The 57671-nt window shown below is 33.3% G+C and carries 59 protein-coding genes and 1 other RNA gene (2 of these 60 only partly in view); 28 read left to right on the forward strand and 32 right to left on the reverse strand.

What is annotated here, in order from left to right; translation table 11 throughout:
- Positions 1 to 710, forward strand: the end of a protein-coding gene (locus tag C1S72_RS12525; protein WP_230401649.1) for a TlpA family protein disulfide reductase. The gene continues 748 nt to the left of window position 1, outside the view; only the last 710 of its 1458 coding nucleotides appear in the window; its start codon lies off the left edge, out of view; the stop codon is at positions 708 to 710.
- A 65-nt stretch (positions 711 to 775) separates the two neighbouring features.
- Here C1S72_RS12525 and fsa read toward each other — a convergent pair whose 3' ends face one another.
- The 3 genes from fsa to ffs all read right to left on the reverse strand — a co-directional run bounded on the left by fsa (position 776) and on the right by ffs (position 2490).
- Complete coding sequence (gene fsa, locus C1S72_RS12530) at positions 776 to 1429, reverse strand: fructose-6-phosphate aldolase (RefSeq protein ID WP_104736068.1); 654 nt, start codon at positions 1427 to 1429, stop codon at positions 776 to 778.
- A gap of 102 nt (positions 1430 to 1531) precedes the next feature.
- Complete coding sequence (locus tag C1S72_RS12535; RefSeq protein WP_104736069.1) at positions 1532 to 2335, reverse strand: SDR family oxidoreductase; 804 nt, start codon at positions 2333 to 2335, stop codon at positions 1532 to 1534.
- 56 nt (positions 2336 to 2391) lie between these two features.
- Positions 2392 to 2490, reverse strand: an RNA gene (ffs, locus tag C1S72_RS12540) — signal recognition particle sRNA small type.
- A gap of 91 nt (positions 2491 to 2581) precedes the next feature.
- Here ffs and C1S72_RS12545 point away from each other — a divergent pair.
- The 4 genes from C1S72_RS12545 to C1S72_RS12560 all read left to right on the forward strand — a co-directional run bounded on the left by C1S72_RS12545 (position 2582) and on the right by C1S72_RS12560 (position 6173).
- Positions 2582 to 3613, forward strand: coding sequence for a glutaminyl-peptide cyclotransferase (locus tag C1S72_RS12545; protein ID WP_104736070.1), 1032 nt, complete (start codon positions 2582 to 2584; stop codon positions 3611 to 3613).
- Between the two features lie 8 nt (positions 3614 to 3621).
- Positions 3622 to 4005 (forward strand): acyl-CoA thioesterase, encoded by a 384-nt coding sequence (locus tag C1S72_RS12550; protein WP_104736071.1) that lies wholly within the window; start codon positions 3622 to 3624, stop codon positions 4003 to 4005.
- Between the two features lie 66 nt (positions 4006 to 4071).
- A complete protein-coding gene (locus tag C1S72_RS12555) occupies positions 4072 to 5637 on the forward strand; it encodes a hypothetical protein (RefSeq protein ID WP_104736072.1) in 1566 nt (521 codons plus the stop codon).
- Between the two features lie 92 nt (positions 5638 to 5729).
- A complete protein-coding gene (locus tag C1S72_RS12560) occupies positions 5730 to 6173 on the forward strand; it encodes a nuclear transport factor 2 family protein (protein WP_104736073.1) in 444 nt (147 codons plus the stop codon).
- A gap of 52 nt (positions 6174 to 6225) precedes the next feature.
- Here C1S72_RS12560 and glyA read toward each other — a convergent pair whose 3' ends face one another.
- Complete coding sequence (gene glyA, locus C1S72_RS12565; protein ID WP_104736074.1) at positions 6226 to 7497, reverse strand: serine hydroxymethyltransferase; 1272 nt, start codon at positions 7495 to 7497, stop codon at positions 6226 to 6228.
- Between the two features lie 202 nt (positions 7498 to 7699).
- Between glyA and fahA the strand changes: the two genes are divergently transcribed.
- Positions 7700 to 8992 carry a fumarylacetoacetase gene (gene fahA / locus C1S72_RS12570; RefSeq protein WP_104736075.1) on the forward strand — a complete coding sequence of 431 codons (1293 nt, stop codon included), beginning with the start codon at positions 7700 to 7702 and terminating at the stop codon, positions 8990 to 8992.
- 74 nt (positions 8993 to 9066) lie between these two features.
- Here fahA and C1S72_RS12575 read toward each other — a convergent pair whose 3' ends face one another.
- The 7 genes from C1S72_RS12575 to ytxJ all read right to left on the reverse strand — a co-directional run bounded on the left by C1S72_RS12575 (position 9067) and on the right by ytxJ (position 16223).
- The gene (locus C1S72_RS12575; protein WP_104736076.1) at positions 9067 to 10584 is read right to left on the reverse strand and encodes a M61 family metallopeptidase; all 1518 of its coding nucleotides are present in this window, start codon (positions 10582 to 10584) and stop codon (positions 9067 to 9069) included.
- A gap of 59 nt (positions 10585 to 10643) precedes the next feature.
- Positions 10644 to 11075: a nuclear transport factor 2 family protein gene (locus C1S72_RS12580; protein ID WP_104736077.1), complete on the reverse strand. Its 432-nt coding sequence runs from the start codon at positions 11073 to 11075 to the stop codon at positions 10644 to 10646.
- Between the two features lie 15 nt (positions 11076 to 11090).
- Positions 11091 to 11840: a type 1 glutamine amidotransferase domain-containing protein gene (locus C1S72_RS12585; protein ID WP_104736078.1), complete on the reverse strand. Its 750-nt coding sequence runs from the start codon at positions 11838 to 11840 to the stop codon at positions 11091 to 11093.
- Between the two features lie 96 nt (positions 11841 to 11936).
- Complete coding sequence (locus tag C1S72_RS12590) at positions 11937 to 12971, reverse strand: helix-turn-helix domain-containing protein (protein WP_104736079.1); 1035 nt, start codon at positions 12969 to 12971, stop codon at positions 11937 to 11939.
- Between the two features lie 187 nt (positions 12972 to 13158).
- Positions 13159 to 13737: a porin family protein gene (locus tag C1S72_RS12595; RefSeq protein WP_162919984.1), complete on the reverse strand. Its 579-nt coding sequence runs from the start codon at positions 13735 to 13737 to the stop codon at positions 13159 to 13161.
- 61 nt (positions 13738 to 13798) lie between these two features.
- Positions 13799 to 15616, reverse strand: a complete 1818-nt coding sequence (locus C1S72_RS12600; RefSeq protein WP_104736081.1) for a M2 family metallopeptidase — start codon at positions 15614 to 15616, stop codon at positions 13799 to 13801.
- A gap of 217 nt (positions 15617 to 15833) precedes the next feature.
- Positions 15834 to 16223: a bacillithiol system redox-active protein YtxJ gene (gene ytxJ, locus C1S72_RS12605; RefSeq protein ID WP_104736082.1), complete on the reverse strand. Its 390-nt coding sequence runs from the start codon at positions 16221 to 16223 to the stop codon at positions 15834 to 15836.
- A gap of 203 nt (positions 16224 to 16426) precedes the next feature.
- Between ytxJ and clpB the strand changes: the two genes are divergently transcribed.
- From clpB to C1S72_RS12630, 5 genes are all read left to right on the forward strand, one after another.
- Positions 16427 to 19036, forward strand: a complete 2610-nt coding sequence (gene clpB, locus C1S72_RS12610; RefSeq protein ID WP_104736083.1) for an ATP-dependent chaperone ClpB — start codon at positions 16427 to 16429, stop codon at positions 19034 to 19036.
- A 298-nt stretch (positions 19037 to 19334) separates the two neighbouring features.
- Positions 19335 to 20006, forward strand: a complete 672-nt coding sequence (gene deoC, locus C1S72_RS12615; RefSeq protein ID WP_104736084.1) for a deoxyribose-phosphate aldolase — start codon at positions 19335 to 19337, stop codon at positions 20004 to 20006.
- Complete coding sequence (gene deoD, locus C1S72_RS12620; protein ID WP_104736085.1) at positions 20003 to 20701, forward strand: purine-nucleoside phosphorylase; 699 nt, start codon at positions 20003 to 20005, stop codon at positions 20699 to 20701. Before deoC ends, deoD begins: the two co-directional genes overlap by 4 nt.
- A gap of 73 nt (positions 20702 to 20774) precedes the next feature.
- Positions 20775 to 21560, forward strand: coding sequence for an alpha/beta hydrolase (locus tag C1S72_RS12625; RefSeq protein ID WP_104736086.1), 786 nt, complete (start codon positions 20775 to 20777; stop codon positions 21558 to 21560).
- 75 nt (positions 21561 to 21635) lie between these two features.
- Complete coding sequence (locus C1S72_RS12630; protein WP_230401650.1) at positions 21636 to 22100, forward strand: SixA phosphatase family protein; 465 nt, start codon at positions 21636 to 21638, stop codon at positions 22098 to 22100.
- Here C1S72_RS12630 and C1S72_RS12635 read toward each other — a convergent pair.
- Positions 22087 to 22827, reverse strand: a complete 741-nt coding sequence (locus tag C1S72_RS12635) for a DUF6503 family protein (protein WP_104736157.1) — start codon at positions 22825 to 22827, stop codon at positions 22087 to 22089. The genes C1S72_RS12630 and C1S72_RS12635 overlap by 14 nt on opposite strands.
- A 93-nt stretch (positions 22828 to 22920) precedes the next feature.
- On the opposite strand from C1S72_RS12635, the gene smpB reads away from it, so the two are divergent.
- Together smpB and C1S72_RS12645 are read left to right on the forward strand one after the other, a co-directional pair.
- A complete protein-coding gene (gene smpB / locus C1S72_RS12640) occupies positions 22921 to 23376 on the forward strand; it encodes an SsrA-binding protein SmpB (RefSeq protein ID WP_104736088.1) in 456 nt (151 codons plus the stop codon).
- 11 nt (positions 23377 to 23387) lie between these two features.
- Entirely contained in the window at positions 23388 to 23915 is a 528-nt protein-coding gene (locus C1S72_RS12645; protein ID WP_104736089.1) for a hypothetical protein, read from the forward strand.
- On the opposite strand, the gene C1S72_RS12650 is transcribed toward C1S72_RS12645, so the two are convergent.
- Positions 23912 to 24553 (reverse strand): protein-L-isoaspartate(D-aspartate) O-methyltransferase, encoded by a 642-nt coding sequence (locus C1S72_RS12650; RefSeq protein ID WP_104736090.1) that lies wholly within the window; start codon positions 24551 to 24553, stop codon positions 23912 to 23914. The genes C1S72_RS12645 and C1S72_RS12650 overlap by 4 nt on opposite strands.
- 156 nt (positions 24554 to 24709) lie before the next feature.
- On the opposite strand from C1S72_RS12650, the gene C1S72_RS12655 reads away from it, so the two are divergent.
- From C1S72_RS12655 to C1S72_RS12690, 8 genes are read left to right on the forward strand one after another with little or no spacing between them, the layout of a single operon-like run.
- A complete protein-coding gene (locus C1S72_RS12655; protein WP_104736091.1) occupies positions 24710 to 25669 on the forward strand; it encodes a Gfo/Idh/MocA family protein in 960 nt (319 codons plus the stop codon).
- A 57-nt stretch (positions 25670 to 25726) separates the two neighbouring features.
- Positions 25727 to 26614, forward strand: coding sequence for a 3-hydroxyacyl-CoA dehydrogenase family protein (locus tag C1S72_RS12660; protein ID WP_104736092.1), 888 nt, complete (start codon positions 25727 to 25729; stop codon positions 26612 to 26614).
- An 11-nt stretch (positions 26615 to 26625) separates the two neighbouring features.
- On the forward strand, positions 26626 to 27867 hold the full coding sequence (locus C1S72_RS12665; protein ID WP_104736093.1) for a DUF1015 domain-containing protein: 1242 nt from the start codon (positions 26626 to 26628) through the stop codon (positions 27865 to 27867).
- Complete coding sequence (locus C1S72_RS12670) at positions 27854 to 28531, forward strand: YggS family pyridoxal phosphate-dependent enzyme (RefSeq protein WP_230401651.1); 678 nt, start codon at positions 27854 to 27856, stop codon at positions 28529 to 28531. The genes C1S72_RS12665 and C1S72_RS12670 overlap by 14 nt, the downstream gene beginning before the upstream one ends.
- A gap of 23 nt (positions 28532 to 28554) precedes the next feature.
- Positions 28555 to 29919, forward strand: coding sequence for an exonuclease domain-containing protein (locus C1S72_RS12675; protein WP_104736094.1), 1365 nt, complete (start codon positions 28555 to 28557; stop codon positions 29917 to 29919).
- A gap of 33 nt (positions 29920 to 29952) precedes the next feature.
- A complete protein-coding gene (locus C1S72_RS12680; protein WP_104736095.1) occupies positions 29953 to 30825 on the forward strand; it encodes an ion transporter in 873 nt (290 codons plus the stop codon).
- The gene (gene miaA, locus C1S72_RS12685) at positions 30776 to 31738 is read left to right on the forward strand and encodes a tRNA (adenosine(37)-N6)-dimethylallyltransferase MiaA (protein WP_230401652.1); all 963 of its coding nucleotides are present in this window, start codon (positions 30776 to 30778) and stop codon (positions 31736 to 31738) included. The genes C1S72_RS12680 and miaA overlap by 50 nt, the downstream gene beginning before the upstream one ends.
- Positions 31725 to 32237: a YybH family protein gene (locus tag C1S72_RS12690; protein ID WP_104736097.1), complete on the forward strand. Its 513-nt coding sequence runs from the start codon at positions 31725 to 31727 to the stop codon at positions 32235 to 32237. The genes miaA and C1S72_RS12690 overlap by 14 nt, the downstream gene beginning before the upstream one ends.
- A 55-nt stretch (positions 32238 to 32292) precedes the next feature.
- Here the strand turns inward: C1S72_RS12690 and C1S72_RS12695 are convergent, their stop codons facing one another.
- From C1S72_RS12695 to C1S72_RS12765, 15 genes are all read right to left on the reverse strand, one after another.
- Positions 32293 to 33003 (reverse strand): response regulator transcription factor, encoded by a 711-nt coding sequence (locus C1S72_RS12695; protein ID WP_104736098.1) that lies wholly within the window; start codon positions 33001 to 33003, stop codon positions 32293 to 32295.
- A 4-nt stretch (positions 33004 to 33007) separates the two neighbouring features.
- Positions 33008 to 34582: a sensor histidine kinase gene (locus C1S72_RS12700; RefSeq protein WP_104736099.1), complete on the reverse strand. Its 1575-nt coding sequence runs from the start codon at positions 34580 to 34582 to the stop codon at positions 33008 to 33010.
- 70 nt (positions 34583 to 34652) lie between these two features.
- Positions 34653 to 35246 (reverse strand): dephospho-CoA kinase, encoded by a 594-nt coding sequence (gene coaE / locus C1S72_RS12705; protein WP_104736100.1) that lies wholly within the window; start codon positions 35244 to 35246, stop codon positions 34653 to 34655.
- Positions 35243 to 36115, reverse strand: a complete 873-nt coding sequence (locus C1S72_RS12710; protein ID WP_230401653.1) for a YbbR-like domain-containing protein — start codon at positions 36113 to 36115, stop codon at positions 35243 to 35245. Before C1S72_RS12710 ends, coaE begins: the two co-directional genes overlap by 4 nt.
- An 85-nt stretch (positions 36116 to 36200) precedes the next feature.
- On the reverse strand, positions 36201 to 37214 hold the full coding sequence (locus C1S72_RS12715; protein WP_104736101.1) for a glycosyltransferase: 1014 nt from the start codon (positions 37212 to 37214) through the stop codon (positions 36201 to 36203).
- Positions 37215 to 37287: 73 nt separating this feature from the next.
- Positions 37288 to 39054, reverse strand: coding sequence for a T9SS type A sorting domain-containing protein (locus C1S72_RS12720; protein WP_104736102.1), 1767 nt, complete (start codon positions 39052 to 39054; stop codon positions 37288 to 37290).
- Between the two features lie 133 nt (positions 39055 to 39187).
- On the reverse strand, positions 39188 to 40900 hold the full coding sequence (locus C1S72_RS12725; RefSeq protein WP_162919985.1) for an FG-GAP-like repeat-containing protein: 1713 nt from the start codon (positions 40898 to 40900) through the stop codon (positions 39188 to 39190).
- 113 nt (positions 40901 to 41013) lie between these two features.
- Complete coding sequence (locus C1S72_RS12730) at positions 41014 to 41826, reverse strand: enoyl-ACP reductase FabI (RefSeq protein WP_104736104.1); 813 nt, start codon at positions 41824 to 41826, stop codon at positions 41014 to 41016.
- A gap of 45 nt (positions 41827 to 41871) precedes the next feature.
- A complete protein-coding gene (recN, locus tag C1S72_RS12735; RefSeq protein WP_104736105.1) occupies positions 41872 to 43524 on the reverse strand; it encodes a DNA repair protein RecN in 1653 nt (550 codons plus the stop codon).
- A 60-nt stretch (positions 43525 to 43584) separates the two neighbouring features.
- A complete protein-coding gene (gene porD / locus C1S72_RS12740) occupies positions 43585 to 44472 on the reverse strand; it encodes a type IX secretion system protein PorD (protein WP_104736106.1) in 888 nt (295 codons plus the stop codon).
- Complete coding sequence (coaBC, locus tag C1S72_RS12745) at positions 44465 to 45676, reverse strand: bifunctional phosphopantothenoylcysteine decarboxylase/phosphopantothenate--cysteine ligase CoaBC (RefSeq protein WP_104736107.1); 1212 nt, start codon at positions 45674 to 45676, stop codon at positions 44465 to 44467. Before coaBC ends, porD begins: the two co-directional genes overlap by 8 nt.
- 6 nt (positions 45677 to 45682) lie before the next feature.
- Entirely contained in the window at positions 45683 to 46012 is a 330-nt protein-coding gene (locus C1S72_RS12750; protein ID WP_104736160.1) for a DNA-directed RNA polymerase subunit omega, read from the reverse strand.
- A 10-nt stretch (positions 46013 to 46022) separates the two neighbouring features.
- Entirely contained in the window at positions 46023 to 46835 is an 813-nt protein-coding gene (locus tag C1S72_RS12755; protein ID WP_104736108.1) for an outer membrane protein assembly factor BamD, read from the reverse strand.
- A 114-nt stretch (positions 46836 to 46949) separates the two neighbouring features.
- Positions 46950 to 47831: a 4-hydroxy-tetrahydrodipicolinate synthase gene (gene dapA / locus C1S72_RS12760; RefSeq protein WP_104736109.1), complete on the reverse strand. Its 882-nt coding sequence runs from the start codon at positions 47829 to 47831 to the stop codon at positions 46950 to 46952.
- Entirely contained in the window at positions 47824 to 48351 is a 528-nt protein-coding gene (locus C1S72_RS12765) for a DUF6913 domain-containing protein (protein WP_104736110.1), read from the reverse strand. Before C1S72_RS12765 ends, dapA begins: the two co-directional genes overlap by 8 nt.
- 69 nt (positions 48352 to 48420) lie before the next feature.
- Between C1S72_RS12765 and C1S72_RS12770 the strand changes: the two genes are divergently transcribed.
- From C1S72_RS12770 to C1S72_RS12780, 3 genes are all read left to right on the forward strand, one after another.
- The gene (locus C1S72_RS12770) at positions 48421 to 49182 is read left to right on the forward strand and encodes a 5'-nucleotidase C-terminal domain-containing protein (protein WP_104736111.1); all 762 of its coding nucleotides are present in this window, start codon (positions 48421 to 48423) and stop codon (positions 49180 to 49182) included.
- A gap of 2 nt (positions 49183 to 49184) precedes the next feature.
- Complete coding sequence (locus tag C1S72_RS12775; RefSeq protein WP_104736112.1) at positions 49185 to 50099, forward strand: bifunctional metallophosphatase/5'-nucleotidase; 915 nt, start codon at positions 49185 to 49187, stop codon at positions 50097 to 50099.
- An 89-nt stretch (positions 50100 to 50188) separates the two neighbouring features.
- Positions 50189 to 50572, forward strand: coding sequence for a DoxX family protein (locus C1S72_RS12780; protein ID WP_104736113.1), 384 nt, complete (start codon positions 50189 to 50191; stop codon positions 50570 to 50572).
- Here C1S72_RS12780 and C1S72_RS12785 read toward each other — a convergent pair whose 3' ends face one another.
- From C1S72_RS12785 to C1S72_RS12800, 4 genes are all read right to left on the reverse strand, one after another.
- On the reverse strand, positions 50573 to 51322 hold the full coding sequence (locus C1S72_RS12785) for a hypothetical protein (protein ID WP_104736114.1): 750 nt from the start codon (positions 51320 to 51322) through the stop codon (positions 50573 to 50575).
- 94 nt (positions 51323 to 51416) lie between these two features.
- Positions 51417 to 53411: an NAD-dependent DNA ligase LigA gene (gene ligA, locus C1S72_RS12790; protein WP_104736115.1), complete on the reverse strand. Its 1995-nt coding sequence runs from the start codon at positions 53409 to 53411 to the stop codon at positions 51417 to 51419.
- A 1-nt stretch (position 53412) separates the two neighbouring features.
- Positions 53413 to 54285, reverse strand: coding sequence for a peptide chain release factor N(5)-glutamine methyltransferase (gene prmC, locus C1S72_RS12795; protein WP_104736161.1), 873 nt, complete (start codon positions 54283 to 54285; stop codon positions 53413 to 53415).
- 8 nt (positions 54286 to 54293) lie between these two features.
- Positions 54294 to 54788, reverse strand: coding sequence for a GNAT family N-acetyltransferase (locus C1S72_RS12800; RefSeq protein WP_104736116.1), 495 nt, complete (start codon positions 54786 to 54788; stop codon positions 54294 to 54296).
- 35 nt (positions 54789 to 54823) lie between these two features.
- Between C1S72_RS12800 and ribD the strand changes: the two genes are divergently transcribed.
- From ribD to C1S72_RS12820, 4 genes are all read left to right on the forward strand, one after another.
- Positions 54824 to 55849, forward strand: coding sequence for a bifunctional diaminohydroxyphosphoribosylaminopyrimidine deaminase/5-amino-6-(5-phosphoribosylamino)uracil reductase RibD (gene ribD / locus C1S72_RS12805; protein ID WP_104736117.1), 1026 nt, complete (start codon positions 54824 to 54826; stop codon positions 55847 to 55849).
- The gene (locus tag C1S72_RS12810; RefSeq protein WP_104736118.1) at positions 55846 to 56463 is read left to right on the forward strand and encodes an HAD family hydrolase; all 618 of its coding nucleotides are present in this window, start codon (positions 55846 to 55848) and stop codon (positions 56461 to 56463) included. The genes ribD and C1S72_RS12810 overlap by 4 nt, the downstream gene beginning before the upstream one ends.
- A 95-nt stretch (positions 56464 to 56558) precedes the next feature.
- A complete protein-coding gene (locus tag C1S72_RS12815) occupies positions 56559 to 57323 on the forward strand; it encodes an EamA/RhaT family transporter (protein ID WP_317045764.1) in 765 nt (254 codons plus the stop codon).
- A gap of 1 nt (position 57324) precedes the next feature.
- Positions 57325 to 57671, forward strand: the 5' portion of a protein-coding gene (locus C1S72_RS12820; RefSeq protein ID WP_104736120.1) for an IMPACT family protein. Its footprint extends 274 nt past the window's final position; the window shows 347 of its 621 coding nt (coding positions 1-347); its start codon is at positions 57325 to 57327; the stop codon falls past the right edge of the window.

Consider the following 57671-nt stretch of genomic DNA (forward strand, 5'->3'; position numbering starts at 1 on the left):
AACATCATTTTGAAAATATCGCTTTAACTGAACACTTTAAAAATTCAAATGATAGCGTTTACAATGTCAAGTCTTTTGATTACAATATGATTCGATTAAGACTTATAGATAGTTTAGTGGTTAATGATTCTATCAGAAACTCGCTATTGGCCCAAACAGCTATTGAATATATCACGAACAGTAAGGATGTTGATAATTATGATGCTTTATTAGAGTCCTTTGTCAATAAAAATTCAAATAAAGAACATCAGCGCTACGTAACAAATATTGTAAAATCCTTAAAAGATTTAAAATCTGGTAATATGTTGCCAAAAGTTGGTGTAATTGATGCCAATGGAAATAAATTAAGTTTGAGTTCTTCAATAAAAAACCCCACTGTGGTTTATTTTTGGTCTTCAACTTATAGATCGCATATTGATAGTCATAAAAAAGCTGATGAGCTTAAACTCAAATACCCAGAAATAGACTTTATAGCCATAAATGTAAATAATGATGATATCAAATTGTGGCGCAATATTATTAAACAATATCGCTATAATACTGATAATGAGTATTTATTAGCAAACCCAAAAGAGGCTAAATATAAATTAGCGATATCTCCGATAAATAAGGTTATGATAATTGATGAGAAAGGTAAAATAGTAAATGCCCATACTAGTATGTTCAACATACGGTTTGAGGAAGAATTATTAGGATTACTCAATAAATAAATGCATTTATAAAAGCAAAAAGCCTCAATAAAGATTGAGGCTTTTTTTATGTTAATTTTTGGGTACTAATTCCCTTTTTTAAAGTCTTCCAAAAACTTCGCTAAACCAATATCAGTTAATGGATGCTTTAATAAGCCTTCAATAGCACTCAAAGGCCCAGTCATAACATCAGCACCTAATTTAGCACAATCTATAACATGCATGGTATGACGAACAGAAGCTGCTAATATTTCGGTGTCAAAAGCATAATTATCATAAATATGACGAATTTCAGCAATCAGGTTTAAACCGTCAGTTGATATATCGTCTAAACGACCTATAAATGGCGATACATAAGTAGCACCTGCTTTGGCAGCCAATAAGGCCTGACCAGCAGAAAATACTAACGTGACGTTTGTTTTAATACCTTTATCTGAAAAGTATTTACATGCTTTTACACCGTCCTTAATCATTGGTAGTTTAACTACTATTTGCTCATGCAATTCAGCCAATGCTTCCCCTTCGCGAATCATCCCATCAAAATCAGTCGCAATTACTTCGGCGCTTACATCACCATCTACAATATTGCAGATATCAACATAGTGCTTCATAATATTATCATGGCCTGTAATACCCTCTTTAGCCATTAAAGATGGATTGGTAGTTACACCATCAAGGACACCTAAATCTTGTGCTTCACGAATTTGGTCTAAATTAGCCGTATCAATAAAAAATTTCATAAAATATTTATTATAAGTTGTGTTTGTTAATGGCGCAAAAGTACAATTAAATGCTAGTTTTTAGGATTTCTTTTTATTAAAAATAGTTAACAAATTAACAGACTATAACTTATAATGATTCATTAGCATTTTTTCATAAACGGTATCTGGAAGAATACGTTTAAGCACAATAGAGAATTTTTGCATAAACTCGCCTACTTTATAATGTACTTTGGGTTTAGATGTGTTGATAATAGCTAGAATAGCTTTAGCCATTTCCAAAGGATCTTTACCTGCATCCACATGATCATTCATCAATTTCAAAGATTTTCCGTAGGTTTCTTTATACGGTGAACCATCCAAAATAGGTGCATGATAACGACCAGATGCAATATTGGTTGCAAAATCGCCAGGAGCTATATTAGTCATTTGAATATTGAAGGGTTTTAATTCCATTCTAAAAGCTTCCGTTACCAGCTCCAATGCACCCTTACTAGCACTATAAATACCACGATACGGCAAGCCCATATAACCTGCAATTGACGTTACATTAATAATTAAACCCGATTGTTGCTCACGCATATACGGCAACACGGCTTTAATAACATTAATAGGTCCAAAAAAATTGGTCTCAAAATTATTTTTTATTTCAGCTTCAGGAATTTCTTCAATTGGCCCAGTAATACCAACACCAGCATTGTTAATTAATACATCTATTTTTCCTGCTTTTTCAACCACTTGATTAATAGCCGTTACAATAGTTTCTGGTTTGGTAACATCTAGTCCTACAATGGGAAATTTACTAGTCACGTACTTCTCTGGTGAACGACTGGTTCCATATACAACAAAACCCTTATCACTTAAAAATTCACCAACCGATTTACCTATTCCAGAAGAACCTCCTGTAATTAATACAACTTTAGACATAAAATAGAATTTCGAGTTTCAAAAGTACAATAAAAAAGGAAAGTTTAGGGTACAAAAAAAGGCAAGCTACCTACATCACACCGCTACGACCACTTACCTTTGCTGCGTTCCCGCCCTGGAGGATTCAGCAGGAGCTGGTTGTGTAGGACTTGCCGAGTGCAAAGATACAATCTTTTAAATTTAACGCAATGATTTTTTAAACTGAATTTTAATAAATATCTTGCTCAAAATAATTAGAAAAACACCATGATTTATAAGTCACTTACAATCATATTTTTAAGCCTTGCTCTAGCTTCCTGTGGCACCGATGTGAGCGAGTTAAAAAAAGATATTACTATTACAACCAATTCTGCAAACAATGCTATTGCGCTTGGTGATAAATTAGAATTATCCTTAAAAAATCCAAAAAATCATGAGATCCAAGGTGTAACTTACACCCTTGATGGCAATCCTATTTCTGCTGCGACTAATATTACGGATGTAAATTTAGGAACCCATGAAATAATAGCTAGTTTTAAATTAGAAGGTGAATCAACCAGTATTACTGAATCTATAACCGTTTTAAATAACCAATCACCTAAAATATATACCTTTAATATTCTCAATGAATATCCTCACGATATCCGCTCTTATACCCAAGGATTGGAGTTTTATAATGGTGAGCTTTATGAAGGAACTGGACAATACCGCGAATCTAAACTTCGTAAGATAGATTATAAAACTGGAGAAGTCCTGAAGAGTATTGATTTAGCCAATGAATATTTTGGTGAAGGTATTACCATTTTAAATAATAAAATTTATCAATTAACCTGGAAAAAAGGTACTGGTTTTGTTTATGATATTGACACTTTTGAGAAAACAGGTAGCTTTAAATACGGTAACAGTTTAGAAGGTTGGGGTATTTGTAATGATGGTTCTAAACTTTACAAAAGTGATGGTACCGAAAAAATTTGGACACTCAATCCTGAAATACTCGTTGAAGAAGGCTATATTCAAGCTTACCATAACAAAGGTAAAGTCGTAGAACTTAATGAACTGGAATGGGTTAATGGTAAAATATATGCTAACCGCTGGAATAAGAATGGTGTTGCCATTATCAACCCAAAAAATGGAGCCGTTGAAGGCGTTATTGATTTTACATCGTTGAGGAACAAAGTTACACAACACCCCAGACTGGATGTCCTCAATGGTATTGCCTACAACACAAACACCAAAACCTTGTTTGTAACCGGAAAGTATTGGGATAAATTATTTGAAGTGGAAATTGTAGAAAAATAAATCATGTCATGCAAACTTTTGAAATCATTAAAAAAGTAACAGCTGATGATTTAGACAGTCTCAACCATGTTAATAATGTACGCTATGTTCAGTGGGTGCAGGATATTGCGGAAAAGCACTGGGTGCATCGGGCTTCAGAAACTGTTTTAAATAACCATTTTTGGGTCATGTTATCGCACCACATTCAATACAAGCAACCAGCCGTTTTAAATGATAACGTAACTATCAAAACTTACGTTATGAATTCAGAAGGCGTGACATCTACACGAATGGTTGAATTTTATAAAAATGACATACTTTTGGCAAAATCAGAGACCAAATGGTGTTTCATGAACAAAACCAACTTAAAACCCACCAGAATATCTGAAACAATCAAAAATTTATTTGAATAATTTTAAAGCCTTCATACGAAATCATCAATTCAAAAGTTATATTTTTGAACAAACCGAAAACTTCTCATGAAACATTTCATTTACGCATTTGTTACTTTTGCTTTATTGGCAACATTAAGTTCCTGCAGAAAAGACTTGGAGTTTTCACCTAGTACTGGCAACTTGGAGTTTTCAAAAGACACCGTATATCTCGATACGGTGTTTACTAATATTGGTTCTAGCACCTATACCCTAAAAGTATATAATCGTAGTAGTGATGATATTAGTATTCCCACAATTCGTTTAGCACGAGGTGAAGACTCTGAATACCGATTAAATGTTGATGGCATGCCTGGAAAATCTTTTCAAAATGTTGAGATTTTAGCAAAGGACAGTATGTTTGTTTTTATTGAAACAACCATTGATATTGATAATTTACCTAATATCGATGGTGAATTTCTTTATACTGATAAAATTGAATTTGATTCAGGAGCCAACAGTCAAGATGTTGATTTAGTGACACTTGTAAAAGATGCTGTTTTTATCTATCCTGATCGTGATAATACAACGGGTATTATTGAGACACTTACCTTAAATATTGGTGGCGAACAAGTAGAAACTGATATTCAAGGTCGTTATCTCATGTCTGATGAATTTACATTTACCAATGAGCGTCCGTATGTAATTTATGGTTATGCTGCTGTTCCCAATGGCGAAATTTTAACTGTTGAAGCAGGTGCACGCGTACATTTTCACGCTAATTCAGGAATTTTAGTATCAGAAGGTGCTTCCCTGCAAGTCAACGGTGATTATAGTGACGACCAAGAACTTTTAGAAAACGAAGTTATTTTTGAAGGTGACAGGCTAGAACCTGCCTTTAGTGATGTACCAGGACAATGGGGTACAATTTGGCTATTTGAAGGCAGTGTCAATAATATTATTAATTACGCAACTATCAAAAATGCTGGCGTTGGTATTTTAAGCGATGGCGAACCTGATGAAACTAATGCGAAACTAACTATTACCAATTCACAAATTTACAACTCCAGTAACTTTGGAATTCTAGGAAGAAACACATCAATCACAGGTGAAAATGTAGTTATCAATAATTCAGGACAGTCTTCATTTGCTGGAACTTTAGGAGGTAAATATAATTTTACGCATTGTACTATTGCCAATTACTGGCGTAATAGTTTCAGGCAATTCCCTGCCCTATTACTGAATAATTTTACAGAAACACCAGAAGCAACCATTATTGCAGACCTAACCGAAGCCAATTTTAATAACTGTATTATTTATGGAAATGACAATCCTGAATTGATTTTAGATGAACTAAACGACAATTCAAATCCGGTTCTTTTTGAGTTTAAGTTTACTAATTGTCTAATTCGTTTTTCTGATCCTAACAACAATTTTACAGATGACAACTACGATTTTGACAATACAGCCTTATACGAAGCCAATATATTCAATGAAGATCCCGATTTCATGGATACTGAAAACAATAAACTCATAATTGGTGAGAATTCCGGTGCTGTTGAAATAGGGAACCCCATATTTGTCAATGGTACAACCCAATTTGATATCTTGAGAGAACCACGACCTACCTCACCAAATCCAGATTCTGGTGCCTATCAACACATCATGTTTTAGATTAACGTCTCGTTAACAACTACTTACTGTTTAAATAGTTACTTTTATTACGCATCAAATGATGCTTAATTTTAATCAAACTAACGAACAGTATGGAAAAATTTATTACACTCGCTTTACTAATAACAGGAATGGCAATTGGCCATTCTCAAACCAATAAAGAATTGGTTGAAAAAGCTTGCTACAATTACATTGAAGGGTTTTACGAAGGTGATACAGCAAAACTAAAAGCAAGTCTACAACCTGAACTCAACAAATTTGGGTTCTGGAAAAATAAAGATACAGGTGAATACAAACAAGTTGATCACATGTCTTTTGACCAGGCACTAGCCTTTGCTGACAATGTAAAAGCAAAAAAGAAATTTCCAAAACCTGACGCACCTAAACAAGTTGAGGTATTGAATATAGGTAACACCATTGCAGCAGCCAAAGTTACTGCATGGTGGGGAATTGATTATATTCTTCTCTCCAAACGTGGTGATAAATGGATGATAGAACAAGTGCTCTGGGAAGGACCTTATGAAGAAAAGTCTTAAATAAAAAAACCTGCTCGTAAGCAGGTTTTTTTTTATTATAGTTATGTTGTTATTAAGCAAACAACGGCAAATTCTGCATCATAGCATTCACCTTTCCTGCAATCGTTTCTAATTTAGCATCATCTTCATAATTCATAATTACCTCATCAATAAGCGCTACGATAGCCTCCATATCATCTTCTTTCAAGCCACGAGTTGTAATGGCTGGTGTTCCCACACGAATCCCAGAAGTTACAAATGGACTCTTATCATCAAAAGGAACCATGTTTTTGTTTACTGTAATATCAGCTTTAACCAAAGCTTCTTCGGCATCTTTACCACTAATATTTTTGTTTCTTAAATCAATCAACATCATGTGATTATCGGTTCCGTTGGAAATAATATGATAATCGCGTTTTACAAAGGCTTCTGCCATAGCAGCAGCATTTTTCTTTACCTGAAGCATGTAATGCATAAAATCATCTGTTAATGCTTCACCAAAGGCAATGGCTTTAGCCGCAATTATATGCTCTAGTGGTCCACCTTGATTTCCTGGAAAAACAGCTGAATTCAAGAGGGTTGACATTTTCTTTAGATTGCCGTTTTTTAATGTCAAACCAAACGGATTATCAAAATCCTGACCCATCATAATCATTCCTCCACGTGGGCCTCTTAAGGTTTTATGTGTTGTTGTGGTAACAATATGGCAATGTGGTAACGGATCATTTAAAATTCCTTTAGCTATTAATCCTGCTGGATGTGAAATATCAGCCAACAAAATCGCACCAATTGAGTCTGCTATCTCACGGAAACGTTTAAAGTCCATATCACGCGAATAAGCCGAAGCACCAGCAATAATTAATTTTGGTTTATGCTTTTCAGCCATTTCTGCAACGTGATCATAATCTATAATACCTGTTTCTTTTTTTACGCCATAAAAAACCGGATTATATAATTTTCCAGAAAAATTAACAGGCGACCCATGGGTTAAATGTCCTCCATGCGACAAATCAAAACCCAAAATAGTATCACCCGGTTTTAGGCAAGCGGCAAACACAGCTGTATTGGCTTGACTTCCCGAATGTGGCTGTACGTTTACATATTGGGCATTAAACAAGGTTTTAGCTCTATCAATCGCTAATTGTTCAACTTCATCAACCACCTTACAGCCGCCATAATAGCGTTTTCCTGGGTAGCCTTCGGCATATTTATTAGTTAATACAGAACCTGCTGCTTCCATCACTTGGTCGCTTACAAAATTCTCCGATGCAATAAGTTCTATACCGTGAAGCTGACGTTCTTTTTCAGCCGCTATCAATTCAAAAATTTGTTCGTCGCGTTGCATAAATTTTGGTTATAGTTAAATCGAAGTCAAAAATAACAAAACCATTAGTTTAATTCTTCAAAAAACATATATTTACTCCAAGAAGTTTTGCACAGTTGTAAATAACTTCATCGAGCCTATATTTTATGATTAAAATTAGTTTAAAAATAAAAAGTTATGTAGGTTTGACTAGATTTATCAACCATTAAATTAATACAATACTATGCCACTTTCAGCCAACAATCCAGATAGAAAGTCTTGGTTACATGTCGATAAAAATTCTGATTTTCCTATTCAAAATATTCCGTTTGGTGTGTTTTTAACGCGCGACGATATTATTACTATTGGAACACGAATTGGTGATACAGCCATTGATTTGGGCGCCTTACATCAATTAGGCTATTTTGAGGGTATTCCGTTAACCGATGATATCTTTCTACAAGATTCTTTAAATGATTTTATTGCTGATGGTAGAAAAACATGGCGTTCAGTAAGAAACCGTATAGCACAGATTTTTGATGCTGAAAACCATACACTTAAAAACAATAAGCAGCATAAGGAAATTGTTCTGTTTCGTTTAGATGAAATTGAAATGCAACTCCCTGTGCAAATTGGTGACTATACCGATTTTTACTCGAGTATTGAGCACGCAACTAATGTTGGCACCATGTTCCGTGATCCGGAAAACGCTTTAATGCCAAACTGGTTACATATTCCTGTGGGTTACCATGGTAGAAGCAGTTCAATTATTCCTTCTGGAATACCAGTACATAGACCACAAGGTCAAACCTTACCTGCAGATAGTGACACGCCTGTTTTTGGACCAAGTAAGTTGGTGGATTTTGAATTGGAAATGGCCTTTATTACAACCGATGCCAACGACTTGGGTGAACCGATTCCAATTGAAGAAGCCGAAGAGTATATTTTTGGACTGGTACTGTTTAATGATTGGTCCGCTCGTGATATCCAAAAATGGGAATATGTACCACTAGGACCATTTTTAGCAAAAAACTTTGCCTCATCCATTTCGCCGTGGATTGTGACTTTGGATGCCCTAGAGCCTTTCCGCGTAGAAAGTCCTAAACCATTAAAACCACAACTACCCTACTTACAATATAAAGGCAAAAAGAGTTATGATATTAATTTGGAAGTAGCCATTAAGCCTAAAAAAGCAAAAGAAACGGTTGTGAGTAACTCCAACTTTAAATATATGTATTGGAATATGTGTCAACAATTGGCACACCATACTGTAAACGGTTGCCCAGTAAATTCTGGAGATATGATGGGAAGTGGCACGATATCTGGACCAACACCAGACTCTTATGGCTCTATGTTAGAACTGACTTGGCGCGGCGAAAAACCGCTTAAAATGAATGATGGTTCAGAACGAAAATTTATAAACGATTACGATACGGTTATTATGCGTGGTCACTGTGAAAAAGATGGTACACGCATTGGTTTTGGAGAAGTATCAACACAGTTATTACCAGTGTATAACCCAAAAAAGAATAAATAATTTTAACTTGATAATATATTTGGAACTCCCAACATCAGTTGGGAGTTTTTTTATGTATGGTCAGGTCGATAATCTTATTTAGTGTTTAACTCACCAAAAAAACCATCCAACATATTTTGTTGCTTGGGTGTTGACACATCGCTTTTTGATATAATTAACTGACCGTTTTCAATTTTAGCAACTAATCCTACTAAAGTTAAATACTCGTCAATTGGTATTTCATTTGCGCCTAATATATACATATTGAAAAATTCGGTTGGATTGGTGCCACTCAATTTTCCATATAACTCTTGAAGTTCATTTAGTGTATATGTATTGTTGCTTCCACCATATTTTTCAAATAACTGCCTCATTAAATCGTCTATGCTTTTTTCATTATTTGTGGCATTTCTGATAATCAAGTCTTGCGACATGCCTACCAACATTCCACCTGCATATACCAAACCCCAATGGTCATGCTTTTTTTCACCATCTGCCATCGCATAGATTCCAACTCCCTCGTCATCATGATATCGTTTATAAAAAAAACTACTTAAAAAATCTAAATAGGATTCATCTGTTAAAAAATTCACGTGATGCAAAGCTTTCAACGTATAATAATTTGTAAAACCTTCCTTAAACCATTCGGTATCATCAGATACTGGACTAAAAGATTTACCGCACCATAGATGAAAAAATTCATGAGCAAAAATGAACCTTGAAAAAGTTTTCGATAAATCATCACCATTTTTTTCAATTAGCACACTCACATTGTTACCAAGAGCTTCGCCATCTGTTTTCTCCGATGAGCTAATAACAACCACAGATTTACGCAAGGGATTATCTGGACTCGGATTAGGAATTCCGCCCATAAGCTCAATATAATAATCCAATACACCTTGAGCTAGTTCCTTGAGTTCAGTTTCCTGATTCATAATATCTGTAGAACCCAAAGCAAAAACCAGCTCAAAATCATCACGTTTAAGTGATATTTCTTTGTGATTTCCAGCGAAAATCAGTGCTGTTAACAAATCAGTAATGTTTGTTGCCTGAAAACTATTCGTATTTTCAGCACTTTTAGACCATGGATTGGTTACTGCCCAATCCTTGGGTATGTTAAACCTTACATTAATATTGGTTAGGTCATCACCGTTAAGTATAAATAAGGTCCTACCCGTATAGAAAACTCCTAAATCTGTTGCATAAGCCACCGCATCTATACCACTACTCCAGTCATAGTTTTCATGATCTAAATGAACATCATAACGTAATCTTATTTCCGTATGTATTGGCGCATTAATTTTCCATTGGGCATCATCTAAAACTTGTACAGACAATAATTGCTCTTGTTTGTCCATAACCTCTAGGTTGCGTACAAAGGTTGCCCATCTATTGGGTAGATTTGATGCACCCCAACCCATATACAACAAGCTATCCTTGAGTGTGAATCTGGATTCTATTTGAGCGAATTTAGGATTGCTTTTATGAATTGTTATGGTGTAGGTGGTTGCTTGTTTGCTATCAATTGTTTCAGCATTCGATTCAATACTAAACAACATTAAGGCAATAAACAGACTTGCGATGTGTAATCGGGTGAGTTGATTTAAAAACATGTTTTTTGATTTGATGAACTACTATATGACTAAAATTGTCAATTTTTGTTACAACCCATCTAGCTTTGAGTTGGTTTCCAGGTGTAACTTTTATGAACAATCTTCCAAGCCCCTTCATATTTCAACAATAAAAAATAATCTGTATAAATTCTATTGGGCACTAAAATTTCCACCTTGGCAATGGCCGCATCGTTTTCGTAATCGATAGAAATAATACGTCCAATACGATTACTTTTTTTCCCTTCTTTTACATTAGATACATATTGTGCACCAGAACGAATACGCAAGCTATCTTCTTCGGTTACGGTATAGAGATTAAAGTCTGGATGAAAAGCCTTTTTTAATTTTTCCGGCTTTCCATTTTGTGTGCCGTCAATGTACAACATTAAGGTTTCTGAAATCTCTTGAATATCTGTTGTTCCGCTTTGGCTTTGAGCACTAATAAGGTTTAACGAAAGAACAAAAAGAATGGATAGAATTGTGTTTTTCATGATATAAAATTTAGTTTACTGGTTTTGTAATGTTTTAACTACCTGTGTTGCTACAGAAACAGTTGAAGATGGATCCTGACCGGTGATAAATTGACCATCTACAACATAAAAGTTATCCCGTTTCTTTTCAGAATAGCGAAAATCTCCTTTGTTTTGCTTTATTTTTTCTTCAATAGAAAACGGAAAAGTTTTATAATACGCAGCATCTTTATTTTCGAATATATCTGGATAGCCACTAATCTGCTTTCCTTGGTAAAGCGGCTCACCAGTTTTTGTCTTTAAATTGGTAATGCCTGCAGTACCATGACATACAGCTGAAATAATACCATTATTCCTGTAAATAGCTTCGGCTATGCTGTTAATTGTGGTGTTATTGGCTATTCCAAACATGGCTGAACCACCACCACTGTAATATACTGCATCGTAATCTGAAGGATTGATATCTGTAGGGCGAAAGGTGTTTTTTAATGCCTTCATAAATTTGGTATCATTTAAGTAATGGTTCTGAATGGAATCTGATTTAGAAATATACCCTATAGGTATCGCACCACCATTTGGACTTATAAAATCAATAGAGTAGCCGTGTTTTACAAACACATCATAGGCCAATACAATTTCTCCAAAATGATTGGCAGTCTTTTTATTGGAGTTCCCATAAGTTTCCTGATTGGAAGTCACAAATACTATTAGCCCAGATTGTTTATGTTGGGACAAACCGTTAGATGCTATAAATAGCATTAAAAAAGAAATTACAAATGTTCGCATATCTATTTAAGTAATATTTTAAAGCAAATATGAGAAAACCTAATGTCTTGTGGGTTCTAACTTATCAAGTAGAAGTTCTAATTTATAATATCACACTTATTTTGCTAATGATTTTTGGTAGTCGGAAGGTGTTTGTCCGGTTACTTTCTTAAAAGTAGTGTGAAAAGTCGATTTCGAGTTAAAGCCACATTCGTAACCTATTCCTTCAATGGTATATTGGTTTGTTGACTTCAATAGCTCTTTGGCTTTTTCAATACGCAATTCATTGATAAAAACCGAAAACGATTTATTGAGGTTATTATTTAAAAACTGCGAAAGCTGATGCTTTGAAATGTGCAATTCCTTGGCAGTACTGGCTAAAGTTATTTTAGGGTTTAAATACAAGCCCTGTTCCTTGACTTGTTTGATTCTAGTAGCAATAAGTGCAACTATTTTGGCATCAATTTTATTGTTCTTATATTTTTCCTTTTCCTCAAAAAACGTGGCTTCCTTTTTATTTCTGAACACAAAAAGCAGTACAATTAAATACATTACAAATGAAAAGGACAATGCACCAACAATATACGAGGTATACGAGGCTATATTGTAAGCAAACCAAATTACCGAAACCCCAGAAAATATACTTAACAACCAAATCTCTATACTTTTAAGCCTATCTTTTTTTTCAAACGCAATTTTAAAAAGTGGTTTTACATATTTAAAGGATAAAACAATATACACCAACCATTGCAGGTAAATGCCTCTTACAATATACCGACTCCATATTGGACGATGCTCTATGTACGGATAGCTTATACCCAAAAGGGTAATCCCAATTAAGTAGGGTAAAACATGAACAGTCCATGCTTTCGTTTTTTGTGTGGTTTGCGACTTGAGATAGAGGTACAAAAACGGCCCAATTAAAATACAGGCCGAAAGCCCAATTTGAATAAATACACCGGACAATCCTGGATTAAAAAAATAAAACACCGATTTAATAATCCGGATGCTTAAAACCAACAACAACAAAGCCAAAAAATAGTTAGAAAATTTTTTCTTCTCTGCAATTACAGCAAAATAAATAGCTAGTATAAACCCGTTAAAGGCTCCCAACGCACTAAAGAAAAAAATAATTTGGCTGTCAAAATTCATTAGGGCGAAGTTAGTTTTTTAAACTAAAACTGTCAAAAAAGTTATTTCTTATAAACTTCTACCCGTTTATAACCCAAAAAAGAATAAATAATTTTAACTTAAACACATAAAAAACTCCCAAATTAAAACTTGGGAGTTTTTTTGTTATCAATAAATATATTAATTTTTGAAAAGCTCTAAAGTTTAATTATTTGTTAATTAGCTTTTCTAAATTTAAATTTAAAACTAATAACCCACCAAATATTTCTCTATCCTTACCCATAACTTCATACAGGGCAGAAACCCCATAATCAAAACGTATTTCCAATTCCAAAAATTTATAAATTGTTGCACCCATTCCTAATTGTAATCCTATATGACTACTTTCAAAAAAATCTGTTATTTCTTGGTTTTGAAATTCAGCATTTAGGAGGAATGAAAACCTTGGTCCTAAAAGTAGATAAAAACCCTTATTGTATTCTTTTCCAAAACTATATTTAAAACTCGGATTAATATCAATAAAACTGAAATTAACAGGTATATCACCACCCATGATTTTTTGATTGTATGCAATTAATGCTTTCGCACCTATGTGATCAGTAAACCCATAGTCAATGTATCCACCAAAATATAAACCAATTTTAGAAGTACCTACTTCATCAGAACTTATTCCACAATCACAATAAACCTCGTACTGATTTCCTCCTATTGCAACACCATAACTCAATTCTTGTGCTTTAGAAAACATAGCAGTTAATAATAAAGTTACAAATATAATTTTCTTCATATATAAACTTGATAAAAATTCCTTAAACATAACAACAATACCTATCTGTCAAAAAATATTTTTATAAACTTATAGGCAAAGTGTATTTACGCCCTTTATTTTGCTCCTGTAGATAAGTCATTAAGGGTTCAAAATAATCGAGCATGGGTTTAGCACTCATACCACTACCAATATTGCTTTGCAACAACTCACGCCAATCGCAGTTCGCTCCTACTTCCAACACGCCTTTTAAAAAGTTACCTACCTCTTGACTGCCATAATAGTTGGTAGCATGTGGATCTTGGTTTAAGATGTTTTTAGCAATATGGTTGTGAAACTGAAATAATAAAATATAGGAAACCGCATAATCGTAGTACTGCGCAGCATCGTTATTAATGTGGGTTTTAGAGGCAGCATCGCAGTATGCTTCTCCTCTATCGGTTGGTGGCACCATGCCTTGGTATTTTTTAGCGAGTTCCCACCACTTGGCATTAAATTGATCTTGGGACAGGTTTTCGGCATAAAGCGCATTTTCAAACTCCGTCATCACACCTGCAGAAAATGGTAAAAACACCACATAGTTTAAAGCCTCTTTTAATAGGTTTTGAGTTTCATCAATTTTCGTATTGGCATCTACCAGTCCTTTTTCGGCTAAAAACGGTTTTTGCATAGCTGCTAAACCTAACAAACTACCAATAGCCTCGTGATACCCTCTATTGGCACCATTACGTAATAATGGTGGCACATCTGGATTGGTATATGCTTGAAAATAATAAATATGTCCTAATTCGTGATGTATGGTTTCGTAGTACTCGGCTGTTGGTTCAACACTCATCAGGCAACGCAAATCGTTTTCCAGATTCATGTGCCAAGCTGATGCGTGGTTGTTCTTTTTATAAGTAGCATCTTCAGGCAATGGATACATACTCGATTTTTCATAAAAACTTTGTGGTAAGGCATCAAAACCTATACTCTTATAAAAATTCTCACCTTCTTTTACAATCCATTCTGGGTCTTTATCTTCTAATGCACTATCAATATCCAATCCTTCCACATTAACTAAAGCACTCCAATCTTGTCCCCAACGATTAGGCAACCAATGTGCTGGTATGTATTCAGGAACTTCTTGTTTATATTTTTTAGCTAATTCATATCGTGCCCAAGTATGTAATTCACGATATAAGGGCCAGACTTCCTTAACCATTTGATTCATTTCTTGTAGCATCTCCTTTCTATTCATACCATAATCAGACACTTGATAGGAAAAATAATCATCATATCCCAAAGCTTGAACGGTTTCGTTTCGTAATTTTCGTAAATTTCCTAAACCGTCCTTTAGATCCTTACCGACTGCCTTTGAACTTTCCCAATTAGCAAGGCGTTCCTTTAAATTGGAAGACTCACGCAATACGCCATCAATTTCTCCTGTTGTCACAGACTTACCATCTACCTGATAATCGAATCCAAACAAAGTTTCATTTTGCGCATTTTCGGCAGCTATGCGTTTTGATACCAATTCTGAAACCGTTTCTGGATTATTAGCAGCAGCATACAGAATGGTATTTAATTGACGAACTTGTACAATATCCAGACTGTCTTTATTCTCTAAAAATTTTCGGGTTTTTTCAATATTTTCAGTACTTCCAGTAAATTTAGCAAAGGCTTCGTTTGCCTGCTGTACTTTGTAAGCATTGGTTGTGTCACCTGAAACAATTCTAGTATTCGCATCCCATTCCGCTAAAGATGAATTGTAATATAACCTAGTGAAGTTCTGGGTGTAATCATCCAGGAAAGCATTAACGTCTGCTTGGATACTTACTTTAGTGACCTCTTGTTTTACTTCTTTTTTACAGCTCGCAACAATTATTAATAGAGCAAACAATAGGAATGTATTTTTCATTTCAAGAGTTTTTTTGATTAGACTGCTGAAAATACGAAAAATAGCTGGATTTTGGTATTTATGCCTTTTAGAAAATGAAAATAAAGCACATACGTCAGTTCGAATAATTTTTCTCAGAAAAATTGTATCGAGAAGTATTTTGTTTGTCTAAATTCTTATTCTCGATACAAATTTCAATCATAAAATGTTGAAATTCACTCGAAAAGCCGAATAGGATTTAAACAAATTTTTGTAAATCCACAGTATTTATAGCACCATGACTAGCATGTGCTACGGTCACACCATTTTTAATGACTAACAGTTGCGGCGACTCGTGCATCACTTGAAATGTATAACCTACTTCGTTGGATACATCACGATAGGACAGTAAATCTAAATAATACAAGTCCAAGTCGTTTTCATTTAAATCATAGCTTTCCACAAACTGATTCATTACCATACGACTAATACCACAGCGTGTAGAGTGTTTAAAAACAACCTGTGTTTTAGTTTTAGATTTCTCGGCTATATGTTGTAGTTGTTGGATATCGTTTAACGGAATCCATGGTAGTTGTTTTTCTTCTTTTGGTTCAGCTGAACCACCAAATAATTTGTTTAAAATGCCCATAAAATTTCATTTTCTATCATTCCGTACTTGATACGGAATCTACCTTTAGAATCATTTAAGTCGTTAAGTTTTTAAAATCTTACAACTGACTAAACGTCACTGTTCATCTGCTTTTATCGGACATTTTGTCTGTTGTTTTGAATTGGTAAGATAATTGAAATAGACCTATCAAACAACACAACATTTAAAAGAAATTAAATAATATGAATTTTAATAATTATACTATAAAATCACAGGAAGCCATACAGCAAGCACAGCAGCTTGCGCAGAGCTTCGAGAATCAACAAATAGAAAATGAGCACATTTTTAAAGCCATTTTCAATGTTGATGAAAACGTTTTACCTTTTATTCTAAAAAAACTGAATGTAAATGTAAACGTATTAGAACAAGCTTTAGATAAACAACTGGAGAGTTTCCCTAAAGTATCTGGTGGTGACATCATGTTGTCACGTGATGCAGGAAAAACATTAAATGAGGCATCCATCATTGCTAAAAAAATGAATGATGAGTATGTTTCGGTTGAGCATTTAATTTTAGCGGTTTTTAAATCGAAAAGCAAAATAGCACAAATGCTCAAAGACCAAGGTGTTACCGAAAAAGCCCTAACAGCAGCCATTGAAGAGTTGCGTAAAGGCGACCGTGTAACATCACAGAGTCAGGAAGAAACATATAATTCGTTAAGTAAATATGCTAAAAACCTCAACCAATTAGCTAGAGATGGTAAGCTAGATCCTGTTATTGGTCGTGATGAGGAGATAAGACGTATACTTCAAATTTTATCACGAAGAACTAAAAATAATCCGATTTTAGTTGGTGAACCAGGTACCGGAAAAACAGCCATTGCCGAAGGTTTAGCGCACAGAATTATTGATGGTGACGTTCCTGAAAACTTAAAAGAAAAACAAATTTTTGCTTTAGATATGGGAGCGCTAATTGCAGGTGCTAAATATAAAGGCGAGTTCGAAGAACGCTTAAAAGCCGTTATCAAAGAAGTAACGACAAGTGAAGGTGATATTGTACTCTTTATTGATGAGATTCACACACTAGTTGGTGCAGGTGGTGGACAAGGCGCTATGGATGCTGCCAATATTTTAAAACCAGCTTTAGCGAGAGGTGAGTTAAGAGCCATTGGTGCCACTACCCTAGACGAATACCAAAAGTATTTTGAAAAGGATAAAGCGCTAGAGCGTCGTTTCCAAAAAGTAACGGTGAATGAGCCAGATACCGAAAGTGCTATTTCAATATTACGAGGTATAAAGGAAAAATACGAAACACATCACAAGGTTCGTATTAAAGATGAGGCTATTATTGGTGCTGTAGAATTATCAGAGCGTTACATTACAAACCGTTTTTTACCAGATAAGGCTATTGACTTAATGGATGAAGCTGCTTCTAAATTACGTATGGAAATCAATTCCAAACCAGAAGAATTGGATGTTTTAGATCGTAAAATCATGCAGCTAGAAATTGAAATTGAAGCCATTAAGCGTGAGAAAGATGAAGCCAAGTTGAAATCATTACGTTCAGAATTAGCTAATTTAAAAGAGGAACGCAACGAGATAAACGCCAAGTGGAAAAGTGAAAAAGAAGTGGTTGACAATATCCAAACAACTAAATCGGATATTGAAAATTTCAAGCTAGAAGCCGAACGTGCCGAGCGTGAAGGCGACTATGGTAAAGTAGCCGAAATTCGTTACGGCAAAATAAAAGAAGCACAAGAAAACTTGGAAAAGCTTCAAAAAGAATTGCAAGAGAATCAAAGTGATAATTCACTTATAAAAGAAGAAGTCACTTATGATGATATTGCAGAAGTCGTAGCAAAATGGACAGGTATTCCAGTAACCAAAATGTTACAAAGTGAGCGCGAAAAACTATTAAAGCTCGAAGACGAATTGCACAAACGTGTGGTTGGCCAAGAGGAAGCTATTGAAGCTGTTAGTGATGCTGTAAGACGTAGTCGTTCTGGATTGCAAAACCCTCAAAAACCTATTGGAACATTCTTGTTCCTTGGTACAACAGGCGTTGGTAAAACTGAATTAGCAAAAGCTCTGGCAGAGTATTTATTTGATGATGAAAATGCTATGACACGTATTGATATGAGTGAGTATCAAGAGCGTCATGCTGTGAGCAGATTAGTTGGTGCGCCTCCAGGATATGTAGGTTATGACGAAGGTGGTCAATTAACAGAAGCTGTAAGACGCAAGCCATATTCAGTAGTCTTACTAGATGAAATTGAAAAGGCACATCCAGATACCTTCAACATTTTATTGCAAGTATTAGATGAAGGGCGATTAACAGATAACAAAGGAAGAATTGCCGATTTTAAAAACACGATTATAATCATGACCTCTAATATGGGTAGTCATATTATTCAAGAACGTTTTGAAGCTACAAAAGATATCGAGGCTGCTATGGAAGTTGCGAAAGTAGATGTACTAGCTTTATTAAAACAATCGGTAAGACCAGAATTTTTAAATCGTATTGACGATACCATAATGTTTACACCGTTGACCAAAGAAAACATTACCGATATTGTTGGTTTACAATTAAAAGGCATTACCAAAATGATTGCACAACAAGGTATCACTTTTGATGCAACACCGGAAGCTGTTGCCTATTTAGCTGAAAAAGGTTACAATCCAGAATATGGTGCAAGACCTGTAAAACGTGTCATACAAAAAGAAGTACTTAATCAATTGAGTAAGGAAATTTTATCAGGTCACGTAACGACAGATAGCATTATACTTTTAGATGCTTTTGATGATAAATTAGTCTTTAGAAATCAAGGTGATTTAGTAGTAGAAGAATTTTAATATGAGTAAGCGTAATAAATTTCAAACTGTTACGTTTTCATAATAGTTGGTTAGTTAGTTTGAAAGAGCAATACAAATCTTGAAAAAGATGCGGATTGCTCTTTTTTATTAAAATGTTAAACAAACTATAAATTCAATCTATAATTTTATTGAATTCGTACATAATTACAAAAAAATGTAATAAATTAAAAATGAGCAAATTGAAAAAAATATGCTTACCGTTCATCTAAAACTTACCTAATCATGCAATAAAATATGCAGTTTATCGTATTTTTACAACACTTAACCTAAATTTACTATGAAAATTAATAATTATATAGACCATACACTTTTAAAACCTTCTGCAACGCAAAAGGATATCAAAAATTTATGCGCAGAAGCCAAAAAGCATCGATTTTATGCAGTTTGTGTCAATAGCTCTTACGTAGCTTATGCAAAGCAGCTAGTTTCAAAATCTAATGTTAAAGTATGTACAGTAGTTGGTTTTCCTTTAGGTGCCTCCACCACTGAAACAAAAGTATTTGAAGCTAAACAAGCTATCGCTCAAGGTGCTGATGAAATTGATATGGTTATGAATATTGGCATGATGAAAAGTGAAAATTTTGTTAGCGTTTACAAGGATATTCGTGATGTAAAATTGGCTATTGGAAAAACTCCATTGAAAGTAATTATTGAAATTAGTGAATTATCTAAAAATGAAATTGTCAAAGCAGCGCAAATTTGTTTGGATGCTAAAGCTGATTTTATAAAAACCTCTACTGGTTTCTCAAAAGGCGGAGCTACCTTAACCGCTGTGAAAATGATTAAAAAAACAATAAGAAATCAAGCAAAAATTAAAGCATCTGGAGGTATTAGAGATTTAGAAACTGCAAAAAAATACTTAGATTTGGGTGCTGATAGAATTGGAACGTCTTCTGGTGTCAATATTCTATTGGAAAGCAAAGCACAAATTCAAGAACCCGTAATATGAGTGTACATATTGAAGCCAAAAAAGGAGACATTGCAGAAACTATTTTATTACCAGGCGATCCCTTACGAGCTAAATGGATAGCCGAAACGTTTTTAGATAATCCGGTTTGCTTCAATAGAGTTCGGAACATGTTTGGTTACACAGGAACCTACCAAGGCAAGCGTGTTTCAGTAATGGGAACAGGAATGGGAGTTCCAAGCATTTCTATTTATGCACATGAATTGATAAATGAATTTGGCGTCAAAAACCTAATACGTGTTGGTAGCGCAGGCTCTTACCAAAAACATGTGAAAGTACGTGATATTGTATTAGCCATGGCTGCATCATCAAATTCTGGTGTTAACGAATTACGCTTTGGTGGTGCTGACTATGCTCCTACTGCCGATTTTGGGTTATTCCAAAAAGCAGTAGAAGCAGCAAAAGCTAAAAATATACCGTTAAAAGCCGGTAATGTGTTTACCTCTGATGAGTTTTATGCCGACAATTTCGAATCGTACAAAAAATGGTCAAAATTTGGCGTGCTGTGTGTCGAAATGGAATCTGCAGGACTTTATACCATTGCTGCAAAACACAACGTTAATGCCCTATCCATATTAACCATTTCTGACTCTTTAGTTACCGGTGAACGTACTACAAGTAAAGAACGCGAATCGACATTTAAAGAAATGATAGAGATAGCTCTAGAACTCGCCTAGTTTTTTAACAAATATTTAAAAGCCTTATAATCAAAGTGTTTCTATATTTGGTTAAACATCAATCAATCCAATTATGAAACAACTGACCACTCTATTTCTTTTAATCGGTTTAATTTTTTCCTCCTGTAAAGAAACTAATAAAGAAATCACTACAAAACCAACCGAAGAACCTATAAAGAAAGAAGTTTATTTTTACTCATCAGATAGCGTAAAAGTTTATGCAGATTTCTATCAACAAGATTTAGATGCGCCAAACATTATACTCTTTCATCAAGGTGGTGCCAATGTTCGTTCTGAATACAAACCTATAATTCCTAAACTATTGGAGTCTGGCTATAATATTTTGGCTGTAGATCAGCGTGTTGGTGGACAATTACTCGGTAACTACAACAGAACAGTTGCTGATATTGATATAAATCGGTTTGACTATTGTGATGCCTATCCAGATTTAGAAGCTGGCCTGAAATACATGAAAAACACCTCAAACACTGGTAAGATTATAGTATGGGGAAGTAGTTATAGCGCTACACTTGCTATTAAACTAGCTTATAATAATCCGGATACTGTTGATGCTGTTTTAGCCTTTTCACCGGCTTCAGGAGAACCCATGAATGGCTGTCAACCCAACCCATATTTTGAATCAATAAAAACACCCATGCTCCTGTTAAGACCAAGTAGTGAAGCTGCCATTGAAAGTGTAAAAACGCAAATGGCTTTAGCTGAAGAATTTGGACATCAAACATATGTTGCTCAAAATGGCAGACATGGCTCATCAATGCTTGTGGAAGAACGCGTTCAAGCTCCAGTCACTGCTAACTGGAAAGTAGTCATGGATTTTTTAAACAAACACAAAAACTAATATATGTCGTATTTAAAACGTGGGCTGTTACTATTATTCTGCTCTTTTTCTTTTCTTAATTGCCAAGATAAAAGCATGCAAGACTCAAGTACTAAAAGCAGTATTTCGACCTATTATTTCATTCGTCACGCAGAAAAAGACAGAAGTGATAAAACCAATCGTAATCCTCATTTAACTGAAATAGGTAAAGCTAGAGCTAACCATTGGAGCAATATTTTAAAGCATGTGAAATTTGATGCTATTTATTCAACTGATTATAATAGAACTAGAGAAACAGCTCATCCAACAGCACGTGCCAATAATTTAGACCTTACAATTTATGACGCTAGTGCCATAAACGGCGAAAAATTTATGACAGATAATAATGGAAAAACAGTTTTGATTGTTGGTCACAGTAATACCACACCAGAATTTGTAAATACTATGATTGGAGAAAATAAGTATGACGATATTGATGACAGTAATAATGGAAATCTATACATAGTTACCATTACCGATTGCGTCATTTCACATCAGGTACTAGAAATTAATCCACGTTAATGTTTTTAAGTTCAATTTTAGAAAGAAGTTCTAATTCACCTTTCTCAAACAATTCGTCTAACTGACTAACAGATAATTTCGACTGTTTGGGTTTGTAATTATTATAATCCACAAAGCGTAAGCCATTAATATATCGTTCATTATAAGCTTCGCGAAATCGAAATCCGGTACCATCAGTCTCATTATATGAATAAGCTAAATAATCTACTTTAAAAGATTCTTGGTTTATCCAGTAAACAAATACATCTTCAAAATCTTCACCACCACCATCTTGATTAAAAGTAACCTTTACTATGTAATATGCTTTGTTCTTAATGTTTTTTTCTTCCAATAGTACTTTATTCACAGCAGCATCATTTAATCCATAAGGCAGCACCGAAAAATAATGTACCGAATTAACTGAAGCACTATAACGAGATAGCATACTGTCTGGAACCTTTACCGGCTTATTGTTTTCATGCCTCTCAAAACCTTTGTTGGTTAAAAAATCAGTGATTTTTCTTGTTGAATCTTTGAATGTTCTCACTAACTTAAACGTACCTTGATTTCTTTCGGCATAATAATGTTTGTCTCTAAAATCAAATTCAATAATTGAACTATCAAATTTTGCACCTCCAGAAGCTTCAATAGATTTATCAATGACGTCTTGAGCAGATAGATATTTGGCAGACTTTTGGTCACACCTTAATAAGGTGACTATACAGCATAATACTAAAAGATACTTCATAAAGGCATATTTTACCATTTTAAGTCGTAAAGCTATTGAATACTTACTTTAATCCTTCAGAAAATAATCATAAATTATATACCTTTGAAGTTCATGCAGAAAAAAATTAACATACAGAATAAAAAAGCGCGATTTCAGTACGAAATACTTGATAAATACACAGCTGGTATTGTATTGACTGGTACTGAAATAAAATCCATTAGAAATAGTAAAGCATCAATTGCTGAAAGCTTTTGTGAGTTTAATGACAGGGGTGAATTGTTTGTCATAAACATGACTATTGAAGAATATCTATTTGGCAACTACTACAATCACAAACCAAAAGCTGAGCGCAAACTACTTTTAAATAAACGGGAATTAAAAAAGCTTGAAAAAGAATCTCTAAATACTGGATTAACTATCATTCCTTTGCGTTTATTTATTAATGACAACGGGTTTGCCAAGCTAGAAATTGCCTTGGCTAAAGGTAAAAAGTTGTATGATAAACGTGAATCTATAAAAGATCGGGAAAATAAAGTACGTTTAGATCGCATAAAGAAAAGTTTTTAAAACATATAATTATGAAAAAAATAACAGTTATTACCTTCATGATACTGGTTTGCTTCATGGGTTTTTCCCAAGACAAAGTCAGCCCTTATGCTGATAAAGTTATCAGTTTAGATACAACTATAAAAACCTTATATCAAGTAATTTCAGGTGATAAAGGCGAAGAACGTAATTGGGATCTTTTTAAATACTTGTTTCATCCAGACGCCAAGTTAATACCAACAGGTAAGAACCAAGAAGGCAAATATGGTGCTCGGTTTATGACTCCTAGTGATTATATTAAATCATCTGGAAAATGGCTGGTAGAAAATGGTTTTCATGAAATTGAAATTCATAGAACAGTTGAAACGTTTGGAAATATTTCACAGGTTTTTAGCACCTATGAGTCTTACTACAAGAAAACTGATGAAAAACCTTTTATGAGAGGTATTAACAGTATTCAACTGCTAAATGATGGCACAAGATGGTGGGTCATAAATATTTATTGGAAACAGGAAAGCGTTGAAAGCCCTATCCCTGACGCTTACTTACCTAAAAATTAATTTTTATCTTCTAGCAAGGGTACAAAACGGAATTCGCCAAACTCGTGTTTTTCAAACTCTTTGTTGCCTTTTCTTACAAAAAGGGTCATCGTTTGTACATCGTCGCCTACTGGAATAACCAAGCGACCACCAATAGCCAGTTGTCCGAGTAAAGCTTTTGGGACAAATGGTGCTCCTGCTGTTACAATAATTCCATTAAAAGGAGCCTCTTCTTTAAGACCAATATAACCATCACCAAAAATCATCTTTTTCGGTCTAAAACCTAATTTAGGTAAAAACTTACTAGTCTTTTTAAATAACTCATTTTGTCTTTCTATTGTGTACACTTGAGCTCCAAGTTTACAAAGTACAGCTGTTTGATAACCACTACCAGTACCAATCTCAAGAATTTTATCTCCTGGCTTTACTTCGAGTAATTCTGTTTGAAAAGCTACAGTGTAGGGTTGTGAAATAGTTTGATCTGCGGCAATAGGAAATGCCTTGTCCTGATAGGCATGATCCAAAAAACCAGAATCCATAAATAAGTGTCTTGGAATATCACCAATAGCTCGTAATACTTGTTGATCTTTAATCCCTTTGCTTTCAACAATAGTTACTAACTGCTGACGCATCCCTTTATGTTTAAAAGTATCTTTCAATGACAATTATTTTGAGGCATAAAATTAGTCAAACATTTTCAGCATAAAAATTAAAAAATATTCAAATTATTAAAGATTTTAAGATTATAGATTTTATGGGCTTATTCATGTAAATAAATAGTTAAAAACCTTATTTTTGTTCAAAATGATAAGAAAATGATAAAAGCTGGCGTTCTTGGTGCTGGTCATCTAGGCAAAATACATTTAAGACTTTTACAGCAATCAGCTAAATATGACTTGATTGGGTTTTATGATGCTGATGAAACTAATGCAAAAAAGGTTGAAGCTGAATTTGGCTATAAGTACTTTAATTCAATTGACGAACTTATTGAAGCCGTTGATATGGTTGATATCGTCACACCTACTCTTTCGCACTATGATTGTGCCATTAAAGCCATTGCAAAAGGCAAACATATTTTTATTGAAAAACCAATAACCAATACTGTTGAAGAAGCTGAAGAAATTCGAGAACTATTGGCGCAGCACAACATTAGAGGACAAGTAGGTCACGTAGAGCGTTTTAATCCTGCCTTTATAGCCGTAAAGGACAAAATAGAAAACCCCATGTTTATTGAAACACATAGACTAGCAGAATTTAACCCTAGAGGAACTGATGTTCCTGTTGTTTTAGATTTAATGATTCATGATATTGACATTATTTTGAGTGTTGTAAAATCTAATGTCAAAAATGTTTCAGCAAGTGGCGTGTCTGTTATTAGTGATACACCAGACATTGCCAATGCACGAATAGAATTTGAAAATGGCTGTGTGGCCAATTTAACAGCTAGCCGAATTTCATTAAAAAACATGCGTAAATCACGTTTCTTTCAAAAAGATGCATATATCTCGGTAGATTTTCTGGAGAAAAAATGTGAAGTGGTAAAAATGAAAGATGCTCCAGAAAACCCCGGTGATTTTGACATGATATTGCAAAATGCCGAAGGCATAAAAAAGCAAATTTATTTTGACAATCCTGAAATTGCATCCAATAATGCCATTTTAGATGAATTGGAAACATTTGCTGATGCGATTACAAATAATACAAAACCAATAGTCACCTTACATGATGGCACCGAAGCACTTCGTGTTGCCACAATGATTATAAACCAATTTTAAACAATTAAATAATTCAAGATGTCCATTTTATTGTGGACATAAAAAATATTTTTTTTTATGAAAAATGTCGCTGTTATAGGAGCAGGAACCATGGGAAATGGTATAGCACATACATTCGCTCAAAGCGGATTTAAAGTACAACTTATAGATATTAGTGAAGCCTCTTTAAAAAAAGGCATGGATACCATTTCTAAAAATTTAGATCGTATGGTCGCTAAAGAAAAAATAACCGAAGCTGATAAGGCAGAAACTCTTGATAACATCACAACCTTTACCAGTATTCCCGAAGGTGTAGAATATGCCAGTTTGGTCGTAGAAGCTGCTACAGAAAATATTGATTTAAAACTTAAAATTTTCAAACAATTGGACGAGGCTTGTCCAGAAGACACTATTTTGGCAAGTAACACCTCATCTATCTCCATTACGCAAATTGCAGCGGTAACTTCTAGACCAGAAATGGTTATTGGTATGCATTTTATGAATCCCGTTCCAATTATGAAATTGGTTGAAATTATTCGTGGTTATAATACGAGTGATGAAGTTACCAATACCATTATGGATTTGTCTAAAAAACTAGGAAAAACACCAACAGAAGTTAACGATTATCCTGGTTTTGTAGCAAATAGGATTTTAATGCCCATGCTAAACGAGGCAATAGAAACACTTTACAATGGTGTTGCCGGTGTTGAGGAAATTGATACGGTTATGAAATTAGGAATGGCTCATCCAATGGGTCCATTACAACTGGCAGATTTTATTGGATTAGACATTTGTTTATCTATTTTAAACGTCATGTATGATGGCTTTAAAAACCCGAAATATGCACCTTGTCCTCTACTCGTTAATATGGTAATGGCAGGAAAATTAGGTGTGAAATCTGGTGAAGGCTTTTATGATTATTCTAATAGCAGAAAAGCAGAACATGTAGCAAAACAATTCGCATAATAAATGTTAGTTTGGCTAAAATAATCCCATTTAAAGCAGTACGTCCAACGCGTGATAAGGTAAGCCTTGTCGCATCGCGTTCGTATCAAACCTATACACAAGCAGAACGTGAAGCCAGACTGGATTACAATCCATTTTCTTTTTTACATATTGTAAATCCAGGTTATAAGTATGATAGAGAAATCACCGGAACGGAACGCTATCAACTTGTTAAAAATCGCTATCTCGAATTTAAAGAAGATAACATATTTGTTCAGGATAATAAGCCCAGTTTCTATGTCTATAAAATTGTAGATAGGGAACATCAAGTTTTTAATGGTATAATAGCAGCTGCTAGTGCCAAAGATTATGAATCCAATGTCATTAGAAAACACGAAGAAACCCTAGCCTACAAAGAAATTATTTTTAAAGATTATTTAAAAACTGTTGGGTTCAATGCCGAGCCTGTTCTACTCACCTATCCAGACAATGATGTGATTTCAAAAATAATTTCTGAAGCACAAAAAGAACGTGCTGAATTTGAATTCACTACCACATTCAGAGATACACATTATTTATGGCAAATTGATGATATTGACGTAATTAAGGCTATATCAGATGAATTTAAGGCTATGAAAACGGTCTATATTGCTGACGGTCATCATCGGTCTGCCTCATCGTATTTGTTATATAAAGATGAGAAATCCCAGAACACCAATCATAAAGGAGATGAATCTTATAACTTTTTCATGACTTATTTAATTCCTGAATCAGATTTGCGAATTCATGAGTTCAATAGAATTGTTAAGGATTTAAATGGCTTATCAAAAGAAGAATTCCTTATTAAACTCGATAGAATATATCGCATAGAGAATCGCGGAAAAATGCCCTATAAACCATCCAAAAAACATCATTTTAGCATGTATTTGGATGGTGATTTTTATTCTCTCTATCTTCGTAAATCACTCTATAAATTTGAGACATCATTAGACGCTTTGGACGCTCAAATTTTGTACAAAACAATTTTGCAACCAATACTTGGAATCAATGATTTAAGAAACGATCTACGAATTATGTATAGTAATGGTAAAAAAGATGTTGTCAACGTAAAGAGTCAAGTTGACAGCGGTGATTTTGCTGTAGGATTTGGCATGGTTCCTGTGAATGTTGAGGAGATGAAGCAAATTGCCGACGATGGTTTAAAAATGCCTCCAAAATCAACTTTTATTGAGCCTAAACTGCGTAGTGGTGTAACAATTTATGAGTTCCAATAATATGGTTTCTGAAAATCTTAATAAAATAAAATTGTCATTACCAAAAGGAGTAACTCTTGTTGCCGTTTCTAAAACCAAACCAGTGAGCACCATTATGGAAGCTTATGACGCTGGACAGCGTGTGTTTGGTGAAAATAAAATTCAAGAAATGGTTGAGAAACATGAACAGCTACCTAAAGACATTGAATGGCATATGATTGGTCATGTTCAAAGCAATAAAATAAAGTATATGGCACCTTTTGTGAGTTTAATTCATGGTGTTGAGAAATTTAAAGTGCTCAAAGAAGTAAACAAACAAGCTTCTAAACATAACAGAAGTATTAATTGCTTGTTACAAATAAAAATTGCTGAAGAAGATTCTAAATTTGGAATGTCCGTTAATGAAGCTAAAGCTATTTTAAAGTCTGATGAACTAAAAAAACTCAAGCATGTAAATGTTACTGGCGTTATGGGTATGGCTACTTTTACTGATGACAAAAAACAAATTGAAAACGAATTTAAAACACTAAAATCCAGTTTTGACGAACTAAAAGAATTGGAATCTACAAATCATGACTTACGAGTCCTATCAATGGGTATGAGTGGTGATTACGAATTGGCCATTTCTTGTGGTAGTAATATGGTCAGAATTGGAAGCAGTATATTTGGTGAACGTAATTATTAAAAACTTATTGATAGAATTATTTTTTGTACGCAATATTAGACATAGAAACAACTGGTGGAAAGTATAATGAAGAAGGCATAACTGAAATTGCAATCTACAAATTTGATGGTCATAAAGTTATTGACCAATTCATTAGTTTAGTTAACCCTGAACGCGACATACAGCCTTTTGTAGTTAATCTCACAGGTATAAATAGTAACATGCTACGAACGGCTCCTAAATTTTACGAAGTTGCCAAACGTATTGTTGAAATCACTGAAGACTGTATCCTTGTAGCGCATAACGCCCAATTTGATTACCGTATTTTACGCACCGAATTTAAACGATTGGGTTTTGGCTTTAAGCGTAAAACACTTTGCACAGTGGAATTAGCAAAAAAATTAATTCCTGGGCAAGACTCCTATAGTTTGGGTAAATTGGCAAGGTCTCTTGGGATACCTGTAAGTGATAGACATAGAGCTAATGGTGATGCCATGGCAACGGTAAAACTCTTCAAAATGTTGCTTTCTAAAGATTTGGAGAAATTTATTGTACAAGATGCAATAAGATTGGAACCAAAGTATCAAATGGAACCTAATCTTAAACAGATCATTAATGAACTCCCTAATGACACAGGAGTTTACTATATTCATAATGAAAATGGTGATGTTATATACATTGGTAAAAGTAAGAATATAAAAAATCGCATCAGTCAGCACTTCACAAACACAAGTACTAAATCAAAAAAGCTACAACGTCAAGTAGCTGCAGTAACCTATGAAAAAACAGGTAGCGAATTGGTTGCTCTCCTCAAAGAAAGTGAAGAAATCAAACGCAACAAACCTCTTTTTAATAGAGCTTTAAGACGAAACTTATTTACACATGCCTTATATAGCTTTACTGATGAACATGGCTATATTAATCTAACTATTGACAAGGCAGATGGCAGAAAAAAACCTATAACAACGTTCAGCAATAGACAAAGCGCTAAAAGCTTTTTATTTCAATCTGTTGAAAATTATAACTTATGTCAAAAATTAGTAGGCTTATACCCAACCAAAAAAAGCTGTTTTAATTATAACATAAAACAATGTGAAGGTGCTTGTATTCAAATAGAGACTGTAACTGATTATAACCAACGTGTTCTGGAGTTGATTAATAAAAATAGTTATGATACTCAAAATATGGTAGTTATTGACAGAGGTCGTGATATTGAGGAACGTTCAGCCATTTTAATTGAAAATGGTGTTTTTAAAGGTTTAGGCTATTTCAATTTAAATTATCAAATAAATAATATAGATATATTAAAATCTGTAATTACGCCCATGGAAAACAATCGCGATTCGCAACACATTATACAAAGTTATTTAAGACGTAATAAAAAACTGAAAATTATTCAATTAAATTAATTACTAGTTTAGTTTTTAGTATTTTTGGTTAACATGGCTGTAAAACCCACTAAATCTTGGAAAGACGAACTTCATGAAATTATTTATGAAGCTGATACGCCTGCTGGAAAGTTATTTGATGTTGTCCTTCTTATTGCTATTTTGGCAAGTATTGTATTGGTTATGCTTGAAAGTGTAAAAAGTATTGATGCCAAATACCATAACTTCCTGAATATATCAGAGTGGATTATAACCATTTTATTCTCTATTGAATACATATTGCGAATAATTTCTGTAAGAAGGCCTATAAAATACATTACAAGCTTTTATGGCGTTATAGACCTTCTTTCTACCATACCAAAGTACCTATCTCTCATTTTTGCGGGAACACATGCCCTAGTTGCATTGAGGGCCTTAAGATTATTACGTATTTTCAGAATCTTAAAATTGGCGCGCTATTTAGGTGCCTCCAATCAACTAGCTTCGGCAATTAAGGCCAGTCGTGCTAAAATTTCTGTTTTTTTATTCGCTGTAATGATTGCTGCTGTGATATTTGGAACCATAATGTATTTGGTTGAAGGGGAAGAGAGCGGATTCACAAATATTCCAAAAAGTGTCTATTGGTGTATAGTAACATTAACAACAGTTGGGTTTGGTGATATTGCTCCTGTGACACCTTTAGGGCAATTTATTGCCACCATAATTATGATTCTTGGTTATGGTATTATCGCAGTACCTACTGGTATTGTTTCTGCTGAATACACAAAAAAAGCGAATGATAACGACAAATCAAAACAAGGGGTTATTCCTCCGCACCCAAATGAAGTTCAATTAAATTCTCAGTGCTGCGCAAATTGTTTAAATGAAAAGCATGTAGATGGCGCAGAATATTGCTTTAAATGTGGCTGCAAATTACATCATGACTAACTATTTAATTTCTATTGTTGGACCAACAGCCATAGGTAAAACTAATTTAAGTATTGCACTAGCGCAACATTTCAACACCGAAATAATTTCTGCAGATTCCAGACAGTTTTTTAAAGAAATGCAAATTGGTACTGCTGCACCAACCCAAGAAGAACTTCAGGCAGCACCTCATCATTTCATACATCATAAATCGATATTTGAAGATTACAATGTTGGCGCTTTTGAAAAAGATGCTTTGAATACGCTAGAAAATCTTTTTAAAAAAAACAGGTTGGTGATTATGGTTGGCGGCTCTGGTCTCTATGTCGATGCTGTTAAAAAAGGGTTAGATGATTTCCCTGAAATAGACCCAAGTGTAAGAAATAATCTAAATATTATTTTAGAAAAGGATGGTCTTGAGCCCCTAAAAAAACAGCTCAAAGAGCTAGATATAGACACCTATAAGAACATTGCTTTAGAAAACCCTCATCGGGTTATGCGAGCTCTTGAAGTTTGTATAGGTTCTGGTAAGCCTTATTCTTCTTTTATAAACAAAAAAAAAGGCTCAAGAAATTTTAAAACCTTATCAATCGGTTTAACAGCTGAACGAGAAGTTATTTACCAGAGAATTAATGAACGTGTAGATTTAATGGTTGATATGGGTTTGCTTGAAGAAGCTAAACGCCTCTATCCTAATAAAGAGTTAAACAGCCTAAACACAGTTGGATATAAGGAATTATTTAAGTGTTTTGAAGATGAATGGACTTTGGATTTTGCAATTTCTGAAATTAAAAAAAACTCCAGACGATTTGCAAAACGCCAACTAACTTGGTTTAAGAAAACCGATGATATTTCTTGGTTTGATTACAAAACTGATGTTGCTGAAATAATTAATGCTATAACCGAAAAAATTGAACGCGATGAAGCATCTTAAACTCTTCTTACTTACTACCTTTTTTGTAAGTCATGTTATTATTTCCCAGAACAACAAGAACCTAGAACAAATTAATAAAGATGTTTGGGAACAATTTACAAAAGCCTTTGAAACGTCAGACTATAGATTGTTTGGCTCACTACACAGTGAAGATTTAATTCGAGTTGGTGGTGATGGCAAGCGCATATTAAGTAAAGAAAATTATATTAAAGGCTATGAGAACCGTTGGACAAATAATAATCAGGAAAGAACTATTTCGTTCCGTTTTTTAGAACGCATAATCAATGATGATTCAGGTTCAGAAAGGGGTATTTACAAACTAACTGTAAACAAAGGAACTCAAAATGAACAACACTACTATGGAAAATTCCATGTAATATTGCGTAAGGAAAGTGGTATTTGGAAAATATTGGTTGATTATGATTCTTCAGAAAACAACACCATAAATGAAAGTTCATTTATTAATGCCTTTCATCAAGATGATTTAGACAGCTACTAAAAAACCCAACTTATTTAGCTGGGTTTTATGTATTATATCTATTTAGTTTATTGGTTTAGTCTTCAGTATTAACAACCAATCTAAAGCCTTCTCCATGAATGTTCAAGATTTCAACTTTAGGATCTAATTTTAAATACTTACGTAATTTGGCAATATAAACATCCATACTTCTAGATGTAAAATAATTATCGTCTCTCCAAATTTTGGTAAGAGCCAATTCACGAGGCATTAAATCATTTTCGTGTAAAGCCAACAAACGTAGCAACTCATTTTCTTTAGGTGATAGCTTTATTTGCTCACCTCCATCATAGGTTAAAAAACGAAGCTTTGAATTTAAATCAAAATCTCCAATTTTAAATTGAAACTGCTTGCTATCAGCAACTGTTTCAGTTGCTTTTCGTTGCATGATAGCTTTTATTTTCATCAACAAAACTTCACTATCAAATGGTTTATTTAAATAATCATCAGCACCAACCTTATAACCTTTTAAAACATCCTCTTTCATGGCTTTGGCTGTCAAGAAAACAATAGGTACATCAGTATTTTTCTCCCTAATTTCTTTGGCTAGAGTAAAACCATCTTTATAAGGCATCATGACATCAAGAATGCATAAATCAAAATCATCTTTCTTAAATTTCTCAAAGCCTTCCATACCGTTTTTAGCATGAGTGACTTCATAGTCATTCATGATTAAGTAATCTTTTAAAATGGTTCCAAAATTTGGGTCGTCTTCTACTAATAAAATTTTCTTTTGTGCTTCAGTCATAATTTTATGATATTAATGGAAGTTTAATAATAAATGTGCTTCCTTTTTCTTTTTCACTTTCTACAGATATATGTCCTTGGTGATCCTCTACAATTCTTTTTACATAGGCTAGACCAAGTCCATGTCCTTTTACATTATGTATATTTCCTGTGTGTTCTCTATAAAATTTTTCAAACACACGTTTTTGTGCTGCTTTGCTCATACCGCTACCCTTATCCTTTATTTTTAGAATAATGTTTGTTCCCACATTTTCAGTGTAAACATCTATTTTTGGTGCATCTGGCGAATACTTAATAGCATTATCCAGGATATTGACAATTACATTTGTAAAGTGTGTTTCATTTGCTAAAACTGATGATTTATCAGCATCTAAATGTGTTTTGATAAATCCTTTTCTGTCTTCAACAATCAGCTCCACATGTGTAATGGCATCTTCAATCAAATCATGAAGTTTAACACGATCTTTACTAATGTTTAGTTCGTTTTTCTCAAGTTTAGATATACGCAATACATTTTCTACCTGCGCATGCATACGCTTGTTCTCATCTTTTATCATCTGTAAATATCGCATCACACGCTCTTTATCTTCAATCACTTTAGGATTTTTAATGGCATCTAAAGCTAAATTGATTGTTGCTATTGGAGTTTTGAACTCATGTGTCATGTTATTAATAAAATCCGTTTTGATTTCAGAAATTTTACGTTGTCTAAACAACTGTAACAAGGCACTTGAATAAGCAATAATAATAATGGAGGTAAATATGATTGACAATAACGTCATTCGTATTATTGATGATTGAACAAACTTATTTCTTTTTGGAAAGTTTACAAGTAAGCTATAATTATTTTTATCAACCTCATTTGTAAAAATTCTAATACTGAAAGTGGAAGCTTTTTGAAGTTCAAAATTTTCACTTTGAACTTTAGTAGCTAAATCATTACTATAAATAGCAAATTCATAATCCAGATCAATATTGTCCTCTTGCAACTTTCTGGTTAACAATTCTGAAATTTCTTCTTCATTAACACGCTTATGAATTGGAATTCTACTTGCAAATGTTTTGAATGACTCATCAAAAACATTTCTTTCAGCATCTGTTAAACGTCCTGTTTTAATAATACTTGAAATAGGATTTACATTAATCTCATTATCAATTGTCGGTTGATTACTGTAAATTTTAGTTTCAGTACTATTAAGAATACGTTTGATGTTCAAACTATCTAAACCTATGTCAAAGAGCGATGAAGACAACTTAAAGTTCTCTTCCAATATACCACTACGAGTTATGAGCGTCTCATTAGTGTCATTGTTTTGTTGGAAAATAAAAAGCTGCGAAATGGCAACCGTATCTGCCTGTTTTTTTTGATCAACTAGACTTTGGTACTTCTTATAGTAACCATCTAATTCATTTTCCTCAATTTGTCGAACAGTGTAACTTAATGCCTTTTTTACATTGAAGTTAAATTGCTCGTCCTCATTTTCAATGGAGTTATTAATGTAATAAGCTTGAACAAAAATTATTCCGACAAGCGACAAACTCATTAATAACACCAATATGATGAATAACCTTTTGCTCATCATTCAAAATTAAGATTTTAACATTTAGGGAACTTAGCATTTAACCTTACATTAACAAAAATGTTAAAATTCAGGTTTGCTCTATGTTTTTAAGTAGTTCCCGATGAACCTGATGCACCTGTTTCTTCATTTTATTTAAGGAGGTGTTTTCGATAATAAAATCAACTTTATCACGTTTTGCAGCATCTGATAATTGATTTTCTATAATAGTCTTAACTTTTTCTTTGGAAGTATCGTCTCTTTTAATAATACGCTGAATGCGAATATCCTCTGGGGCAGTAACTAAAATTGTAAAATCACAATAGGCATCACCACCACTTTCAAATAAAATAGCTGATTCTTTTAAAACATAAGAACCTGATTGTTTTTTTACCCATTTATTAAAATGCTGACCCACTTTTGGGTGCACAATGGCATTCATTTTATCAAGAAGTGATTTGTTATTAAAAATTTTGTTAGCAATAAAGGGTCTGTTTAAGGTATTATTTAAATAAGCTTCTTCACCGAATAACGCAATGAGCTTTCGCTTTATAACCTTTGATCGATTCATAAGTGCTTTAGCTTCAATATCTGAAATATAAACAGCTATACCAAGGTCATTAAAAACTTTAGCAACAGTAGTTTTGCCGCTTCCTATACCTCCTGTAAGTCCTACAATTTTCATTCGGTGATGATATACTCGATTAATTCTTGACCCATTTTTACATTTCTTACATTTTCTGGTTTTTTTACAATCTTTGGAATGAGATAATGTTGCTTTTCAGAAACTTCAGAAAAATCACACTCAACCATAAAATCTTCAATCTTCACTGTATTGAAATTTTGAAGACTTGTATAAAAAGAAACGTTTACCTTTTTAGGAAAGTATTTGATTTTAATATTTGCTGGAACATTTTTAATTTGAATAGGAACTTTTAAACTGCCTTCAGTAAATTTTCCAACTTCTGCTGAAACCAAAATACTGTTGCTTGAAAATTTAATTTCGTCAGCCACTTCGGGCATTCTCAATGGTAGATTAATCGCTATGTTGTTCTTAATATCTTTTAAAAATAGTGTATCGGTTTCAATACTTGCTATTTCTTCTATAAGACTTTCTGGACCGATGATTTTAATAGAGTCAGGCATTAGCTGATAGTGTTCAATCAAGTCATATCCTTGACTAAATTTAACTTGCTCATTTAACACTACTGGTATTTTTTTTATGACATTTACATCGTACCTAAACTTCAGTGTATCTGGATTGATATTAAGGACCTCTATGTCTTTATCAAATTGTGAGATTATATCAGAATAACCCAGTGAACTATTCCAAACATAAAAACTATCCATTTTTGTAATGTTTTTGGTAAAATCAATATTAATTAAAGGCTTCTTTAAGTAATACTGTAATAAACTAAAACCTTGCCCCTTTACACTAACTTTTAGCTGATTGTTTTTTGCATTAAAAACCACATGTTCTTCAGGAATGTTTACCTTATTAATTCCAAATTTAACAGTGCTTATATAGGGTTTTGATAATTTGGTTAGTATCAAAATAATGAATGAGATTAATAGGAACAAAAGAAAAATATTAACTCTTTTATTCCTTATTGATTTCAGTATTTTGGATTTTATTTTTTTAAACATGCTGATTAAAAAATAATTCTGGGAAACAGTCTTCTGGCGCTTTTCCTAAAACACGAATGGCATAGATTGATTTAATAAAACCTAAACCATAGCCATAAAATTGAATAGAAGTTGCTATAATTGAATAACCTGCTAGACTTAAATTTTTACTTTTTATTAAAGCTGATATAAAGATTAAGGTAAAATAAATACCGTAGAAAAACAAAGGTAATAACCAATTCAAGAATATGAACGACAGTGTAGCCACTAAAAATCCTGAAACAAATAAAAAAGGGAACCAATACGTGATCTTTTTGGTTTCTGGATGCCAGAGATTTAAAATTGGTCTTACTTTACCAAATTTATAAACTTGATTAAAAAATTTGGACCAAGAGATTCGTCTTTTATGATATACAAAAGCATTTGAGATTAGTTTAGTTTTAAATCCTGTTTTCCATAATCTAATGGATAAATCTGGATCTTCACCAGGATGAATTCTACCAAATCCATTGGTTGCCAGAAATGCTTTTTTAGAAAGCCCCATATTAAAACTTCGTGGCTGAAATTTATCAACACTATGCTTATTACCTCTTATTCCACCAGTTGTCAAAACAGATGTCATTGAAAAGTTTATGGCCTGCTGTATTAAGGAAAATGAACTATGGGCATTATCAGGACCACCATAACAATCTACATACTCTTTTTGGAGGCTCTCATCAACACGCTTCAAGTAGCTAGGTGGTAAGATACAATCGGAATCTAATATGATATAATAGTTTCCTGTTGCCTTACGCATCCCAAAATTTCGAGAGTCACCAGGACCAGAATTTGACTTGTAATAATAAATGATATTTAATTTATCGCTGAACGACTCAACTACTTTTTCTGAAGTTATACTTGATCCATCCTCCACGATCACAATTTCAAACGTTTGATCAAAATCTAAATTCACAAAACTCTCCAACAACTCCTTAATCTCATCAGGACGGTTGTAAACGGGAATGACGAATGAATACTGTAATTTCATATAGACAAATGTAGATAAACCTATAAAAAAAGCCACTCAAATGAGTGGCTTTTTAAATACTATTATAAAAATATTAGTCTCTAATAACGCGAATAGTTTCAGTTTTATTATCAATAGTCACTTTTACAAAGTAAGCTCCAGTTTTAAGATTAGACATATCAACTGTACTTTCAACAGTGTTTGGTATGTTGTTTAAAACTTCTTGACCTAACATATTATAAACAGTTACGTTCTGAATATTCTTTTGTGCTTGAATTGTCAAGTTATTGCTAACTGGGTTTGGGTAATAAGTAAATAACTTATCATTAAACAGAAAATCTTCTGTTGATAAGGTAACACCACAAATAACAGATCTTATCCTATCAACTTGTTCTGTATTACAATCTGTATCATTATGTAAATAGAATCTTACATTCCCAGATAAATCTGCGGTCCATGTTGCTGACCCTTCACCAGAAGCATAAGCCGTTGTTCCATCTTCACTACCGATAGTTACAAAATCTGTTCCTACAGAACTTTCAAAAATATAAGTCTCTCCATCTACAACAGTTACCAGTGAATACTCTCCAGTCCAGCCATTAGCAACAACTTCATTTGAAGTAGTGCCATCACATGTACCTGATGCAGCAATATCATATGTTGCACCTGGCCACTGACCATTAGGAGCATTTAAACAAGATGTTCCATCTGGACTAGCACTTGTAAAAGACCATAGTGAGCAACCTGTTGCCTCAACCCCTAAAGTACTTGGAATAATACTCCAATAAATGGTTGTATCATAAGCTCCAATTGGTGCTTCAAAAAACGTATCAGTAGTACTACTGAAAAAGGCTTGATCACTACCATCAGACATAGTTCCTACATAAATATCATAATTGTCAGGTGCAGGTCCTGAAGCAGGAGCAGTCCATGATAAAGTGATATTAGCAAAAGCATCTACATCTGTAGCACCATCTAATGGTGTTATTGGTGCAGTAGCACAATTTGGCGGACAAGATGCCAATGTTGTTAAATTATCAGTAGCATTACAACTTGAATTTGCAGCATCTTCAACAGTAATAGTCACATCAGTACCAGCTGGAAAAGGACCTACAGAATAAGGCGAACCTGAAAGATCAACGCCATTAACAGCCGCTGCTCCTCCATCATTTAAAATATTTACTGTAGTAGCTGTTCCTAAATCTGTAATATCTACATTTATAAAAAACTCATCCGCTGGACAATTGTTTGTTCCTTGCGCTAAAGTAAAAGTTGCAGCTGAACATCCTGAAGACACAATGGTTGGTGAATCAAAACAGAAACCCCATTCCCAAGCGCCACCACCAGCACCAGCATCATCCTGAAAATATATCCTATATCTGAACCCTGATAGTTGTGTAGCATCAAATCCACCAATAAGCAATGAACTACTAGTAAAAGAATCTCTGGCACCAGCACAAAAATCATTTGTTGGCTGAACAGTTGTACCTGTAAAAATATCCCAAACTACCCAAACACTATTGGTAGCATCCCAATATTCCAATGTTAAGGTATCATCCAAATCATTATAAGTGTAATCAACATTTACATTAATAGCAGTTTCTGAATTATTAAATGCAGATGTTAAGTCAATAACTGGAGATTCAGCAGCAATATCATCATCACTAGGATCTCCTGCATCATCATCATCAAAAGCAAAATTTGAAGTTGTTGTAGGGTCTGCTTCAAATGCAGTTGGATCGGCATTATATGATCCAGTTACAGTCCAATTGGCATTAGGCCAACTAGCATTTTGATTTAAGGTTTGCGAAAATCCGTAAGAAAACGAGATTAACGCTAATAATAAAGTAATTTTTTTCATATTTATTTAGTTTAAGTTTACATAATCACTAAAAGTATTGAATAATTTATACCTTAAAAACATACGTGGTCTCTAATCGACGAAATGCGTTTTTTTTAGATAAAGAGTGTTTTTCACTTGATGAAATACAAGCTTATTTTTTAAAAATTCGTTTAATATGCTGAGTATTTAAACTATTTATCTTTAATAGATAGATACCCTGGCTTAAAGAAGAAACATTTTTTTGGTAAGAATGGGTGTTTAATTTCTCATGAAGAATTCTGTTACCCAACATATCATAAAGCATAATTTCTGTTATAGTTTCTGATGAACTAATATGTAATTCAGTACCAACTGGGTTTTTTACAAATAGTGATAAATTATTAAAATCATCAACATGCAAAGGGTTTGACCCTTCCAAAATATTTAACTGCTGGTTCGCATTGACATTTTCAAAATAATCAACTGCTCCGCTTAACCAGGTAACTTTTACATAATCAACAATAGTATTGGTACCTAATCCAAAAAATTCAGAATTAGAATTTTGAGAAATATACCCTTCACCGCATAATGTATATCGGTATTGTTTTTCTCCATTTATAGATATTTCAATTTTAGAACCAATACCATCTTTATTACTAATAACGCCTTCTAACTTGACTTTTAACCAATTATTATTTTGAATAGTTTGGTTTTTCCATAAAAACACATTTTCATTATTTGCATTGCTCACTATGATTTCCGGATAGCCATCATTGTCAACATCGCCAACAGCGTTTGCATGACTGATACCATTATCGCCTACAAACCCTGCATTAGGTGTACTAAAAGTTCCGTCATTGTTATTGGTGTAAAACACAGCTGATGCTAATTGAGGAACAGAGCCATCCATGGAACTACTCACGTACATATCTAAATCCATATCATTATCCGCATCCAAGAAAACTGCTCCCCAAGCAAAACTATTGAAGGCTGTACCTGAACTAACCGTTACATTGGTAAAAGTATTATCGCCATTATTTCTAAATAAGGCATTACCTTGAGTAGGAGTGTTTGTTACATAAATATCAAACCAACCATCATTATTATAATCTCCAACCGTTGTGGTCATGGCATCAATAGCAATATTGACACCAGCACTTGGAGCTACATTTGTAAATGTGTTATCACCATTATTGTGATATAAAAAGTTTTCATTAAAAATCTTATCGTTAGCAATGTAAATATCCTGCCAACCATCATTATTATAATCAAAAAAAGCTGAACAGAATGAAAGATGACTTGTGGTGTGTATTCCTGAAGATAGACTGATATCAGTAAATGTACCGTCTTGATTATTTAAAAACAACAAATTAGGTTGCACCAAATTATCATCTCTATTACTGATAAACAAATCCAAATAACCATCGTTATTAACATCTCCAAATGACGCTCCCCAACTTTCAATATTATTTGTAGGCAAACCTGCAGCTGCTGTTACATCTGTAAAAATAAGTGAGCCGTTGTTATTGTATAAATGGTTTCCATCTGTATTACTTACAATGAATAAATCTTTGTCACCATCATTATCATAATCAACCCAAACTAATTGTCTTCCTTGTACATTGTTATTCACTAATGTGATATTTTGTCTAGTAAAAGTACCATCTTGATCGTTTAAATAGAATTCTGTTTGGCTACCTCCTTGAGTAGCTATAGTTATATCATCCCAACCGTCATTATTATAATCGCAAAAAGAAATGCCACTTCCATATTCAAGGTCACCTGCTGACATATTAACTCCTAGTGCAGAAGCTTGATTAACAAAACTCACTTGGGCTGAAGCCGTGAAAACTAAAAGGATAAAAACGAAATATAATTTTTTCACACTTAAAGTATTAACCTATTAAACGTTTAAATTTACTATTTAAATTTAACATTTCGTAAAAAAAAAAGAGAGGCTTGATTAAGCCTCTCTAGTATATAAGTCTATTTCTGTTTCTATTTTGTAAAAGTGTCCATCACAGCATCACTTACACCCATGTTACTGAACCCACCATCATGGAATAAATTTTGAAGTGTCACTTTCCGTGTCAAATCACTAAAGAGTGTTACAGTATAGTTTGCACAGTCTAAAGCTGTGGCATTACCGAGAGGAGACATTTTTTCTGCATATGATATAAAGCCATCAAAACCTTTTACACCACTACCTGCAGTTGTTGGCGTTGGAGATTGAGAAATAGTATTTACACGTACCTTCTTGTCTCTACCAAAGAAATAACCAAAACTACGCGCTATACTTTCTAAAAGTGCTTTGTTATCTGCCATATCATTATAATCTGGGAATACGCGCTGTGCTGCCATATAAGTCAACGCAACTATACTTCCCCATTCGTTCATAGCATCTTTTTTATAAAGTGTCTGCATTACCTTATGGAAAGAAGTTGCAGAAACATCAGTTCCTTTTTGTGTCCAATCGTAATTTTGATCCGTGTAATGGTTTCCTTTTCTCACGTTAATTGACATACCAATAGAGTGAAGTACAAAGTCAATCTTACCTCCTAGTATTTCCATGGATTTTTCAACCAAGTTCTCTAAATCTTCTACAGAAGTGGCATCAGCAGGTATTACTTGACTTCCTGTTTTTTCAGCCAAAGCATTTATTTGTCCCATTCTCATGGCCACTGGTGCATTTGTAAGTACAAACGTACCACCTTCCTCATGAACACGTTCTGCTGTTTTCCAAGCGATTGAATTTTCATCTAACGCTCCAAATATGATTCCCTTTTTTCCTTTTAATAAATTATTAGACATATTTATATAAGTTGATTCGTTGTTTTTAGTTTACCAAAGATAGTATTAATTCAATAATTGTTTGGCATGGGCTATTGCTGAATTTGAAATTTTCTCACCTCCCAACATTTGCGCAATCTCAACAATGCGCTCATCGTGATTTAATTCCATCAAATTTGTTTGTGTTATTTGGTTAACATCTTCCTTATAAACCTTGAAGTGCGTATGACCTTTTGCCGCAATTTGTGGTAAATGTGTTATAGTTAATACTTGCATAGTATTACTCATTTCAAGCATCATATCACCCATTTTATTAGATATTTCTCCTGAAACTCCAGAATCAATTTCATCAAACACAATAGATGGCAATTGTACATATTTAGACAATATCAGTTTTATAGAAAGCATTATTCGAGATAATTCACCTCCAGAAGCAGCCTTTTTTAGGTCATGAAACTGACCTCCTTTATTTGCCTTAAACTGAAATTTCAATATATCCTTTCCATTATTAAAAAAGTCATCAACTAAATCTACCTCAAAGTTAAATTCGGAATTGGGCATGCCTAATTGTTGTAAAATATCCTCTAACTCTTTTTTTAGTTTTGGAATGGCTTTTTCTCTATTATCATGGATTTCTTTTGAAATACTATTTACAACTTGTAAGATTTCCTTAACCTGGTTCTCTTTTTTTAATATCTCCTCATCAAGATTTTCAGTTTCCTTTACCTTTTGGGAAAGGTTATCTCTTATTTCAATTAATTCTGAAACGTCATTTACAAAATGTTTTTTTAGCAAGGAAGTGATTAACTCGATTTTACTTGAAGTTTGTTCTAATCTTTCAGGGTCTAAATCTAAATCATCTTTCAAAACACCAACTTCATCAAACAAATCATTAAGTTCAATAACAGAACTATTTATTCGGTTATAAATATCATCGTATTTTGAAGCATATTTGATTAACCTTTGCAAGCTGTTTTTTATGGTAGCCAAGTTGCTTAAAACACCTACTTGTTCATCATCCAATAAATGGTATGTACTTTCTAGTGTTTCTTTGATTTCTTCAACATTATTAAGCGTTTCGTAGGTTTCTTCAAGCACTTCCAATTCTCCATCAACTAAATTTGCTTCAATCAATTCATTCAATAAAAACGTATTATAGTCGTGCTCTTTTATTGCTTCGGCTTGAAATTTTAATAATTCATCATATTGCTTTGAGGCTATTTTATACTGCTTTAAAGCTTCTTTATATAATCTTAACCTTTCTTTATTGTCACCCAAAGCATCAATAACTCGGAATTGAAAATCATTATCAACCAATTGTAAGGTTTCATGTTGTGAATGAATATCAATCAATTGATTACCTAAAATTTGTAAACTGCTTAAATTTACTGGAGAATCATTGACAAAAGCACGCGATTTTCCCGAAGGTAATATTTCACGACGTATAATGGTTTGGTCTTCAAAATCAAAATCTAATTGATTAAACAACTGTTTTAAATCATAATTAGAAACATTGAAAACAGCCTCGATAATACATTTATCATCATCATTCTTTAAAGCACTTAAATCAGCTCGCTTACCAAGGATTAAAGACAAGCCACCTAATAAGATAGATTTTCCTGCTCCTGTTTCTCCAGTAATAATGGTCAGACCTTGATTAAAATCTACATGTAGATCATCAATTAGCGCGTAATTTTTTATAGAAAGAGATGTTAACAAGCGAAAATTAAATTAAACTTAAAAGCTATGGTTTTTTACCAAATAAAAAAAGAAATACAATTAAAATTTAATACTACGCCATTTACTTGAATACATTGGCGCAACACGATTTAAGGTAGCTATAAGCTCTGTTATTTCAACACTAGGTCCATCAGAAAATATCTGTTCAATTTCATCACCTTTAGCATCAAAAAATGTTCTCAATAAAAAGGAATTAGGTCTTCTTCTATTCATAGACTCAAATTCACCAATGGCTTCAGCTATAGCTGTTTTACCTTTTTTAGGATCTTCATTCATAATATCCAATCCTTTACGATGGTAATCATACATAACAGACCTATATTCTTTGAAAGTAGGTGATAATAGGTTGTCAATTAAAGCAAAACGTGTCTGTAAACCATCTTCCAATTTCCAGCCTTTAGCATTTTCCTGTTGTGAGTAATTGACTATGGTTTGTGCTTGTTTTAAATATTCATCACCACCATTAGGTGCAAAAGTATCAGCATCTAAACCCAAAACCATGTAAACATGAAAAGCGAGAACAGAAACTAAATTGGATTCAAACTGATTCTTATTGAACAATAAATTTTGAAATTCTAAATACCTGAAAGTAAAGTCTTTGTCATTTACATTATAAACTGGCGAAGAATAGGTAGAACCATAAACTGGTCTTGATGACTGAACTTGAATGGTAGCTTTAAAAATATCACTATTGTATTCTGTTATGTTTATAAAAATACCACATTCAATACGTTCTTGTGCTGCATACTCCTTATCTGTCCATTTAGTGGTATTTACAAACTCCCTTAATTGGGTTTGAAGTGTTTTAAAAATTTGTAAATTTTCGTTTCCTGTAAATTGTGCATTAACAATAACGTTACAATTCAATTCTTGGCTTTGAACTGCGAATCCTATAAATAGTGTAAGAACAAATAAAATTCTATTCATCAAGTTGTTTTATAATTTCATTTAATAGGTCTTGAGCCACTTGCTCTTTCGATTTTAAATCATAAGTTTTAACCTCATCATTTTTGTTGATTAAAGTTACTTTATTGGTATCTGACTTAAATCCTGCTCCTTTATCATTCAACGAATTTAAGACAATTAAGTCTAAATTCTTATTTTTCAGCTTGGCTTTTGCATTCTCAAGCTCATTATTAGTCTCAAGTGCAAAACCTACTAAAAACTGATTGGTTTTAATTTCTCCTAAAGACGCTAGTATGTCCTTTGTTTTTTCTAACTCTAGAGATAACGTTGAATCTTTCTTTTTTATTTTATCCTTGGCAACTACAATTGGTTTATAATCTGCAACTGCGGCTGCAAGAATTGCAATGTCAACGTTTTTAAAATTGTCATGAACCGCAATATACATGTCTTCAGCTGAAGTAACATTTACAACGCTAACCAAACTGTGATTTATGCTTTGTGAGGTTGGGCCACTAATAAGGCAAACGTCTGCGCCAAGATTCGCTGCTGCCTTCGCTATTTCAAACCCCATTTTACCACTAGAATGGTTACCTATAAACCTTACAGGATCAATAGCCTCATAAGTTGGTCCTGCAGTAATTAACACCTTCTTTCCTTTTAGAGGCAAATTATTTATAATATCTTTTTCTATAAAAAGCACCATATCTTCTGGTTCAGCCATACGACCTTTGCCAACCAAACCACTTGCTAATTCACCACTCGTAGCAGGAATTACAATGTTTCCGTATCGTTTTAAAATATCTAATGAGCGTAATGTAGATGGATGCTTGTACATATCCAAATCCATAGCTGGCGCAAAGTAAACAGGACATTTAGCAGATAAATAAGTAGCTAACAACAAATTATCGCAGACACCATTGGCCATTTTAGACATAGTATTGGCGGTGGCTGGTGCTATCAGCATTAAATCTGCCCAAATACCCAACTCCACATGATTGTTCCATGTAGCGTTTTCATCTTCTTCATCAACAAAAGTTGAATAGACAGGGTTTCTAGAAAGTGTAGATAAGGTTAAAGGTGTAATAAAATCTTTAGAAGCAGGCGTCATGACTACTTGGACTTGAGCACCCGCTCTTATTAATAGCCGAACTAAACTTGCCGTTTTGTAAGCAGCAATACCAGCACTAATGCCTAGAAGTATATTTTTGCCGCTTAATATTGACATACGTTTTTATTCCTGAGTATCTTCTTCAGTATTTCTGTGGTAAATTTTACCATCTAACCACTCTTGTACTGCTAATGCATGTGGTTTAGGTAATTTTTCGTAAAACTTTGAAACTTCAATTTGCTCCTTGTTTTCAAAAATTTCCTCAAGACTATCGTTGTAAGTAGCAAACTCTTCAAGCTTCTCAATCAACTCTTTTTTTATCTCTGAATTTATTTGTTCTGCTCTTCTAGAAATAATTGAAATAGCCTCATAAATGTTCTCTGTTGGCTCATCAACTTTGTTTCTGTTGTAAGTTGTAGTATTTACTGGAGCATTAATTTTTTTCAAATCCATTTTCATGATATTAACTTTTAGTACTGTAGTTTTCTAATTCTCTTTCAATCTCTTCATTCATTTTTTCGGCTTCAACCATAAATTCTGAATTTGCATAGGCTGATTTGAAAGAGTTAAAATATGTTTTAGCATCCTCTAAACGCTGTTGTTTTTTATAGGAAACGCTATTAATAGCTAGCTTATAAGCCGAGTCAAATTTTATAAACAAAGCCTCTTCCCTAAAAACTGACCCAGGGAAATTAAAAATAAACTGATCAATAGCTTCTATAGGCGCATTGTAATCAGCAGTATATCCAGCTATGGTGTTATACTGTTTGGCAATGTCAAATGCTTTCTTTTCTAATTTAAAATCCAATTCTTTAACCAACTTATTAGCTTCAGCTAAATATTCTGAATCAGGATAAAGGTTAATGAATGATTGCAACTTTTCAATGGCTTCTTTTGTTTCTAACTGTTCTTTTGAATAGACAGGAGACAACATATAAGCGCTTTTAGCACCTAAAAAAGAGGCTTCTTCAACTTTTTCACTATTAGGATAGGATGACACAAAACGTTCAAACTGATAACTAGCCAAATACCAATCCTCAAGATTATAGGAAGCCATAGCGTGTAAATAAGTTAACTTTTCAGCTTGCGGTTTACCTCTATAACTTGGTATAATTTGCTCAAACAATTTATTTGCTTTTGCATATTTACCAGCTTCAAACTGTTTTTCACCTTCTTTATACTTCACGCCAATATCAGTACCTTTCAAGGCTTTTTGATATGGACTGCAAGAACCTAAAAGCGTGCAGGTTAAGATAATGTAAAAGAATTTCTTCATAGTTTTTAAACAGGATGCAAAATTAAGATATTAATGTGGAACTAAAAAATATTTTATTATGCTAAATTAATAGTTGAAATAAGGTATTTATTAGGTTTAAGTTTAATTTAACTTTTAATTGTACTGTGCTATGAATGATTGTATTTTTGATTTTAAACCATCAGTAGCTTCTACTAACGGTAAACGAACTTTATCTTTGCACAGGCTCATTGTTTGAAGTACTGCTTTTATTCCAGAAGGATTGTTTTCAGAAAAAATAAGACTGGTAATTTCCATTAGATTAAAATGTAACTTATAGGCTTGATCACCTTTTCTTTCTAGCCCTAAATGAATCATTTTAGTGAAATCTTTGGGAAACGCTTGACCAATTACTGAAATAACCCCTGAACCTCCAGCTAATGTTACTGGCAGTGCTAAATCATCATCACCAGAAATAACCATAAAATCACTGGGTTTATCTTTTAATAACCAAAGATACTGGGACATGTTGTTACCTGCTTCCTTAACAGCAATGATATTATCAAAATCTTGAGCTAGTCGCAACGTAGTTTGCGGCAACATATTAGATGCTGTTCTACCTGGCACATTGTACATTATTATAGGCACTGGAGAAACATTTGAAACCGCTTTGTAATGCTGATAAACCCCTTCTTGTGTAGGTTTACTGTAATATGGCGAAACAGACAATATTGCATCAATACCTGAAAAATCAGTGCTTTTAATTTCTTCTAGAACCTGATTTGTATTATTTCCACCAATACCTAAAACCAAAGGTACACGATTGTTATTTGCCTGCTTAATGGTTTGTATTATTTGCTTCTTTTCCTCTCTACTTATGGTAACACTCTCACCAGTAGTTCCCGAAATAACAATATAATCCATTCCGTTATCTATATTGTAATTAACAATCTTGATTAACGATTGATGATCTATGGTTAAATCCTCATTAAATGGTGTTACAATGGCAATGCCAACACCTTCAAACTTTTTATTCATTTCTTAATTTGTTAAATACTTTTAGATACTTTTTTAATTCACTCTTAAATGCTGAAAACTGTTTTACTTCAGTACTAATTATTAAATCATTCAACCGTTTATCATTTTGAAATATACCAGCCTTATATTTTGCTTTTGAAAGCGCTGTTAATAATTTCAATTCCAATATATCACTCGTGTAAAAACTAATCAATAAATCAAAATCTGCGTTTAAAAACGTTTCCAATTCCGTATTATTAATTTTTCCATGCCAACCAATATCTTTTGGGTTAAAACATACATTCCAAGAAAAAAGATTTTCTTTTTTATTTTCAGTAAACGCAATAATTTTTAATTTATTAGGTCTTACATTCAAATAATCAGAAAGCGATTTAAACATTTCAAAATCTCCAACTTCATCGGCATTAAATAAAACACCAATACTTTTCACAAAACCATCCTCAACAACAACTTTAGGTGAATCCAATAAAGCATTTAGCTTTTTTTTAATAGATTTTTCTTTAAAACCCTTTAAAATCATTATATCTTTATGCTTTGTACAAAGGTAGTAAAAGTACCTAGATATGCTGATTAATTTTTAGTTTAAAACATGACATTAAAACCTTTATATTTTTTACTCTTTGCTTTAGTAATTCTGGGTTGCAAACCAGATAATTGGCAGTTAAACCGCATAGAAGGCAAACAAATTTCGGTCTCTGACAGCCTTAAAAGCGATAGTAAAATCGATTCGTTTATTCAACCTTATCGCATTCATGTAAATAAAGAGCTTGATAGTGTTATTTCTTATGCAAAAGACACTTATTCTAAAAGTGATGGTGAATTAAATACAGCTATAGGCAACTTATTTGCTGATGTTATCTACGAACAAACAAATCCTATATTTAAATCTAGGACAGGTCATGACATCGATATGGTTTTGGTAAATCATGGTGGTATAAGAGCCATAATATCTAAAGGAAACATAACCATACGAACAGCTTACGAAATAATGCCTTTTGAAAATAGTATTGTTGTGGTAGCTATGAAAGGATCTAGTGTTAATCAATTAATAGATTATTTATTAATGGCAAAACGTCCACATCCAATATCAAAGTTGAATATCACAGTAGATTCAGACTTTAATTTGATTAATGCTTCTATAAGCAAAAAACCTATTGATCCTGAAAGGGTCTATTATGTTGCTACAAATGACTATTTATACAATGGCGGAGATAGCATGACTTTTTTTCAAAACAACGAAGATGTACATATCTTGAATTATAAAATTAGAAATGCTTTTCTCGATTATTTTATAAAAACCGACACTATTGACCCTAAAATTGATAATCGCTTCATTAAACTAAAGAATTAAACATGAAACGAAGAGCATTTTTAAAACAAACATCAGCAAGCGCAGCATTAGTTGGATTAGGCAGTATTGGATTATCATCCTGCATGCAACAGAATCCTACAAAACAAATTACCATTTTACATACCAATGATGTTCATAGCCATATTGACCCATTTGGACCTGAAGATGGTAGAAACCCAAACAAAGGAGGCGTGGCTAGACGTGCAACTTTAATTGATAATATCCGAAAAGAAAACCCACATACACTTTTACTTGATGCAGGTGATATTTTTCAAGGAACTCCGTACTTTAATTATTACGGTGGTGAATTAGAATTTAAGCTTATGAGCAAATTAAGGTACGACGCAGCTACCATTGGCAATCATGATTTTGATAATGGTATTGATGGTTTATTTGCACAATTACCACATGCTAAATTTCAATTTCTTTCAGCTAACTATGATTTTTCTAACACCATTCTTGATGGCAGCGTGAAACCGTATGAAGTTTTTGTAAAAAACGGCATCAGAATTGGCGTTTTTGGTATTGGCATTCAATTAGATGGTTTGGTTTTAAAGAACTTATATAAAGAAACCAAATATTTAGACCCAATTGAAATATCTCAAGACATGTCGAGAATTTTGAGGGAAGAAGAAAATTGCGATTTAATAATTTGTTTGTCACATCTTGGATACAATTATAGTAATACTAATATAATTGGCGATTTAAAGCTTGCAGAAAATTCAAATAATATCGATCTTATTATTGGCGGTCATTCACATACATTTTTACCAAAACCCACCGTTGTAAAAAATAAAGCAGGAAACAACATGCTTGTTAACCAAGTTGGATGTTATGGCATTAATTTGGGTAGAATCGATTTTTATTTTGATAATAATAAGAATAAAGAAGCAAAAGGAACTTCAATTATTGTATAACAATGGTAATAGCTGACTTCATTAAGTTTTCTAACTAATCTGTAATGCGTTGGTAAGAAAAACGTCTAAAAAAGGGAAACATTCCGTAAATGAAATCAAAAATCCCTTTTATTTTAAGACTTACAGTCGCAATAATTCTCATCCAGACATTACGGTTTAAGTTTACAGCACATCCAGATAGTGTTTATATCTTTGAACAAGTTGGTCTAGAGCCATATGGTCGAATTGGCATTGGTGTTCTCGAACTAATAGCCGGAATACTTTTACTAATACCTAAAACTGTTTGGTTAGGAGCTATACTAACTCTTGGTATAATTGGAGGTGCGATTTCAATGCATTTAACAAAAATAGGCATCGAGGTAAACAATGATAAAGGCACGCTCTTTATAACGGCTATTACCACATTCATACTATCAATAATAATTTTATATCTGTACAGAAGAGATATACCTTTCCTGAAATCAAGAATTTAATCACGCAAAAAACTGAACCTTTTTGTTTCTGATTTTTGACTGAAAATAGAAGAAGCTAAATGCTAAAATAAAAAGAAATGTTTGTGCTACATTCAGAAATGCATTTTCTGATTCTGTAATATAAAAATAAGCTACTTGAATGACTTCTGAAAACACAAGACAAACAGAACCAAAAAATAAAAACAGAGATTTTTTGTTGTCGTTATAAAAGTAACTGATAAGGCAAAATGTCAACAATAACAGCATTACGATGTTATAAATAAGTTCTATAAAAAATAAATAGGAATCTTCAACATACGGATTAACAATAGTCAAAAGAACATAAATTATGTAAACATTTAAAGCACTTAAAACTACCAAATGAATTTTGTAATTTTTTAAGACAGCTTTTAAATTAAAAGTTTTGACTACTTCAATAAGTAAAAAGATATAGGCTGCGATATATAATAAATTCCCTGAAGTATAATAAAAGTCATCAAATTTCAAAATTTCATCATCAGTCATGGTGTTAAAATCAAAAAGTAATTCTGAAAACACGATCAGTTCTGAAACAGAAAATAGAATTAAAAACCATGTAAAATAAAATGATTTTCGATTGACTGATACAAAATACAATAGCGTGAAAGTCGGGACAATTAAAGCTTTAAATTTTTCAGAAAATAAACTAAGGCCTAGAAATTCATAAGCGGTAAATGCTATACAAAGCATTATGATCAACCCAATTAATATATTAGACTTCTTTATTCCCATTATTAACATTTACTGAAAGCAAATATATACAAAAATCACAATTAATCGATAAAATTATACACTTTAACGATAAAATGCTTTATTTATACTCTTTCTAAATAATCATATCTAGAAAATCTTGTTCAGTTATTATAGGAATACCAAGCTTTTCAGCCTTATCCCTTTTACTAGGGCCCATGTTGTCGCCTGCAACCACAAAAGAGGTTTTTGAAGATATAGAGGCTGAAACTTTCCCGCCATTATCTTCAATGAGTTTTTTAAGTTCATTCCTTGAAACCGATTGAAAAACACCAGAAACCACAAAGGTCTTACCAACTAGCTTATCTGTTTGATTAGCTAGTTGCTCTTCAGAAAGCGACATTTGTAATCCAAAATGTTTCAATTTTGATATAATTTCCAAATTTTCTTTTGACGTAAAAAAGGCTGTAACACTTTCAGCTATGCGTTCACCTATTTCGTCAACACTAACTAATGCTTCAGGTGTAGTAGCTATAAGTGAATCAATGTTTTTATAATGTTTCGCTAACTTTTTAGCGACAGTTTCACCTACATAACGAATGCCTAATGCAAACAGCACTCGCTCAAAAGGAACAGCTTTTGACAATTCAATACCGTTAATAAGGTTTTCAGCACTTTTTTCGGCCATACGCTCTAACGGCAATATGTCTTCTCTCTTCAATTCATACAAATCAGAATAATTTGAAATTAATCCGGCATTAACTAAAAGTGCAACCGTTTCACCGCCCAAGCCATCAATATCCATAGCTTTTCGACTTATAAAGTGTTGAATACGACCAATTATCTGCGGTTTACAACCATTGTAATTAGGGCAATAATGTTGCGCTTCCCCTACTTGTCTTATTAATTCGGTTTCACATTCAGGACAATGCGTGATGTATTGTGTTGGTGTTGAATTAGATGGTCTTTGAGATAGATCAACAGTAATTATTTTGGGAATAATCTCACCACCCTTTTCAACAAAAACGGTATCGCCTTCTCTAATATCTAACTTTTCAATTTGATCGGCATTATGTAATGAAGCCCGCTTTACAGTGGTTCCTGCCAATTCAACAGGCTCTAAATTAGCAACAGGTGTAATAGCTCCGGTTCGTCCTACCTGATAAGTTATTTCTAAAAGTACAGTTGATACTTGTTCGGCTTTAAATTTATAAGCCATAGCCCAACGTGGTGCTTTTGCCGTATAACCTAATTCATCTTGGTGCTGCAAACTATTAACTTTTACAACTACGCCATCAGTTTCATAAGGCAAATCATGTCTTTTAACATCCCAATATTCTACAAACTCTAAAACCTCATCTATAGAGTTGGCGAGTTTAGCAGCATTCGGCACTTTAAATCCCCAAGCTCTAGCTTTTTCCAGACTTTCAAATTGGGTTTTTATACCTAAATTACTACCTGTAATATTATATAATAAACACTCCAAAGGTCGTTTGGCAACTTCAGCACTGTCCTGAAGTTTTAAACTGCCTGAAGCGGTATTTCTCGGATTCCTATAGAGCTCCTCACCTATTTCCTCACGCTCCTCATTCATTTTGTTAAATCCTTCAAAAGGCAACACAATTTCACCTCGAATATCAAATTTTGTTGGATAATCACCCTTTAATTGCAACGGTACGGATTTAATAGTTTTAACATTTGCAGTCACATCATCACCTTGAACACCGTCGCCTCTAGTAACAGCACGTAATAAACTACCATTTTCATATGTCAGACTAATTGAAGCACCATCATATTTAAGTTCACAAGTGAACTGAATAGGGCCATCAATCATTTTTTTTAAACGTGTTTCCCAATCCAATAAATCCTCTTTAGAATATGAATTATCCAGAGAATACATGCGATGCTCATGTTTGACCGTTTCAAAATTTTTAGTAATGGCACCTCCAACACGCTGTGTTGGTGAATTGGCATCAGCAAATTCAGGATGTTTAGCCTCTAATTCCTGCAATTGCTTGAGCTTCATATCAAACTCATAATCACTAATAGTAGGATTATCTAACACATAATAATTATAATTATGCTGACGTAATTCTTCTTGTAAACTCTTTATTTGATCCTTAATTGTCATTCTAAATTTTTGACGCTTTTATAATTCTATCGTTTCCAAAAATATCTTTAATCAATATTATATTTTTAAATTTAAAATCTGCCAGAAGATGCTTCATTTCTTCACCAAGATATTGATTAATTTCAAAAAACAACTGACCTCCATCTCTCAAATTATTAACAGCAAGCGTTGTAATCGCTTTATAAAATATCAAGGAATCATCATTTGGTACAAATAGTGCTACATGTGGTTCAAATTTCAGTACATTATCCTTTATTTCTTGTTTCTCCAATTCTCTTACATAAGGTGGATTTGAAACTATAATATCAAAGTTTTGAGATGAATTTATCAATTCAGGATGTGAGGGATTTAAAATATCATCCTGAATAAAAGTGATATTTACAGCGTTTAACTCCGCGTTATATTTTGCGATTTTTAGTGCCTCCTCTGATACATCTACCGCAAAAACTTGAGAGTTTTTAATGTTTTTTGCCAGTGACACGGCAATACAACCTGTCCCTGTTCCTATATCTAAAATTTTAATTGACTTTTTGGATTCATCCAAAATGACAGTTTTAAGAATCTGCTCTACAAGTTCCTCTGTCTCCGGTCTTGGTATTAATGTATGTTTATTAACTTTAAAAGGTAATCCAAAAAACTCGGTTTCACCAATTATATACTGAACGGGCTCATTGTTTTCAAGCCTGGATAGCGCTTCAAAGAGAGGTTGTTCTTCAAGTTTTGATAATGTTAAATCTGGTTCTAACACAAGTGCAATTCTATTTAAATTTAAATAATGTTTTATCAGTATATTGAAAAAACTATTCACTTCATCTAAACCATAAATAGTATCGAGTTCGCTATGAAAAACAAGCTGTATATCCTTTAGTTTCATAAAGTCAACTATTTCAAATCCTTTAACATCCAAACATTGCAAGAGTAATGACCTGTGTCACCCATTGGTTTATCTAACATTTCAAAACCTACCTTTTTATATAGTTTTCTAGCATCTTTCATGTAAGGCATGGTTTCCAAATAACATGTATCATAACCGAACTGCTTTGCTCTCTCTAAACAAATAGTCATCATTTTGGTTCCCAAGCCTAAACCTCTTGCTTCAGGCAAAAAATACATTTTCTGTAGTTCACATGTATTTCCTTCAAAATTATCAAGTGGCGAAATACCTGCACCTCCAATAATCTTTTCGCCATCGTCAATTACAAAATAAACAGCTTTGCTTCTATTATATGTTTCCGCCATTTTATGCAATGCTTTATCAGCATAGGCAGTACCAACTTTAGGAACACCAAACTCAATTAAAACATTGCGAATAACTGCAGCTATTTGTTCATCATCTGCTTTCGCTATTTCTCTAATAACAATATTATTATTGCTCACTTTATTGTTCTATTTTTATAGCTTCAAAATTCGGGATGAAGATACATGAAAAATACATAAAACGCTGTATTGAAATTGCCAAAAATGGATTAGGATCCACAGCTCCAAACCCTATGGTTGGCTGTGTAATTGTCCATAATAATATTATCATTGGTGAAGGGTTTACGAGTCCGTTTGGTGGTAATCATGCTGAAGTTAATGCCATTCAATCTGTTACAGATGAAACACTTTTAAAAGAAGCCACCTTATATGTTACATTGGAGCCTTGTAGCCACTATGGGAAAACGCCTCCCTGTAGTGATTTAATAATTGACAAGCGAATACCCAATATTGTCATTGGAACTATTGATACGCATAGTAAAGTTGCTGGTAACGGCATAAAAAAACTGCAAGCTGCTGGCTGTGATGTTACAGTTGGTGTTCTTGAAAATACATGCAAAAAGCATCATAAAAGATTTTTCACCTTTCACAACAAGAAAAGACCCTATATCATTTTAAAATGGGCAGAGACATCTGATGGCTTTATCGCTCCAAAAACAAAACCAGACAAAAAACCAGTATGGATTACAAATCCTTATTCAAGGCAGTTAGTTCATAAATGGCGTGCGGTAGAACAAGCTATTTTAATTGGCACAAATACTATTATAGAGGACAATCCCAGCTTAACAGTAAGATCGTGGACTGGTAAGAATCCTATTCGAATTGTTCTAGATAGAACTCATAAATTATCAAAAGACTACGCTGTTTTTAATAAAGAGGCTGAAACTATAAGAATCACTGAAAAAGATATTAATTTCAATAAGAGTTTAGCGTCCAACATTTGTAATTATTTGCATTCAAAAGATATCCAGTCTGTAATAATTGAAGGCGGCAGCAAAACATTACAAACCTTTATTGATGAGAATGTTTGGGATGAAGCTCGTGTTTTTACAGGAACCAACACTTTCAAAACCGGTGTAAAAGCGCCCGTTTTTAAGGGAAAATTAATGTCTGAAATTCAAATTTTAGATGACACCTTAAAAACCTATCATAATAAGCTTACTGATTTCCACAAAATATGACGAAGATAAAAACACTAATATTTGACTTTGGTGATGTCTTTATTAATTTGGATAAAGAAGGTGCCATGCAAAATGCCTTAAGTTTATTTGAATTAGATGAATTTCCAGATGAACTAATCGCTATTAACACTCTTTATGAACAAGGCCTCATTTCAAGTGATGAGTTTTTAGAATTCTATCAGGATAACTTCCCGAAATTATCTAGAAAGACCATTTTAGATGCTTGGAATATTATTTTAAAAGGCTTCCCAAAACATAGGCTCGAATTTATTCAAAAACTCGCTAAAGAGAATCAATACAAGCTTATTCTTTTAAGCAATACCAACGAATTACATATTAATTGGATAAAAGAACATGTAGGTTTTTACAATAACTTTAAAGCCAGTTTCAATCAATTTTATCTGTCGCATGAAATCGGGTTAAGAAAGCCTACTAAAGATATTTTTCAATTTGTTTTAGATGAAAATGATTTAGTAGCTCAAGAATGTTTATTTATTGACGACACTAAAGAAAATACAGATATCGCCCTTAAAATGGGTTTTCACACATGGAATATTGATGAAACATCACAAGATGTAAGCAATTTGTTTTCTATAAAATCTGATCTGTTTTGATATATCTCCTCTTCAGCATATTATCATCCACAGCGATATTTATATTATTCAAGCTATTTGACAGGTATCATATGAATACCTTACAAGCTATAGTAATGAACTATATTACTGCTTTCTTTTTAGGATTGAGTTTGAGTTCAAAACCTTTCAACTTGTCTGAAATTGTAGAATCATCTTGGTTTTATGGAGCTATTGGATTAGGAATGTTGTTCATAATCATATTCAACATCATGGCTATTGTTTCACAACGTAATGGCTTATCAGTTGCATCAGTAGCCACAAAAATGAGTGTTGTAATTCCTGTAATTTTCGGAATTTACGTTTATGATGAAAGTACGGGCTTACAAAAACTATTTGGTATCATTTTAGCCTTATTTGCAGTAGTTCTAGTTTCTATTAAGCCTAAATCTAATGTACGATTAAAACACAATCTACTATTCCCTTTTTTAGTATTTTTAGGTTCAGGGGTTATTGATACATCCATAAAATATTTAGAAACATTTTATATTGAAGATAACGGCATTCCTTTATTCTCAGCTACTATTTTTGGTTGTGCCGCAATTATTGGATTAATTATTTTGACTACAAAAAAACTAAAAAGACAATTAAAATTTAATAGATTAAGTCTGTTAGGTGGATTTGTTTTAGGAATTGTTAATTACGCTTCCATTTACTACTTACTCAAAGCTCTAGATCATGAATCTTTAGAAAGTTCAACTATTTTTACCGTTAATAATGTAGCTATTGTTATGCTTTCAGGATTAGTAGGCTTAATCTTGTTCAAAGAAAAATTATCATCAAAAAATTGGTTAGGAGTAGGTGTTGCCATTCTTTCAATACTATTAGTTACTTTAGCATAATTTGAAAATAAAAGATACATACAAAACAATAAAGGCTGCCTCTTCCGAAGTACTCTTCAAAGACAAAAACAGTAAATTTTTTGGTTATGCTTTTCCTATTGATTCTGAAGATGCAGTTAAAATGCATTTAGAACATTTAAAAAAAGAACACCACACGGCAAGACATTGGTGCTATGCTTATCAACTAGGTAAAACTGAAAAAACCATACAGTTTAGAGCAAATGATGATGGTGAGCCCAACAACAGTGCTGGGATGCCCATTTATGGACAAATACAATCTTATGAGGTCACTAATGTTTTAATTGTCGTAGTTAGGTATTTTGGAGGTGTGAAATTAGGTGTTAGTGG

Origin of the sequence: Hanstruepera ponticola (assembly GCF_002940745.1) — a bacterium.
Lineage (GTDB): Bacteria > Bacteroidota > Bacteroidia > Flavobacteriales > Flavobacteriaceae > Hanstruepera > Hanstruepera ponticola.

Coding starts and splice junctions, on each gene's coding strand:
- C1S72_RS12635 (WP_104736157.1), bottom strand. CDS start 22,827: ATGAAGTATCTTTTAGTATTATGCTGTATAGTCACCTTATTAAGGTGT.
- C1S72_RS12700 (WP_104736099.1), bottom strand. CDS start 34,582: ATGAGCAAAAGGTTATTCATCATATTGGTGTTATTAATGAGTTTGTCG.
- C1S72_RS12535 (WP_104736069.1), bottom strand. CDS start 2,335: ATGTCTAAAGTTGTATTAATTACAGGAGGTTCTTCTGGAATAGGTAAA.
- C1S72_RS12655 (WP_104736091.1), top strand. CDS start 24,710: ATGATAAAAGCTGGCGTTCTTGGTGCTGGTCATCTAGGCAAAATACAT.
- ligA (WP_104736115.1), bottom strand. CDS start 53,411: ATGACAATTAAGGATCAAATAAAGAGTTTACAAGAAGAATTACGTCAG.
- prmC (WP_104736161.1), bottom strand. CDS start 54,285: ATGAAACTAAAGGATATACAGCTTGTTTTTCATAGCGAACTCGATACT.
- C1S72_RS12595 (WP_162919984.1), bottom strand. CDS start 13,737: ATGAAGAAAATTATATTTGTAACTTTATTATTAACTGCTATGTTTTCT.
- ribD (WP_104736117.1), top strand. CDS start 54,824: ATGAAGATACATGAAAAATACATAAAACGCTGTATTGAAATTGCCAAA.
- C1S72_RS12770 (WP_104736111.1), top strand. CDS start 48,421: ATGACATTAAAACCTTTATATTTTTTACTCTTTGCTTTAGTAATTCTG.
- C1S72_RS12730 (WP_104736104.1), bottom strand. CDS start 41,826: ATGTCTAATAATTTATTAAAAGGAAAAAAGGGAATCATATTTGGAGCG.
- dapA (WP_104736109.1), bottom strand. CDS start 47,831: ATGAATAAAAAGTTTGAAGGTGTTGGCATTGCCATTGTAACACCATTT.
- smpB (WP_104736088.1), top strand. CDS start 22,921: ATGCAGAAAAAAATTAACATACAGAATAAAAAAGCGCGATTTCAGTAC.
- C1S72_RS12785 (WP_104736114.1), bottom strand. CDS start 51,322: ATGGGAATAAAGAAGTCTAATATATTAATTGGGTTGATCATAATGCTT.
- C1S72_RS12715 (WP_104736101.1), bottom strand. CDS start 37,214: ATGAAATTACAGTATTCATTCGTCATTCCCGTTTACAACCGTCCTGAT.
- C1S72_RS12720 (WP_104736102.1), bottom strand. CDS start 39,054: ATGAAAAAAATTACTTTATTATTAGCGTTAATCTCGTTTTCTTACGGA.
- glyA (WP_104736074.1), bottom strand. CDS start 7,497: ATGCAACGCGACGAACAAATTTTTGAATTGATAGCGGCTGAAAAAGAA.
- C1S72_RS12585 (WP_104736078.1), bottom strand. CDS start 11,840: ATGCGAACATTTGTAATTTCTTTTTTAATGCTATTTATAGCATCTAAC.
- C1S72_RS12750 (WP_104736160.1), bottom strand. CDS start 46,012: ATGGATTTGAAAAAAATTAATGCTCCAGTAAATACTACAACTTACAAC.
- C1S72_RS12550 (WP_104736071.1), top strand. CDS start 3,622: ATGCAAACTTTTGAAATCATTAAAAAAGTAACAGCTGATGATTTAGAC.
- deoC (WP_104736084.1), top strand. CDS start 19,335: ATGAAAATTAATAATTATATAGACCATACACTTTTAAAACCTTCTGCA.
- coaE (WP_104736100.1), bottom strand. CDS start 35,246: ATGAAAATTGTAGGACTTACAGGAGGTATAGGAAGCGGCAAAACTACT.
- clpB (WP_104736083.1), top strand. CDS start 16,427: ATGAATTTTAATAATTATACTATAAAATCACAGGAAGCCATACAGCAA.
- C1S72_RS12575 (WP_104736076.1), bottom strand. CDS start 10,584: ATGTTTTTAAATCAACTCACCCGATTACACATCGCAAGTCTGTTTATT.
- ytxJ (WP_104736082.1), bottom strand. CDS start 16,223: ATGGGCATTTTAAACAAATTATTTGGTGGTTCAGCTGAACCAAAAGAA.
- fsa (WP_104736068.1), bottom strand. CDS start 1,429: ATGAAATTTTTTATTGATACGGCTAATTTAGACCAAATTCGTGAAGCA.
- C1S72_RS12600 (WP_104736081.1), bottom strand. CDS start 15,616: ATGAAAAATACATTCCTATTGTTTGCTCTATTAATAATTGTTGCGAGC.
- C1S72_RS12555 (WP_104736072.1), top strand. CDS start 4,072: ATGAAACATTTCATTTACGCATTTGTTACTTTTGCTTTATTGGCAACA.
- C1S72_RS12645 (WP_104736089.1), top strand. CDS start 23,388: ATGAAAAAAATAACAGTTATTACCTTCATGATACTGGTTTGCTTCATG.
- C1S72_RS12755 (WP_104736108.1), bottom strand. CDS start 46,835: ATGAAGAAATTCTTTTACATTATCTTAACCTGCACGCTTTTAGGTTCT.
- C1S72_RS12775 (WP_104736112.1), top strand. CDS start 49,185: ATGAAACGAAGAGCATTTTTAAAACAAACATCAGCAAGCGCAGCATTA.
- fahA (WP_104736075.1), top strand. CDS start 7,700: ATGCCACTTTCAGCCAACAATCCAGATAGAAAGTCTTGGTTACATGTC.
- C1S72_RS12690 (WP_104736097.1), top strand. CDS start 31,725: ATGAAGCATCTTAAACTCTTCTTACTTACTACCTTTTTTGTAAGTCAT.
- C1S72_RS12810 (WP_104736118.1), top strand. CDS start 55,846: ATGACGAAGATAAAAACACTAATATTTGACTTTGGTGATGTCTTTATT.
- porD (WP_104736106.1), bottom strand. CDS start 44,472: ATGAATAGAATTTTATTTGTTCTTACACTATTTATAGGATTCGCAGTT.
- C1S72_RS12815 (WP_317045764.1), top strand. CDS start 56,559: ATGAACTATATTACTGCTTTCTTTTTAGGATTGAGTTTGAGTTCAAAA.
- miaA (WP_230401652.1), top strand. CDS start 30,776: ATGGCGCAGAATATTGCTTTAAATGTGGCTGCAAATTACATCATGACT.
- C1S72_RS12780 (WP_104736113.1), top strand. CDS start 50,189: ATGAAATCAAAAATCCCTTTTATTTTAAGACTTACAGTCGCAATAATT.
- C1S72_RS12630 (WP_230401650.1), top strand. CDS start 21,636: ATGCAAGACTCAAGTACTAAAAGCAGTATTTCGACCTATTATTTCATT.
- coaBC (WP_104736107.1), bottom strand. CDS start 45,676: ATGTCAATATTAAGCGGCAAAAATATACTTCTAGGCATTAGTGCTGGT.
- C1S72_RS12545 (WP_104736070.1), top strand. CDS start 2,582: ATGATTTATAAGTCACTTACAATCATATTTTTAAGCCTTGCTCTAGCT.
- deoD (WP_104736085.1), top strand. CDS start 20,003: ATGAGTGTACATATTGAAGCCAAAAAAGGAGACATTGCAGAAACTATT.
- C1S72_RS12680 (WP_104736095.1), top strand. CDS start 29,953: ATGGCTGTAAAACCCACTAAATCTTGGAAAGACGAACTTCATGAAATT.
- C1S72_RS12765 (WP_104736110.1), bottom strand. CDS start 48,351: ATGATTTTAAAGGGTTTTAAAGAAAAATCTATTAAAAAAAAGCTAAAT.
- C1S72_RS12560 (WP_104736073.1), top strand. CDS start 5,730: ATGGAAAAATTTATTACACTCGCTTTACTAATAACAGGAATGGCAATT.
- C1S72_RS12580 (WP_104736077.1), bottom strand. CDS start 11,075: ATGAAAAACACAATTCTATCCATTCTTTTTGTTCTTTCGTTAAACCTT.
- C1S72_RS12590 (WP_104736079.1), bottom strand. CDS start 12,971: ATGAATTTTGACAGCCAAATTATTTTTTTCTTTAGTGCGTTGGGAGCC.
- C1S72_RS12695 (WP_104736098.1), bottom strand. CDS start 33,003: ATGACTGAAGCACAAAAGAAAATTTTATTAGTAGAAGACGACCCAAAT.
- C1S72_RS12670 (WP_230401651.1), top strand. CDS start 27,854: ATGAGTTCCAATAATATGGTTTCTGAAAATCTTAATAAAATAAAATTG.
- C1S72_RS12660 (WP_104736092.1), top strand. CDS start 25,727: ATGAAAAATGTCGCTGTTATAGGAGCAGGAACCATGGGAAATGGTATA.
- C1S72_RS12625 (WP_104736086.1), top strand. CDS start 20,775: ATGAAACAACTGACCACTCTATTTCTTTTAATCGGTTTAATTTTTTCC.